Annotated in this window: 57 protein-coding genes and 3 tRNA genes (2 of these 60 running past the window's edge); 16 read left to right on the top strand and 44 right to left on the bottom strand. The window is 67.9% G+C overall.

What is annotated here, in order from left to right:
• From purB to ACJMKX_RS01635, 8 genes are all read left to right on the top strand, one after another.
• Positions 1 to 43, top strand: partial view of an adenylosuccinate lyase gene (gene purB / locus ACJMKX_RS01670; protein ID WP_405220350.1) — the 3' end only. Its footprint begins 1325 nt before the window's first position; 43 of the gene's 1368 nt are visible here — the last part of the coding sequence; the start codon falls outside the window, past its left edge; it ends in the stop codon at positions 41 to 43.
• A gap of 11 nt (positions 44 to 54) precedes the next feature.
• Positions 55 to 1212, top strand: coding sequence for a cupin domain-containing protein (locus tag ACJMKX_RS01665; protein ID WP_405220348.1), 1158 nt, complete (start codon positions 55 to 57; stop codon positions 1210 to 1212).
• 169 nt (positions 1213 to 1381) lie between these two features.
• Positions 1382 to 1882, top strand: a complete 501-nt coding sequence (locus tag ACJMKX_RS01660) for a DUF7931 domain-containing protein (protein WP_405220347.1) — start codon at positions 1382 to 1384, stop codon at positions 1880 to 1882.
• Between the two features lies 1 nt (position 1883).
• Positions 1884 to 2393 carry an NUDIX hydrolase gene (locus ACJMKX_RS01655; RefSeq protein WP_405220345.1) on the top strand — a complete coding sequence of 170 codons (510 nt, stop codon included), beginning with the start codon at positions 1884 to 1886 and terminating at the stop codon, positions 2391 to 2393.
• A 43-nt stretch (positions 2394 to 2436) separates the two neighbouring features.
• Positions 2437 to 3621 carry a tRNA 2-thiouridine(34) synthase MnmA gene (gene mnmA, locus ACJMKX_RS01650; protein ID WP_405220343.1) on the top strand — a complete coding sequence of 395 codons (1185 nt, stop codon included), beginning with the start codon at positions 2437 to 2439 and terminating at the stop codon, positions 3619 to 3621.
• A gap of 83 nt (positions 3622 to 3704) precedes the next feature.
• Entirely contained in the window at positions 3705 to 6389 is a 2685-nt protein-coding gene (gene acnA, locus ACJMKX_RS01645) for an aconitate hydratase AcnA (RefSeq protein ID WP_405220341.1), read from the top strand.
• 56 nt (positions 6390 to 6445) lie between these two features.
• The gene (locus tag ACJMKX_RS01640) at positions 6446 to 7180 is read left to right on the top strand and encodes an SIR2 family NAD-dependent protein deacylase (RefSeq protein WP_405220339.1); all 735 of its coding nucleotides are present in this window, start codon (positions 6446 to 6448) and stop codon (positions 7178 to 7180) included.
• Positions 7181 to 7199: 19 nt separating this feature from the next.
• Positions 7200 to 8201, top strand: a complete 1002-nt coding sequence (locus ACJMKX_RS01635) for a DUF2333 family protein (RefSeq protein WP_405220337.1) — start codon at positions 7200 to 7202, stop codon at positions 8199 to 8201.
• On the opposite strand, the gene ACJMKX_RS01630 is transcribed toward ACJMKX_RS01635, so the two are convergent.
• From ACJMKX_RS01630 to ACJMKX_RS01615, 4 genes are all read right to left on the bottom strand, one after another.
• The gene (locus ACJMKX_RS01630) at positions 8192 to 8998 is read right to left on the bottom strand and encodes an SGNH/GDSL hydrolase family protein (protein ID WP_405220335.1); all 807 of its coding nucleotides are present in this window, start codon (positions 8996 to 8998) and stop codon (positions 8192 to 8194) included. The two genes, ACJMKX_RS01635 and ACJMKX_RS01630, sit on opposite strands and share 10 nt — an antisense overlap.
• A complete protein-coding gene (locus ACJMKX_RS01625) occupies positions 8995 to 9741 on the bottom strand; it encodes a M48 family metallopeptidase (protein WP_405220334.1) in 747 nt (248 codons plus the stop codon). The genes ACJMKX_RS01630 and ACJMKX_RS01625 overlap by 4 nt, the downstream gene beginning before the upstream one ends.
• Positions 9738 to 10460, bottom strand: coding sequence for a DUF4097 family beta strand repeat-containing protein (locus ACJMKX_RS01620; protein WP_405220332.1), 723 nt, complete (start codon positions 10458 to 10460; stop codon positions 9738 to 9740). The genes ACJMKX_RS01625 and ACJMKX_RS01620 overlap by 4 nt, the downstream gene beginning before the upstream one ends.
• 92 nt (positions 10461 to 10552) lie before the next feature.
• Complete coding sequence (locus tag ACJMKX_RS01615) at positions 10553 to 11341, bottom strand: hypothetical protein (RefSeq protein ID WP_405220330.1); 789 nt, start codon at positions 11339 to 11341, stop codon at positions 10553 to 10555.
• Between the two features lie 152 nt (positions 11342 to 11493).
• Between ACJMKX_RS01615 and ACJMKX_RS01610 the strand changes: the two genes are divergently transcribed.
• Positions 11494 to 12303, top strand: coding sequence for a TatD family hydrolase (locus tag ACJMKX_RS01610; RefSeq protein WP_405220328.1), 810 nt, complete (start codon positions 11494 to 11496; stop codon positions 12301 to 12303).
• Between the two features lie 45 nt (positions 12304 to 12348).
• Here the strand turns inward: ACJMKX_RS01610 and ACJMKX_RS01605 are convergent, their stop codons facing one another.
• The 8 genes from ACJMKX_RS01605 to ACJMKX_RS01570 form a co-directional block, all read right to left on the bottom strand.
• Complete coding sequence (locus tag ACJMKX_RS01605) at positions 12349 to 12948, bottom strand: nuclease-related domain-containing protein (protein WP_405220326.1); 600 nt, start codon at positions 12946 to 12948, stop codon at positions 12349 to 12351.
• A complete protein-coding gene (gene thrC, locus ACJMKX_RS01600; protein ID WP_405220324.1) occupies positions 12945 to 14258 on the bottom strand; it encodes a threonine synthase in 1314 nt (437 codons plus the stop codon). Before thrC ends, ACJMKX_RS01605 begins: the two co-directional genes overlap by 4 nt.
• A complete protein-coding gene (locus ACJMKX_RS01595; RefSeq protein WP_405220322.1) occupies positions 14255 to 15214 on the bottom strand; it encodes a homoserine kinase in 960 nt (319 codons plus the stop codon). Before ACJMKX_RS01595 ends, thrC begins: the two co-directional genes overlap by 4 nt.
• Positions 15211 to 17688, bottom strand: coding sequence for a bifunctional aspartate kinase/homoserine dehydrogenase I (gene thrA / locus ACJMKX_RS01590; RefSeq protein ID WP_405220320.1), 2478 nt, complete (start codon positions 17686 to 17688; stop codon positions 15211 to 15213). The genes ACJMKX_RS01595 and thrA overlap by 4 nt, the downstream gene beginning before the upstream one ends.
• A 162-nt stretch (positions 17689 to 17850) precedes the next feature.
• On the bottom strand, positions 17851 to 18072 hold the full coding sequence (locus ACJMKX_RS01585) for a hypothetical protein (protein ID WP_405220318.1): 222 nt from the start codon (positions 18070 to 18072) through the stop codon (positions 17851 to 17853).
• Between the two features lie 209 nt (positions 18073 to 18281).
• Positions 18282 to 18683 carry a nuclear transport factor 2 family protein gene (locus tag ACJMKX_RS01580; RefSeq protein WP_405220316.1) on the bottom strand — a complete coding sequence of 134 codons (402 nt, stop codon included), beginning with the start codon at positions 18681 to 18683 and terminating at the stop codon, positions 18282 to 18284.
• Between the two features lie 28 nt (positions 18684 to 18711).
• Entirely contained in the window at positions 18712 to 19224 is a 513-nt protein-coding gene (locus ACJMKX_RS01575) for a C40 family peptidase (protein ID WP_405220314.1), read from the bottom strand.
• 1581 nt (positions 19225 to 20805) lie between these two features.
• Positions 20806 to 21888, bottom strand: coding sequence for an alpha/beta fold hydrolase (locus ACJMKX_RS01570; protein WP_405220312.1), 1083 nt, complete (start codon positions 21886 to 21888; stop codon positions 20806 to 20808).
• Between the two features lie 170 nt (positions 21889 to 22058).
• On the opposite strand from ACJMKX_RS01570, the gene ACJMKX_RS01565 reads away from it, so the two are divergent.
• Positions 22059 to 22583, top strand: coding sequence for a DUF305 domain-containing protein (locus tag ACJMKX_RS01565; RefSeq protein ID WP_405220310.1), 525 nt, complete (start codon positions 22059 to 22061; stop codon positions 22581 to 22583).
• 15 nt (positions 22584 to 22598) lie between these two features.
• On the opposite strand, the gene ACJMKX_RS01560 is transcribed toward ACJMKX_RS01565, so the two are convergent.
• The 16 genes from ACJMKX_RS01560 to ACJMKX_RS01485 form a co-directional block, all read right to left on the bottom strand.
• Positions 22599 to 22952, bottom strand: a complete 354-nt coding sequence (locus ACJMKX_RS01560; RefSeq protein ID WP_405220308.1) for a phosphoribosylaminoimidazole carboxylase — start codon at positions 22950 to 22952, stop codon at positions 22599 to 22601.
• A gap of 17 nt (positions 22953 to 22969) precedes the next feature.
• Positions 22970 to 23045 (bottom strand) — tRNA-Lys (locus tag ACJMKX_RS01555).
• An 86-nt stretch (positions 23046 to 23131) separates the two neighbouring features.
• The gene (gene queC, locus ACJMKX_RS01550) at positions 23132 to 23824 is read right to left on the bottom strand and encodes a 7-cyano-7-deazaguanine synthase QueC (protein ID WP_405220307.1); all 693 of its coding nucleotides are present in this window, start codon (positions 23822 to 23824) and stop codon (positions 23132 to 23134) included.
• Positions 23824 to 24504, bottom strand: coding sequence for a 7-carboxy-7-deazaguanine synthase QueE (gene queE, locus ACJMKX_RS01545; protein ID WP_405220305.1), 681 nt, complete (start codon positions 24502 to 24504; stop codon positions 23824 to 23826). The genes queC and queE overlap by 1 nt, the downstream gene beginning before the upstream one ends.
• A 10-nt stretch (positions 24505 to 24514) precedes the next feature.
• Entirely contained in the window at positions 24515 to 25264 is a 750-nt protein-coding gene (gene ybgF, locus ACJMKX_RS01540; RefSeq protein WP_405220303.1) for a tol-pal system protein YbgF, read from the bottom strand.
• Positions 25265 to 25301: 37 nt separating this feature from the next.
• Complete coding sequence (pal, locus tag ACJMKX_RS01535; protein ID WP_405220301.1) at positions 25302 to 25847, bottom strand: peptidoglycan-associated lipoprotein Pal; 546 nt, start codon at positions 25845 to 25847, stop codon at positions 25302 to 25304.
• Between the two features lie 99 nt (positions 25848 to 25946).
• Positions 25947 to 27245, bottom strand: coding sequence for a Tol-Pal system beta propeller repeat protein TolB (gene tolB, locus ACJMKX_RS01530; RefSeq protein ID WP_405220299.1), 1299 nt, complete (start codon positions 27243 to 27245; stop codon positions 25947 to 25949).
• A gap of 51 nt (positions 27246 to 27296) precedes the next feature.
• On the bottom strand, positions 27297 to 28199 hold the full coding sequence (gene tolA / locus ACJMKX_RS01525) for a cell envelope integrity protein TolA (RefSeq protein ID WP_405220297.1): 903 nt from the start codon (positions 28197 to 28199) through the stop codon (positions 27297 to 27299).
• Positions 28200 to 28218: 19 nt separating this feature from the next.
• Positions 28219 to 28656, bottom strand: coding sequence for a protein TolR (gene tolR / locus ACJMKX_RS01520; RefSeq protein WP_405220295.1), 438 nt, complete (start codon positions 28654 to 28656; stop codon positions 28219 to 28221).
• Positions 28657 to 28658: 2 nt separating this feature from the next.
• Entirely contained in the window at positions 28659 to 29354 is a 696-nt protein-coding gene (gene tolQ / locus ACJMKX_RS01515; RefSeq protein WP_405220293.1) for a protein TolQ, read from the bottom strand.
• Complete coding sequence (gene ybgC, locus ACJMKX_RS01510; RefSeq protein ID WP_405220291.1) at positions 29351 to 29782, bottom strand: tol-pal system-associated acyl-CoA thioesterase; 432 nt, start codon at positions 29780 to 29782, stop codon at positions 29351 to 29353. The genes tolQ and ybgC overlap by 4 nt, the downstream gene beginning before the upstream one ends.
• Positions 29783 to 29796: 14 nt before the next feature.
• Positions 29797 to 30849: a Holliday junction branch migration DNA helicase RuvB gene (gene ruvB / locus ACJMKX_RS01505; protein ID WP_405220289.1), complete on the bottom strand. Its 1053-nt coding sequence runs from the start codon at positions 30847 to 30849 to the stop codon at positions 29797 to 29799.
• A 4-nt stretch (positions 30850 to 30853) separates the two neighbouring features.
• Positions 30854 to 31450 carry a Holliday junction branch migration protein RuvA gene (gene ruvA / locus ACJMKX_RS01500; protein WP_405220287.1) on the bottom strand — a complete coding sequence of 199 codons (597 nt, stop codon included), beginning with the start codon at positions 31448 to 31450 and terminating at the stop codon, positions 30854 to 30856.
• A complete protein-coding gene (gene ruvC / locus ACJMKX_RS01495; protein WP_405220285.1) occupies positions 31447 to 31953 on the bottom strand; it encodes a crossover junction endodeoxyribonuclease RuvC in 507 nt (168 codons plus the stop codon). The genes ruvA and ruvC overlap by 4 nt, the downstream gene beginning before the upstream one ends.
• Positions 31954 to 31977: 24 nt before the next feature.
• Complete coding sequence (locus tag ACJMKX_RS01490; protein ID WP_405220283.1) at positions 31978 to 32721, bottom strand: YebC/PmpR family DNA-binding transcriptional regulator; 744 nt, start codon at positions 32719 to 32721, stop codon at positions 31978 to 31980.
• Positions 32722 to 32748: 27 nt separating this feature from the next.
• Positions 32749 to 33324, bottom strand: coding sequence for a YfaZ family outer membrane protein (locus tag ACJMKX_RS01485; RefSeq protein WP_405220281.1), 576 nt, complete (start codon positions 33322 to 33324; stop codon positions 32749 to 32751).
• A 105-nt stretch (positions 33325 to 33429) separates the two neighbouring features.
• On the opposite strand from ACJMKX_RS01485, the gene ACJMKX_RS01480 reads away from it, so the two are divergent.
• The gene (locus tag ACJMKX_RS01480) at positions 33430 to 35550 is read left to right on the top strand and encodes a RelA/SpoT family protein (protein WP_405220279.1); all 2121 of its coding nucleotides are present in this window, start codon (positions 33430 to 33432) and stop codon (positions 35548 to 35550) included.
• A 13-nt stretch (positions 35551 to 35563) separates the two neighbouring features.
• Here ACJMKX_RS01480 and lpdA read toward each other — a convergent pair whose 3' ends face one another.
• The 4 genes from lpdA to ACJMKX_RS01460 all read right to left on the bottom strand — a co-directional run bounded on the left by lpdA (position 35564) and on the right by ACJMKX_RS01460 (position 41883).
• The gene (gene lpdA, locus ACJMKX_RS01475) at positions 35564 to 36994 is read right to left on the bottom strand and encodes a dihydrolipoyl dehydrogenase (protein WP_405220277.1); all 1431 of its coding nucleotides are present in this window, start codon (positions 36992 to 36994) and stop codon (positions 35564 to 35566) included.
• Positions 36995 to 37043: 49 nt separating this feature from the next.
• Complete coding sequence (gene odhB, locus ACJMKX_RS01470; protein ID WP_405220275.1) at positions 37044 to 38339, bottom strand: 2-oxoglutarate dehydrogenase complex dihydrolipoyllysine-residue succinyltransferase; 1296 nt, start codon at positions 38337 to 38339, stop codon at positions 37044 to 37046.
• A gap of 43 nt (positions 38340 to 38382) precedes the next feature.
• Positions 38383 to 41238 carry a 2-oxoglutarate dehydrogenase E1 component gene (locus tag ACJMKX_RS01465; protein WP_405220273.1) on the bottom strand — a complete coding sequence of 952 codons (2856 nt, stop codon included), beginning with the start codon at positions 41236 to 41238 and terminating at the stop codon, positions 38383 to 38385.
• Positions 41239 to 41385: 147 nt separating this feature from the next.
• Positions 41386 to 41883: a DUF5658 family protein gene (locus tag ACJMKX_RS01460; protein ID WP_405220271.1), complete on the bottom strand. Its 498-nt coding sequence runs from the start codon at positions 41881 to 41883 to the stop codon at positions 41386 to 41388.
• 226 nt (positions 41884 to 42109) lie between these two features.
• Here ACJMKX_RS01460 and ACJMKX_RS01455 point away from each other — a divergent pair, with 226 nt between their 5' ends.
• Positions 42110 to 43006 carry an alpha/beta fold hydrolase gene (locus tag ACJMKX_RS01455; RefSeq protein ID WP_405220269.1) on the top strand — a complete coding sequence of 299 codons (897 nt, stop codon included), beginning with the start codon at positions 42110 to 42112 and terminating at the stop codon, positions 43004 to 43006.
• Between the two features lie 3 nt (positions 43007 to 43009).
• Here the strand turns inward: ACJMKX_RS01455 and ACJMKX_RS01450 are convergent, their stop codons facing one another.
• The 5 genes from ACJMKX_RS01450 to ACJMKX_RS01430 all read right to left on the bottom strand — a co-directional run bounded on the left by ACJMKX_RS01450 (position 43010) and on the right by ACJMKX_RS01430 (position 46130).
• Positions 43010 to 43489 (bottom strand): c-type cytochrome, encoded by a 480-nt coding sequence (locus ACJMKX_RS01450; RefSeq protein WP_405220267.1) that lies wholly within the window; start codon positions 43487 to 43489, stop codon positions 43010 to 43012.
• Positions 43486 to 44127 carry an isochorismatase family protein gene (locus tag ACJMKX_RS01445; protein ID WP_405220265.1) on the bottom strand — a complete coding sequence of 214 codons (642 nt, stop codon included), beginning with the start codon at positions 44125 to 44127 and terminating at the stop codon, positions 43486 to 43488. Before ACJMKX_RS01445 ends, ACJMKX_RS01450 begins: the two co-directional genes overlap by 4 nt.
• A gap of 111 nt (positions 44128 to 44238) precedes the next feature.
• On the bottom strand, positions 44239 to 44940 hold the full coding sequence (locus ACJMKX_RS01440; RefSeq protein WP_405220263.1) for a thiopurine S-methyltransferase: 702 nt from the start codon (positions 44938 to 44940) through the stop codon (positions 44239 to 44241).
• On the bottom strand, positions 44937 to 46016 hold the full coding sequence (locus ACJMKX_RS01435; protein ID WP_405220261.1) for a DUF2855 family protein: 1080 nt from the start codon (positions 46014 to 46016) through the stop codon (positions 44937 to 44939). Before ACJMKX_RS01435 ends, ACJMKX_RS01440 begins: the two co-directional genes overlap by 4 nt.
• A 40-nt stretch (positions 46017 to 46056) precedes the next feature.
• A tRNA-Arg gene (locus ACJMKX_RS01430) sits at positions 46057 to 46130 on the bottom strand.
• 123 nt (positions 46131 to 46253) lie between these two features.
• Here ACJMKX_RS01430 and ACJMKX_RS01425 point away from each other — a divergent pair.
• Complete coding sequence (locus tag ACJMKX_RS01425) at positions 46254 to 46715, top strand: GNAT family N-acetyltransferase (protein ID WP_405220260.1); 462 nt, start codon at positions 46254 to 46256, stop codon at positions 46713 to 46715.
• A gap of 13 nt (positions 46716 to 46728) precedes the next feature.
• The gene (locus tag ACJMKX_RS01420) at positions 46729 to 47187 is read left to right on the top strand and encodes a peroxiredoxin (RefSeq protein WP_405220259.1); all 459 of its coding nucleotides are present in this window, start codon (positions 46729 to 46731) and stop codon (positions 47185 to 47187) included.
• Between the two features lie 6 nt (positions 47188 to 47193).
• On the opposite strand, the gene ACJMKX_RS01415 is transcribed toward ACJMKX_RS01420, so the two are convergent.
• A complete protein-coding gene (locus tag ACJMKX_RS01415; protein ID WP_405220258.1) occupies positions 47194 to 47610 on the bottom strand; it encodes a secondary thiamine-phosphate synthase enzyme YjbQ in 417 nt (138 codons plus the stop codon).
• Positions 47611 to 47699: 89 nt separating this feature from the next.
• Here ACJMKX_RS01415 and trmH point away from each other — a divergent pair, with 89 nt between their 5' ends.
• Positions 47700 to 48362 (top strand): tRNA (guanosine(18)-2'-O)-methyltransferase TrmH, encoded by a 663-nt coding sequence (gene trmH, locus ACJMKX_RS01410; protein WP_405220256.1) that lies wholly within the window; start codon positions 47700 to 47702, stop codon positions 48360 to 48362.
• On the opposite strand, the gene ACJMKX_RS01405 is transcribed toward trmH, so the two are convergent.
• The 4 genes from ACJMKX_RS01405 to ACJMKX_RS01390 form a co-directional block, all read right to left on the bottom strand.
• Positions 48332 to 48874 (bottom strand): phosphoglycerate mutase family protein, encoded by a 543-nt coding sequence (locus ACJMKX_RS01405; protein ID WP_405220254.1) that lies wholly within the window; start codon positions 48872 to 48874, stop codon positions 48332 to 48334. The genes trmH and ACJMKX_RS01405 overlap by 31 nt on opposite strands.
• Before the next feature lie 94 nt (positions 48875 to 48968).
• Complete coding sequence (locus tag ACJMKX_RS01400) at positions 48969 to 49301, bottom strand: hypothetical protein (protein WP_405220252.1); 333 nt, start codon at positions 49299 to 49301, stop codon at positions 48969 to 48971.
• On the bottom strand, positions 49298 to 49864 hold the full coding sequence (locus tag ACJMKX_RS01395) for a hypothetical protein (protein ID WP_405220250.1): 567 nt from the start codon (positions 49862 to 49864) through the stop codon (positions 49298 to 49300). The genes ACJMKX_RS01400 and ACJMKX_RS01395 overlap by 4 nt, the downstream gene beginning before the upstream one ends.
• Before the next feature lie 44 nt (positions 49865 to 49908).
• Positions 49909 to 49999, bottom strand: a tRNA-Ser gene (locus ACJMKX_RS01390).
• A 148-nt stretch (positions 50000 to 50147) separates the two neighbouring features.
• Here ACJMKX_RS01390 and ACJMKX_RS01385 point away from each other — a divergent pair.
• On the top strand, positions 50148 to 52994 hold the full coding sequence (locus ACJMKX_RS01385) for a mechanosensitive ion channel domain-containing protein (RefSeq protein ID WP_405220248.1): 2847 nt from the start codon (positions 50148 to 50150) through the stop codon (positions 52992 to 52994).
• A 45-nt stretch (positions 52995 to 53039) separates the two neighbouring features.
• Here ACJMKX_RS01385 and serS read toward each other — a convergent pair whose 3' ends face one another.
• Entirely contained in the window at positions 53040 to 54314 is a 1275-nt protein-coding gene (serS, locus tag ACJMKX_RS01380) for a serine--tRNA ligase (RefSeq protein WP_405220246.1), read from the bottom strand.
• Positions 54315 to 54333: 19 nt separating this feature from the next.
• A protein-coding gene (locus tag ACJMKX_RS01375) for a replication-associated recombination protein A (RefSeq protein ID WP_405220244.1) crosses the window boundary here: on the bottom strand, positions 54334 to 54865 show its 3' end. 827 nt of this gene lie beyond the right edge of the window; the window shows 532 of its 1359 coding nt (coding positions 828–1359); its start codon lies beyond the right edge, outside the window — the gene reads right to left on this strand; its stop codon occupies positions 54334 to 54336.

Genomic DNA, 54865 nt, shown 5'->3' with positions numbered 1-54865 from the left:
GACCTACACCGGACTCGCGGAGAGCCTGGCCCGCTGCCGCTGACGGCGCCCGACATGACCGTTCAGCCGGCGCTGCAACTGCCCGGCGGCCTGACCCCGGCCGACTTCCTGTCGCGCTGCTGGCAGAAGCGTCCGCTGTTCCTGGCCGACGCCGTGCCCGGCTTCCGCCCGCCGCTCACCGTCGACGAACTCGCGGGCCTGGCGTGCGAGCCCGAGGTGGAATCCCGGCTCGTGTTCACCGAAAGACAGGGAGGTACCGTTCGCTACCGGGCCGAGACCGGTCCGTTCGAGGCGGACTATCTCGCCGCCCTGCCCCCATCCGACTGGACGCTGCTGGTCCACGACCTGGACCGTCATCTGCCGGAGCTGCGCTCCCTGTTGCTGGCCCCACGCTTCCTGCCGACCTGGCGCATGGGCGACCTCATGGCGAGCGTGGCCGCCCCCGGCGGCTCCGTGGGGCCGCACCGGGACAGCTACGACGTTTTCCTGCTGCAGGGCGAGGGACGGCGGCGCTGGCAACTGGGCAGCGGCCAGCCGGCGCGGGCGACCTCCGGGCTGCGGCTGCTGGCGGATTTCCGCGCGGAGGAGGAATTCGTCTGCGGGCCTGGCGATGCGCTCTACGTGCCGCCGGGCGCCGGCCATCACGGAGTCGCCGAGACGCTCTGCACCACCTGGTCCCTGGGGCTGCAGGCGCCGCTCGTCCGCGACCTGGCACTGTACCTGGACCTCGATGCCCGGAAGATCGAGCCGGACCGACGCTACGCCGATCCCGACCTGGCGCCCGCAGAGTGCCGGGGCGGCGTTATCCACCCGGCCGCGGTCCGCCGCTGCCGCGCCGCCCTGTCCGACGCGGCCGGTGTGGACGACGACGATATCGCCGAAGCCCTCGGCCGCCTGGTGACCCTGCCGAAGCCGGGCCATCGCCCGCAACCCGCGACGCCGGCCGAGACGGCCGCGATCGTGACCGCTGCGGCCGGCGGGCGGGCGCTCCGGGCCGCGCCGTCGGCGTGCTTCCGCGGCAGCGGGGGCCCTGTTCTCTGCGCCGCCGGCGAGTCCTTCCCGGTGCCGGAAGCAGCCTGGCCACTGGCCTGCCGGCTCGCCGGTGCCGAGGGCGCCGAAGGTCTCGCCATCTCCCCGCCGCCGGACGAGGCGGGCGAACGCCTGCTCTCCCTGCTGGCCCGCCACGGGCTGTTGGAGGCGCTGCCCGGCTGATTGCGCTCCAGCGCCGCCGGAGCGCGCCTGCCATCGCCTGCGAACCGTTCTCATCGCGCCTTCCAAACCCGAAAACGTGACGCAGTTGGCACGGTCGCCGGCATCCGCCCGCTTAACATCATCCGTCCGACGGGCGACCGCAATCCATCAGCCAGCGGACCTTCCAAGGATGAGCGAGAAGAAGGCGAAAGAGCACGAACGGCGCGTCATCTCCACCCGGGAGGAGATGCGCCGGGCGGCGGTCGATATCGCCAAGACCGCCAATCGCAGCCTCGCCATTTTCACCCACGACCTCGAACCCGGCATCTACGACGACCTGGACTTCCTGGAGGTCATCAAGCGGCTGATCCTGTCCCGCGCCTATGCCCGGGTGCGCGTACTGATCGCGGACCCCTCACGGGCCATCAAGAACGGCAACCGCTTCGTCGCCCTCGGCCGCCGGCTCAACAGCTTCATCGAGTTCCGCCACGTGCGCGAGGACTATCGCAGTCATCGCGAGGCCTATTGCATCGCCGACGGCGGCGGCATCGTCTACCGGCTGGATGCCACGCGCTGGGAGGGCATCGTCGACCACAATGTACCCGCGGTCACCGACATGTACCTCACCACCTTCGACGAAATCTGGCATGCGAGCGAGGTGGAGCACGAATTCCGCCGGCTCAATATCTGACATGAGCGGCGCGCCGGCCGGCATCGAGACCGACCTCACGGTGGCAGCCGTGGTCGAGCGCGACGGGCGCTTCCTCATGGTGGAGGAGCACGCCCACGGCGAGATCGTCTTCAACCAGCCCTCCGGACATCTGGAGCACGGCGAGAGCCTCGAGCACGCAGTGGTGCGCGAGATGCTGGAGGAAACCGGCCGCGGATTCATGCCGCGGGAACTCATCGGCATGTATCAGTGGCGCCATCCGGATAACGGCCGCCACTACCTGCGCATCGCATTCACCGGCGGTTGCACCGCTCGCGACCCGTGCCGCTCGCTCGACGAGGTCATCGTCCGCACTCACTGGATGAGCCGCGCCGAGATCGCCGCGCGAGTCGACCGCGTGCGCTCGCCCATGGTCCTGCGCTGCATCGACGACTACCTGGCCGGGGTGCGGCTGGCACCGGGTGATCTCGCGCCGCTGCGGCCGCTGCCCGAGAACCTGGAACGGGTCACGCGCATCGCCGCCTCCGTTTGAGCCGCCTCGCCCGCGCAGCGGGCGCCGCGGTAGAATCCACGCCATGACGGAAACGGCACAAAAGGGCCGACGGGTGGTCGTGGGGCTGTCCGGCGGCGTGGACTCCTCGGTGGCCGCGCTGTTGCTCCTGCAGCAGGGCTGCGAGGTGCACGCGCTGCACATGACCAACTGGGACGAGGACGAGGAAGGCTACTGCAGCGCGGCGGAGGAACTGCAGGACGCGCGGCGGGTGTGCCAGCATCTCGGCATCCCTCTGCACCACGTCAACTTCGCGCCGGAATACCGCGAGCGCGTATTCGAGGATTTCCTCGCCGACTACCGGGCGGGCTACACGCCGAACCCGGACGTCCTCTGCAACCGCGAGATCAAGTTCGGCGTGTTCCGTCAGTACGCCCGGCGGCTGGGTGCGGAGCTGATCGCCACCGGCCACTACGCCCGGGTGGAGCACGGCGATTCGCCCCGGCTGCTGAAGGGCGCCGATGCCGGCAAGGACCAGAGCTACTTCCTGCACCAGGTGGCGGCGGAGGCCCTCGCTGAAACGCTGTTCCCGCTGGGAGCGCTGACCAAGACCGAGGTGCGCCGCGTCGCCCGGGACCACGGCCTGCCCACCCACGACAAGCGCGACAGCACCGGCATCTGCTTCATCGGCGAGCGCCCGTTCCGGGAGTTCCTGTCCCGCTACGTCGCCGCGGAGCCCGGCCCCATCGTGGACGAGGCCGGCCGCGAGATCGGCCGCCACCACGGCCTCGCCTACTACACCCCGGGCCAGCGGCAGGGCCTCGGCATCGGCGGACTGCGCGAGGCCGGCAACGCGCCCTGGTACGTCGCCGTCCGGGACTTCGCCGCCAATACCCTCGTGGCCGTCCAGGGCTCGGATCACCCGCTGCTCTACAGCGAAGCCCTGAGCACCGCCTCGGTGCACTGGATCGGCGGCCCGCCGGCGGAGCTGGCCGACGGCGGTACCCTGACCTGCAACGCGAAGGTGCGCTACCGCCAGGCCGACCAGGCCTGCAGGGTGCGCCGGGGCAGCGGGGACCAGCTGGAGGTATGGTTCGACTCACCCCAGCGCGCGGTCGCGCCCGGGCAGTTCGTGGTGTTCTATCGGGGCGAGGTCTGCCTCGGCGGCGGGCGAATCCGCACGGCCCACGCAATGACCCGCGATCGGGTCCATGAAGCAGCCGGAGACGGGGCGCGCCTGGCCGCCCACCGACGGCGCGCTGCCTCCTGATCCGTTATAATTGCGGGCTCTGGATAAACCACTTTCCAACCGGCTGCCCGTCACACGGCCCTGTTGCACACACCGGAGGATTTATGAAGGACAGCTTCGGCGCTCGTTCGACGCTCGAGGTCGGCGGCAAGCAATACGAGATCTTCAGGCTGGACGCCGTCAGCGAAGGGCACGTGGCCAGACTCCCCTACTCGCTCAAGATCCTGCTCGAGAATCTGCTGCGACACGAAGACGGCCGTGACGTCACCCGCGAGGACATCCAGGCGCTGGCCAACTGGGACCCGGAGGCCGAGCCCAGCCAGGAGATCTCCTTCACCCCGAGCCGCGTGATCCTGCAGGACTTCACCGGCGTGCCGGCGGTCGTGGACCTGGCCGCCATGCGCGACGCGGTGGTCGGCCTCGGCGGCAAGGCCGCGGACATCAACCCGCTGTCGCCCGCCGAGCTGGTGATCGACCACTCCGTGCAGGTGGATCGCTACGGCACCGCGAACGCGCTGGACCTGAACAACAAGATCGAGTTCCAGCGCAACAAGGAGCGCTACTCCTTCCTGCGCTGGGGCCAGAGCGCCTTCGACAACTTCAAGGTGGTGCCGCCGAACACGGGCATCGTCCATCAGGTGAACCTGGAATACCTGGCCCGGGTGGTGTTCGAGAAGGAGACCGACGGCAAGCTCTCCGCTTACCCGGACACGCTGGTGGGCACCGACTCCCACACCACGATGGTCAACGGCCTGGGTGTGCTCGGCTGGGGCGTCGGCGGCATCGAGGCCGAGGCCGCCATGCTCGGGCAGCCCATCACCATGCTCATCCCGCAGGTGATCGGCTTCAAGCTGACCGGCCGCCTGTCGGAGGGCACCACCGCCACGGACCTCGTACTGACCGTGACGGAGATGCTGCGTGAGAAAGGCGTGGTCGGGAAGTTCGTCGAGTTCTTCGGTGACGGTCTGGCCCACCTGCCGCTCGCCGACCGCGCCACCATCGGCAACATGTCGCCGGAGTTCGGCTCCACCTGCGCCATCTTCCCGATCGATGGCGAGACCGTGCGCTACCTCGAGTTGTCCGGCCGCGAACCGGCGCACATCGAGATGATCGAGGCCTACGCGAAAGAACAGGGCCTGTGGCGCGAAGAAGGCGAACCGGACGGCTACTACACCGACGTACTCGAACTGGACCTCGGCGACGTGGTGCCCAGCCTGGCCGGCCCGAAGCGGCCCCAGGACCGCATCCCGCTGAAGAATGCCAAGACCCGCTACCGGGAAGTCCTCGGCCCGATGGTCGAGGAGCGCGGCGGCAAGGGCAGCGGCAAGGCAAAAGTGGAGATGGAAGGCCAGGAATTCGAGATGAGCGACGGCGCCGTGCTGATCGCCGCCATCACGAGCTGCACCAATACCTCCAACCCGGCGGTCATGGTGGGCGCCGGGCTGCTGGCCCGCAACGCCCGCGAACGCGGCCTGACGGTAAAACCCTGGGTCAAGACCAGTCTCGCCCCCGGCTCCAAGGTGGTCACCGACTACCTGGAGAAGTGCGAGCTGATGGACGACCTGGACGCGCTGGGCTTCTACCTGGTGGGCTATGGCTGCACCACCTGCATCGGTAACTCCGGTCCGCTGAAGGACGAGATCCACGAGGCCGTCGAGTCCTCCGGCCTGATCGGCTGCAGCGTGCTCTCCGGCAACCGCAACTTCGAGGGCCGCATCCACCCGCTGGTGAAGATGAACTTCCTCGCCTCGCCGCCGCTGGTGGTCGCCTACGCCATCGCCGGCACCATGGACGTGGACATCTATGCCGACCCCATCGGCGAGGATGCCGACGGCAAGCCGGTCTACCTGAAGGACATCTGGCCGTCCCAGAAAGAGATCCAGGAGATGATCCTGCAGAATATCGACTCCGATATGTTCCGCTCGAGCTACGCGGAGGTCTTCGCCGGCGACGAGAACTGGAACGGGCTGGATGTGCCGGAGGGCGAGATCTACACCTGGGACGAGGATTCCACCTACGTCAAGAACCCGCCCTACTTCGAGGGCATGAACGCCGAGCCCGCCGACATCGCCGACATCGGCGGCGCCCGGGTACTGGCCCTGCTCGGCGACTCGGTCACTACCGACCACATCTCCCCCGCGGGCAGCATCGCCAAGGACAGCCCGGCGGCCGAATACCTGCAGGCGCAGGGCGTGGAGCCCAAGGACTTCAACTCCTACGGCTCGCGGCGCGGCAACCACGAGGTGATGATGCGCGGCACCTTCGCCAACATCCGGCTGCGCAACAAGCTCGCGCCCGGCACCGAAGGCGGCTGGACCCGTCATCAGCCTTCCGGCGACCAGATGAGCATCTACGACGCCTCCCTGCGCTATCGGGAAGACGACGTACCGCTGGTGGTGATTGCCGGCAAGGAATACGGCACCGGCTCCTCCCGTGACTGGGCGGCCAAGGGCACCCTCCTGCTGGGCGTGAAGGCGGTCATCGCCGAGAGCTTCGAGCGCATCCACCGCTCCAACCTGATCGGCATGGGCGTGCTGCCGCTGCAGTTCAGGGAAGGCGAGAATGCGGAGAGCCTCGGCCTCGACGGCACCGAGACCTACGACATCGGCGGCCTGGCCAAGCGTTCCGGCAAGACGGTGAAGGTCACCGCCACGCCGGCCGACGGCGAGCCGATCGAGTTCGAGGCCATCGTGCGTATCGACACGCCGAAGGAGCAGGACTACTACGCCCACGGAGGGATTCTGCACTACGTCCTGCGCCAGCTCGCCGGCAGCCCGAAGGCGGCCTGATCGGCCTGATAGCAATCGGCGCGTCCGCCACAACGATCCCCGCAGCGCTCGTCCGGGTGCTGCGGGAGTCGCGCCACCTCGTGGTGCTGTGCGGCTCCGGCGTCTCCGCCGAGAGCGGCGTCCCGACCTTCCGCGACGCGATGACCGGGCTGTGGGAGCACTACGATCCCATGCAGCTCGCCACGCCGGAGGCCTTCGCCGCCGACCCCGCGCTGGTCTGGCAGTGGTACCAGTGGCGCCGCCGCCTCGTCCACGAGGTGGAGCCGAATCCGGCGCACTACGCGCTGGCGGAACTGGAGAAGCTGATGCCCCGGCTGACGCTCGTCACCCAGAACGTGGACGGCCTGCATCAGCGGGCGGGCAGCAGCAACGTGGTGGAGTTCCACGGCAACCTGCTGACAGACATCTGCTCCGCCCCGGGCTGCGGCTTTCGCGGCGACGGTGGAGAGCCCGGCGACGACGCGAGCGGACCGCCGCCCTGCCCCGCCTGCGGCGCCGCGCTGCGACCGGCCGTGGTCTGGTTCGGCGAAGCCATCCCCGGGGACGCACTGGACCGGGCATTCGCCGCGGTGGCCGACTGCGATCTGTTCTTCTCGGTGGGGACGTCGTCACTGGTCTACCCGGCAGCGGGCCTGGCCGAGCAGGCGCTGGAGGCAGGCGTGCCGGTGGTCGAGATCAACCCGAATGCCACGCCGCTCAGCCGCGCCGCGGATCATGTAATCTCGGGGCCGGCGGGAACCGTTCTCCCCGCCGCGGTCGAATCACTGCAGCAAGCCGAACACGAGCACTGAAGGAACAGGGGAAACGTCAATGGTCCTGGAGAAACTGAAGCCCGGCAACCTGCCGGCCGGCGCGCGCAACGCCGGACTGATTGTCCTCGGCGTGCTCCTGGTGTTCATGCTGGGGCTGTCCTGGTACTGGTCGCGCACGCCGGATCTCTTCTGGGTGAACGCCGAGATCGACGGCGAGCCGGCGCCGGTGGGCTACGCCACGGCGGACACGCTGATCCGGGTGGCAGAGACGCTGCTGGAGAAACCCGGCGGCTATCTGACCAACGACATCGCGCCGCCGAGCGTGTTCCTGGACAACATCCCAAACTGGGAATTCGGCGTGCTCACCCAGGTGCGGGACCTGGCACGCGTGATGCGCAACGACTACAGCCGCTCCCAGTCCCAGTCCACCGAGGACCCGGACCTGGCCGTGGCGGAGCCGAAGTTCTTCTTCGACAACAACTCCTGGATACTGCCCACCACCGAGAGCCAGTACCGGGAGGCCATCGCCGGCTTCACCAGCTACCGCGACCGGCTCACCGGCGCAGCGACGCCCCAGGCTCGCTTCTTCGCCCGCGCCGACAACCTGCGCGAGTGGCTGGCCCAGATCGAGAAACGTCTCGGCAGCCTGTCCCAGCGGCTCACCGCCAGCGTCGGCCAGAGCCGGGTCAACACCGACACCGCCGGCGAACCCGCGGCCGCCGTCAGCCCGGGTGGCGGCGACGAGGTCATCGTGAAGACGCCCTGGCTGGAACTCGACGACGTGTTCTTCGAGGCCCGGGGCAACGCCTGGGCGCTGATCCACTTCCTGCGCGCCGCGCAGATTGACTTCGGCGACGTGCTGGACGACAAGAACGCGACCGTGAGCCTGCGCCAGATCATCCGCGAACTGGAGGCGAGCCTGGCGCCGATGCGCAGCCCGATGGTGCTGAACGGCGGCGGCTTCGGCATCTTCGCCAACCACTCCCTGGTGATGGCCTCGTACCTCTCACGGGCCAACGCGGCCGTGATCGATCTCAGGGACCTCCTGGATCAGGGTTGAGGCGGCACTTCAACAATACTATTTAGTGGATTGTTTTTTATAACTTCCGCTATTTGATTCGCCCACGTCGCATAGGCCACATCGGACGGATGGTAGCCGTCGGTGGCCAGATAGCGGCGCTCTCTGGGGAACTCGCCCTCCATCACGATTACGCGTCCCGGCCGGGCCAGGGCACGCCGCGCATCGCACAGCGCCAGCCCGCGATGGCCCAGCAGCCAGCGCAACGGATACGGCAGCAGCCGGAACAGGTGGAAGGGCGGCACCGGAGCGACGAAGATGCGCTCGCAGCGCTCGCCGAGCAACGACAGCACAGACGCCAGATCCCGCCGCCAGCGTCCGACACTGCTGAGTCCGCTGGTATCGTTGGCGCCGAGCAGCACCACGGCGACGTCGGCGGCGAGCAGGTCGCGGTGCCGGCGTAGCTTCTGCGCAAGTCCGCCCGCGCGGATACCGTTCTCCCCCACCACCTGCCAGCTCACCGGCCGGTCCTGTTCCCGGTGCAGGACTTCCGCCAGCCGGGGCGCCAGGGCCGCCTCCGGTCGGGTGGCGCCGACACCCACGGCGGTGGACTCGCCGACCACCAGCAGGCGCAGCGGCGTCTCGTCCTCGGAGAGGATGCCGGTCACGTTGCCGGCAGCAGTGCCAGGCTGGACGCCGGCGGCCGTATCCTCTAGCACCGGGGGCAGCCGGACCGCATTGCGTCGGGTCCAGAGCCCCTGCCCGATTGCGATCGGCGCGAGCGGCGGCAGCCCCGCCCAGAAGTGGAGCAGGTGGTACCGCAGGCTGCCTCGTCTCAATACAGCCCCAGCCAGGCGGGCACCCGGGTCCAGGCCTCGCCGAGCTCCCGATCCAGGCGGCGGTAGTCCGGTTCCAGGCGGCCGACCAGCTGCCAGAAGCGCCGCGAGTGGTTCATGTGGCGGGCGTGACAGAGCTCGTGGATCAGCAGGTAGCGCACCAGCTCCGGGCGCAGGAACAGCAGGCAGTAGTTCAGGCTGATAGTGCCGCGGCCGGAATGGCTGCCCCAGCAGGTGCGCTGGGCGCGGATCTGCAGGCGGCGGTAGCCAAGCCCGGTGATGGCCGAGAGCTGCTCCAGCTGGCGGCCCAGGTGGTCGCGGGCGCGCCCCGCCAGCCATCGCCGCAGGGCGTCGACCACCAGCGCGTCGTCGGCCACCGGCCCACTCAGCACCAGCCGGTCGCCCAGGTCCCGGCAGCGTACGGTCCGCGCCTGCCGCGCCCGGTAGTGCACCGGCCAGCTCGCGGCCAGCGCGGGCAGGCGGATCTCTTCCGGGGGCGCCGGGTCCTCGACCGGGTAGCGTACGGCGAACTCCGCGCGAGCCCGATCGATCCAGGCCCGGTTCTCGCGCACGAACGCCTCCACGTCCCGGGGCCTGGCACGGCGAGGCGTCACCACCTCCACGCGCCCGCGCGGGAACACCTTGATGGACATGCGTCGCGCCCTGGAGCTCTCGCGCACGACGAAATCGTCGGCCGGGGCCGACGGCGCCGGCCGGGAGAACAGCGACAGCTGATCCGGCTTCACGGCAGCGCGGGCTCCGGTCCGGCGAAACGGACGACGTCCTCCTCGCCGAGCACGCCTTCCACGCCCCCGAACTCGGCCTCCTCGCTCACGTAGACTTCCGCGTCGGCCTCGAAATCCAGCACGCCCTCCACCCGGCTGCCCGGCCCGATGACGATGCGCGGTACCCCGTCAGCCATGTCGCCGCCGCTGTCGATCCGCAGTTTCCCCTCGATCACGCTGCTGCCGCCGAGGGTGACGTCGGCCGACACGGTGGTCAGGTCGCCCCCTACCCGGGCATCGCGCAGGCTGATGCTGCCGCTGACGGCACCGACGTCACCGCCGACTTCGGCGCCGGCACCGAGCCGGATATCGCCGTTCACGAGTTCGACCCCCCGCTTGACGCGGGCCGACTCATCGACTGTGACATCTCCGTTGATGGTATTGATGCTGCGGGCGCTGGCACCGGGACCGAGGGTGACCGCGCCGTTCACCGTATTGATGCCGGCGACCGCGGCATCCCGGTCGACGTTCACGCGGCCGTTCACGGTGGACAGCTCGCCGGTCACCTCGGCCTCGGGGCCGACGTCGATGCGGCCGTTGATCACTGCCGCGCCGGAGCTGCGCTCGCCGCCGGCGATAGCGACGTCCTTGTTGACGCCCACCTCGCAGCCGCCGACTGACAGGGCCAGCAGCAGGGCAAGACAAAGGACCGGTCCCGAACGGAAGTCGCGTATGTGCATGGTCTCTCCCCATCCCCGGGAAGCGGGAAAGGCAGAAACCCTGCGGCAAGTCCGCACGGGCGTCAAGGGTCGGGAAGATCGTTCCGAGCGGGTTATCTGGCCGATGCGCTCAGTTTCTCGAGCACGGCCCGGGCGCGGCGGTAATCGGGCGCCAGCATGAGCGCATGCTCCGCGGCATCGCGGGCGGCCAGTACCTCTCCCGCCGCCATGGACAGCTCGGCCCGCACGGCCGCCGTCTCGGCCTCGCCCCAGTCCGGCCGGCCCCGCGCGGGCGGCAGGGCCATGGCGTAGCGCTCGGCGGCCCGATCGAGCAATTGCGCCGGCGTACCCCAGCCCTCGGCCAGCGACGGCTGGCGCATCAGGCTCACCGCCGCGAGCAGCAGGATGCGCGGGTTGTCCGGCTCGAGCTCCCGCGCGGCGCGCAGATGGCGGCGTGCCCGCGTCGCCGAGAGCAGCGCCGTCAGGTTGCGGGAGGCATCCAGGGCCGCACAGGCACCCGCCAGTGCCAGGGCGTCGGCGAATTCCTCCTCGGCCTCTGCGGCCGCCGCCAGGGCCTGCTCCTCGCAGCTCTCCAGGTAGAGGCTGTCTGCCCGGCCTGCGTCCGGGGCCAGCTCGCCGGCCCGGTAGGCCGCGTAGGCCGCCTGGTAGCGCAGCAGAGGCTGCAGGTCGCCGCGCGCCCGCTCGTCCGCGAGCTCCGTGGCGAGCCGCTCGAGGCTGTCGAAATCTGCCTCGTACACGGCGAACTGGATGCGTGCCGCCAGGTCCGACAGCTCGTCCATGTCCACGGCCGACTGCGCCGGGGCGGCCAGCGACAGCCCGGCGACGGCCAGAACGATCGGCAGATGCCGCGCTAAGTGCCGTCTGAGGGTTGAGATTGCCATCCGGGAAGGCTAACCCAGGCCGGAGTCCTGCCCTGTGCGCCAGGTCACTTTCCCGCAACTCCGCGGGTGCGGGCCCGAGCCCACCGCTGCGCCGACTTGTCTGACGGCAGGGCTGCCATTAGGGTGTGCCTCCACCGGCAGAGAGGCGGACCATGCACCCGCTCGACTTGATCGACATCGGCGCGAATCTCGCCCATGACAGCTTCGACGACGACCGCGAGGCCGTGCTCGAGCGGGCGGCCGCGGCGGGCGTGCGCCGCATCGTCGTGACCGGCAGCAGCGTGGAGAGCAGCGAGCGCGCCGCCGACCTGGCCGCGGTCTGGCCGGGCCGGCTGTTCGCCACCGCCGGCATGCATCCCCATCACGCGGACGACTGGCACGAGAGCGTACGCGACGCCCTGCTGGCCGTGACGGCACGGCCGGGTGTGGTCTCCATGGGCGAATGCGGCCTCGACTATTTCCGCAACTACTCGTCCCACGAGAACCAGCGGCGTGCGTTCGCCGAACAGCTGGAGCTGGCGGCCCGTACCGGGCTGCCCGTGTTCCTGCACCAGCGGGACGCCCACGCGGACTTCCTGGAGGTGCTGACACCGCGCCTGCCGGATCTGACCCGCGCGGTGGCCCACTGTTTCACCGCCGGCGAGGCGGAGCTGGAGGCCTACCTGGAGCTCGGGCTCTACATCGGTATCACGGGCTGGATCTGCGACGAGCGCCGCGGGCTGCACCTGCGCGAGCTCGTGCCGCGCATCCCCGCCGACAAGCTGCTGCTGGAGACCGACGCCCCCTATCTGCTGCCGCGTACCATCCGCCCGCGGCCGAAGACCCGGCGCAACGAGCCGGGCTGGCTGCCCTGGGTGCTGGAGACGGTGGCCGGGGCGCGCGGCGTCTCGCCGGAGGAACTCGCCCGCCAGACCACGGCGAACGCGGAGCGCTTCTTCGATCTGCCCGGCGACGGCCACTGAGCCACGTCGGCATCGGGCCCTGCACACGGCCGGTCTCGGCAGGCGTCAGTCGGCGAGTCGGCCCACCCTGGCGCTGACGGCTTCCTGGCGGAGCCGATCCCAGTGCGGCATGAACGCCGCCACTTCACTGCGATCCCGATTGCTGTCCAGCCGCGGATAGTCGGCCAGCAGTCCGGCCAGCGTCGTTACGTGCCGCGGTCGTCCCTTGCTGAAGTCCGCCGCGTCCGGGAAGACGACCGCGCCCTCCACCGGCACGTCGCCCACCACCTGCGCCACGGCGGCGATGCGGTCGTAGAGCGTCGGCTGGGGATTGGCGAAGGTATAGCGGCGGTCGCCCGCCATCACCGTCCAGTCGTCCATGCGGTCGCTGGCGAAGACCACGCCGGCCACCTCCTTCGTCTCGACCACCAGGACGCCGCGGCCCGTGAGCAGCGCATAGCCGATCTGGATCTCCCCGTCGTCCGCCTTCGGTACGATGATGTCGGTCAGCATCTCATGGCTGATACTCGCGAGCTGCCCCGCCGTGGACTGCGCCCGGCGGCGGCGCACAGCCAGCACGACGAGCAGCGCCACCAGCAGGGCGGCGGCGGCCGCGAATACGGCCCACAGTGCCCAGGGCGGCAGGCTGTCGACCACCTCGGTCATGCATCGTCCTCGAGGGTTCGCCCCAGGGCGGGCAGCGCCGGGTCGATCTCCTCGTAGTGCGCAGGCAGCGCCAGCAGATCTGCCAGCGCGTCCGGCACCGGCACGGTCGTGCCGATCAGCGGTTCGACCACCTCGGGGAATTTGGCCGCGTGAGCCGTGGCCACCGCGATCCAGTGACGTCCTTGCCGCCGCTCGGCCGGCAGGGCCTCCCAGACGTGCATCGCCGTGGCGGTGTGCGGGCACTCGATGAGACCGTAGCGTTCGTAGTCCCGGCGAATCTGCTCCCGGATCACGTCGTCTTCCACCACCCTAGCCTCGATGCTGCCACGCAGCCGGTCGGCCTCGCCGAACAGGTTGCGCAGCCGCTCCATGTTGCTCGGATCGCCCACGTCCATGGCCGAGGCGAGGGTGCGCACGCTCGGCCGCGGCCGGTACTCGCCTTCCTCCAGGTAATCCGCGATGGTGCGGTTCGCGTTCGTGGCCAGGACGACGTCGCCGATGGGCAGGCCCATGGCGCGCGCCATCACGGCGGCCAGGCCGTTGCCCAGATTGCCCGTCGGCACGATGACCGAAGATGCCTCGCCGCGCTGCCGCCAGTGCGCGAGCGCCGCATGCGCGTGGTAGACGCTCTGGGGCAGGAGCCGGCCGATGTTAATGCTGTTGGCCGAGCTGAAGCGGTGACGCTCGGCCAGTTCCGCGTCGGCAAAGGCGCCCTTCACCAGCCGCTGGCAGTCGTCGAAGGTGCCGCGGACGGCCACGGAGACCACGTTATCGCCCCAGCAGGTCAGTTGCTGCTGCTGGCGGGGAGACACCATGCCGAGCGGGAACAGCACCACCACGCGAAACCCGGGGCGGCGATGGAAGGCGGCGGCCACTGCACCGCCCGTGTCGCCGGAAGTCGCCACCAGTATGGTGACCGGACGCTCGTCGGCGCCCCGCCCGTCCTCGATGCGCTGCAGGCAGGCGGCCAGGAAACGGGCGCCGACGTCCTTGAACGCCGCCGTGGGGCCGTGAAACAGCTCCAGCACCGACAACGGCGTCGGGGCGGCGTCCACGGAGCGCAGCGGCACGTCGAAGCCGAACGTCTCGCCGAGCACTTCCGGCAGGGCGTCGGCCAGCGCCGAGCCGGCGAAGAACGGCGCGAGCAGAATTTCGCCGACCTGGGCCGGCGTCTTCGCGCCGTCGAAATCCTCCGGCGAGAAGGCGGGCAGGGTCTCGGGGACATAGAGGCCCCCGTCCGGAGCCAGGCCCGCGATGAGCGCGGAGACGAGATCGGCGGAGCCGCCGGAGCGCGTGCTCCTGAATCTCATTCGGTGTATTCCACGAAGGCCCCGGGCGCATCCAGGGGGTTCACCCAGGACTGGGCCTCGATGCCCGTATCGGCGAATGCGGCCACCATCGCCTCGCGCACGGCCTCGCCCTCGCCCTCCCGCGCCCAGGCGAAGACGCTGGGCCCGCTGCCGGACAGGGAGCCGCCCAGGGCGCCGGCGGCGAACGCCGCGGCCTTCACCGACTCGAAGCCGGGCACCGCCACGGCACGCTGGGGCTCTATCAGGATGTCGCGCAGGCAATGGGCGATCAGGTCCACGTCGTCGTTGTAGCAGCCCGCGAGGAAACCCGCCAGGCAACCGTTCTGCTCGACGGCGCTGCGCAGCAGACACTCGGCGCCGAGCGAGCGGCGCGAGTCCGCCGTGTGCACGGTCAGTTCCGGGTGCACCAGCACGCACACCACGCCCGCGGGCACGGGCAGCTGGATCACCCGGGGCAGCAGACGCGCCGGGCACAGGACCAGGCCACCGAACAGGCTCGGCGCCACGTTGTCCGCGTGCAGCGCCTTGCTGGCGTAGCGCTCGCCCTCCAGCGCATAGCGCAGTAGTTCCGCGTGCCCCAGGGGCTCGTCCAGCAGACCGTTCACGGCCACGGCTGCCGCCACGGCGGATGCCGCCGAGCTGCCCATGCCGGAGCCGAGCGGGATGCCCTTTTCGATGTCGAGTTCCACGCCGCCGTCCGGGCCGAAGTCCCGCCACAGCGCGGCCGCCGCGATGCCGGCGGTGTTCTCGTCGGCCTCCCGGGACAGCGCCTGCGCGCCGGCAGCCAGCGGCGTCGCCGTGACCTCGGCGATGGTCACCCCGCTGCCGTCCGTCCGCCGGGCCGTCACCCGGTCGCCCACCTGCGCCGCCGCGAGGCCGAGGAGATCGAAACCCACGCCCACGTTGCCGACGGAAGCCGGCGCGAACGCCGTCACCTGTGAGACCGGCGCGCTCATTCCTCGCCGCCCACGTAGGCGGTCAGGCGCAGCAGGTCGGCGAAGATGCCTGCCGCCGTGACCGCAGGCCCCGCACCCGGCCCCTGGATCACCAGCGGGTTCGCCGAATAGCGCTCGCTCACGAACTGCACCACGTTATCCGTCAGGTTGATGTTGGCGAAGGGGTGGGTCCGATCCAGCTGCACGAGATCCACGCTGGCGTGGCCGTCCCGGTCCAGCCTGCCGACATAGCGGAGTACCTTGCCGTTCTCCCGCGCCTCTTCGAACAGCCGCTGCATCTCCTCGTCGAATCTCGGCAGCTCGCGCAGGAAGTCCTCCACGGAACCCGATTCGAGTTCCGCCGGCACCAGGCTGCGAATGTCGAGTTCCGAGACGTCGAGCGCGAGGCCCATCTCCCGGGCCAGAATAATCACCTTGCGTGCCACGTCCATACCGGACAGGTCGTCGCGGGGATCCGGCTCGGTATAGCCGCTGGCCCGCGCCTCAGCGACGATCTCGGAGAACGGCCGGCTGCCGTCGAAGGTGTTGAACAGATAGGCGAGCGTACCGGAGAAGATACCTTCCACATGATCGATGCGGTCGCCCGTCTCCCGCAGGTCCCGCAGCGCCTGGATCACGGGCAGCGCGGCCCCGACCGTGGTCTCGTAGAAATAGTGCGAGCTGCCTTCCCGGGCTGCGTCCTGCAGCTCCCGGTAGTAGTCGTAGCCGGCGCTGAACGCCTTCTTGTTGGGTGTGACCACATGGATGCCCCGTCGCAGCCACTCCGCATAGCGCGCCGCCACCTTGTCGCTGGCGGTGCAGTCGATCAGCACGGAGTGCGGCAGGTGATCGGCGTGAATGTGATCGGCCAGCCGGTCCAGGTCCGTGTCATCGCCGTGGTCGGCCAGCGCCGACTGCCAGTCGGTCAGGTCGATGCGCCGGTCGTCCAGCCGCATCTTCGACGAGGTGGCGATCGCCCGGATACGCAGATCCAGGTTGAACTGCTCGCGCAGCCGACCGGCCTGCGCGGCAATCTGCGCCAGCAGCGTCGAGCCCACCATGCCCGGTCCGATGATGCCGATGGAGATGGTCTTGGCGGAGAGGTAGAAGCCGGAGTGCACGGCCCGCAGCGCCCGCGTCGAATCCTCCTTCCGGACCACCGCCGAGATGTTGCGCTCCGAGGAGCCCTGGGCGATGGCGCTCACGTTGATGCCCGCCCGGCCCAGCGTGTTCAGGAAGCGGCCGGCGACGCCCGGGGTGCCGGACATGCCGTCACCCACCACTGCGAGGATGCTGCACGACGGTGTCACCTCCACCCGCTGGATCTGGCCGCTCTCGAGTTCCTCCTCGAACGCGTCCGACACCACCTGCCGGGCCGTGTCCGCCAGGAGCTCGGGCACCGCGAAACAGATGGAGTGCTCCGAACTCGCCTGGGAGATGAGGATCACCGAGACGTCCGCCTCGCGCAGGGCGCCGAAGATGCGGTCCGCGGTGCCGGGCACGCCGATCATGCCGGCGCCCTCCACGTTCACCAGCGCCACGCCGTCGATGGCCGTGATGCCCTTGATCTTGTCCTCGCCACCGGCTGTGGCCACCACCCGGGTGCCCGGATGATCCGGCGCGAAGGTGTTGCGGATCAGAATGGGAATGTTGTTCGCGACCGCCGGACCCATGGTCTGGGGATGGATGACCTTGGCGCCGAAATAGGCGAGTTCCATCGCCTCGTTGTAGGACAGGGTGTCGATGACCTTGGCCTCGGGCACCCGGTTGGGGTCCCCGCTCATGACGCCGTCCACGTCGGTCCAGATGCTGAGCTCGTCCGCGTCCAGCAGCACCGCAAAAATGGCCGCCGAGAAGTCGCTGCCGTTGCGGCCCAGGGTAGTCTGCAGGCCCTGCTCGTCTTCAGCGATGAAGCCGGTGATGACGAGCACGTCCGGTGTCTCGGCGGGCACCGCTTCGGCGGTACGCCGGCGCGAGACGTCCCAGATCACGCTCGGGCCGAGTTCGGTCTGATGGACGGTCAGGGCGCGGCGCGCATCCAGCCAGTCCACGGCCGCGCCGTCGAATTCCTGGTCCAGGAACGCGGCCAGCAGCCTGGCGGACCACAGCTCGCCGAATCCGGCCGCCACGTCCCGGCTGCGCTGGTCGGCGCTGCGCACCAGCGCGATGGCCCGCAGCAGATCGCCGAGGTCACTCGCATCCTTCTCCCAGGCTTCCAGCACCGGTGCCCGGTTCTCCGGCGAGAGCAGCGCCTCGGCGGCCTCTGCGTAGCGCTCGCGCAGCGGCCCGAGCACCTGATCGTGATCGGTGGTGCCCCGCTGGGCCCCCTCCACGAGGGCCAGCAGCGTATCGGTCATGCCCCGCATGGCCGAGACCACCACGCCCAGCGGGCGTGTGGGCTGCCGTTTCAGGATTTCGGCGACGCGACGGAAGCACCCGGCATCCGCCAGGCTGCTACCGCCGAACTTGTGGATCTTCCAGGGCAAGCGTTCCACGGGATTCAGTCCGTCCTAGGGTAGGAGGGGCTTCAGCCCCGAACACGAAATCGGGCCTGAAGGCCCTCCTACGGTCAAAAAGTGCGTAATGATAGCGGCATTCAGGGGCTTTCGTCGCGCCCTGAAGGTATCAGGCGCAACCGTCGCGCGGCGGGCGCCGCGTCAGTCCGACTTGCCCCGGGTGACCGGGTGCACGTCGACGCCGGGCTCGACGGTCTCGGTGAAGACGTCCGGCGCTTCCGGCTTGTGCGCGACGGTGCGCAGGACGACGAGCCGGGGCTGGCGATTGAAGCCGCCCTGGGGCTCTGCGCGGGCGATGTTGTGAGCGCCGCAGGCCGAGCAGTCGACCACGCAGAGGTCGCGGGACTCCTCCGATGCCGTCATGGCGGCGAGTTCACCGGTGGTGAAAGGGTGACCGCATCCGAGGCAGGCGGGCTGGTCGGGTTTCGTCTCTTTCTGGCTGATGGCTATCTTATTCGAGTGACTTGGAGCTTCGGTCCCACCCTAACACAAGGCCAATCACCCATGCCGACCCTCCCCGGGCTATCACTGGGCCGTCCCCGGGCCGTCCCCGGGCCGTCCCCGGGCCGTCGCTAGGCCGCGCCGAACACGGCGTCGATCAGCGCTGTGTCCATGTACTCCGTCACCGCCACGATCCGGCCGTCGCGGATCCGGAAGACCTGACAGTAGGTGTTGTTGTAGGGAGTCCCGTCGTGAGTCTCCGCAGTGCCGCGGGTCTGCGCGACCACCGTGTCGCCTTCGGCGACGACGTGCTCAACCTGCGAGGAGATCCCGGCCTTCAGTTGCCCGAACAGGGGCCCGACGAGGTTGTCGACGAGGGCCTGCTTGCCGGTATACGTCCCGGAGAACTTCGTGGACCCGATGTTCGTCCACGTCACGTCATCGGCCACCAGCGCGAAACAGGCGTCCATATCGCCCCGCGCTCCGGCTTCGTAGAAGTCCAGCACCACCTGCTTGTTCTCGGCTATTCCCACGCTCTCCCTCCCCGAAGCACGAGCCCGGCTAATGCAATCGCCCGCCGCGCAGAAACGCCTGCCGGTAGAATTTTGCCGACAGGGACTCGACCGTGACCGTCCGCCCGGACGACGGCGCGTGCGCGAAGCGTCCCTCGCCGACGTAAAGCCCCACGTGCTGCATCTTGCCGTCGATGGAGAAGAACAGCAGATCGCCGGCGCGAAGCTCGTCGCGCGGCACCGGCCGCGTTCGCGACCACAGCGCACCGGTCGTGCGTGGCACCGACCTGCCCGCCCGACCATACGCGTAATGGACGAGCCCGCTGCAGTCGAAGCCCGCCGGTGTCTGCCCGCCGTAGCGGTAAGGAGTTCCGATCTGCTGAAGCGCGATCGCCGCGGCACGGTCGCCCAGCGTGGTCTGCTGTGTGACCGGGCGGGTGGGCACTTCGACAGGATCGGGCGGCAGCTCCACCGGTTGCCAGGCGCAACCGCCGATGGCGAGTGCGGTAGCCAGAGCTGACGCCAGCGCGTAATTCGATCCGATCTGCCCGATTCGTCGCAAAATGAGCCGCCTCCGGTACGCGGGCGATTCAGAATACCCGGATGGCGATCCGATGGCGAGTGACGGCAGTCTCAGTTCAGCAGGCCGGGACCCGGACTTCCGTGAGAGACATTTCTGAGCCATTTGTCGCGATATTCCGGTCGCAGCGCGATGACGGTCGGGCGACACTGGTGAGCCTCCCAGGAATCGTGGCACACGGGCCGAAATGGCGATCCTGCGCGGATGCGGAGACAACCCGCCTGCATCCGGGACTCGGGCGGATCGAGGCAATTGACGAACGTCACTTCAAGCGGATTCCAGGAGGCGTTTCCGCGGAAACATGACGTTGGTTCCTGGATGGTCCGCTGTGAGCGGTAAAGCAGACATGCCGCCTGCCGGAGTAGCGGGTGAGCCTATTTCCGCACTCGCCCACGAGCGGCCGTTGCTATAACGAAGCGATGCCAGTCCTACCTGCGCAGATTCCACACTATTGCGGCTCAGAGGTCGAGCGAGTCTCCTCGAAGTCGAGATTCACCGGCATGCGGAGAATCTCCTTAGGCGACGGTACTCGGTTAACAACCCGCCGTGTCATAGGCCCGGCGGTAGCCGGAGTTGCCTCGTCTACTTCCTCGAATAACAGGCCATCGACCCACAGAGCCCCGTTACCGAACAGGCTCGCACCGTAGTGGAGGGTAAATGCCTCGGGCGGTATGTCGATAATGACCACCGCTTGCTGCCATGCTGAGTTATGGAAGCGCAGCTGGCCTAATGTGTTTTGAAATGCGACAACTCGTCCTGACGCGTCGTCAGCACGTATCCAGATCATCGCCGAAGCCGGCTCGCTGATGTCCTTTATCTCTAGACGGAGAGAGCCTGAATATCGAATGCGCTTATCTCGAAATGGCGTGGCACTTGATACCTGAATAACGCCGGCTTTTGTGGTTGGGTGAATCGGTTGTTCGGCTTGCAGTAAGACGCTCGCACTTCCATGCCAAACACGCTTGAAGTCGCTCGCGATTCGAACGACTCCTCCAGCGTTAGCCAAACTCCAAAACCGTGGAACATGGTCTACTTCATCTTGGGCCTCGGGCGAAGATGATAGCGGTGAGTCGCTTGCAGTATGTTTCCTGTGATTGGGGTAAATCGAGTCGTCCGTAAACTCGGTCGTTGAGGGCGAGGTAACAAACGACAGCAGACGGCTTGGTACATCATCGATTGACGCAGCGCGAGGACTTGATTGATCAGGGCCGTGCGGGCGTGAATCGTCTGACTCACTAGTCCCAGCGACTGCGGTAGGTACAGGCGGCGCCGCGGTACCTCCGCTATTCCGATTATTCACTGAGCCGTTTGCGGCTGTGTAGCGGTCGCCCTTGTAAATGTTGACCAACGCAAGCAATGACGCCACCGCTATCACGGCTATGCTGCCTCTAAGAAATCGGTTGGCTAGCATTTCCTATCCGACCTCTCGATAGTCTTACAATGGCAAGCTGCCTGGAGAGGACCCGCTGCCGTTACGACGGATGTCGCCTCTGGGTCGACCCCGGAAATCATAGCTCAGAGCAACGAAACGGTCGCTTTGCGGCAAAGAGCAGCCGCTTGACGCTAGTCAACTCGGTTCCCCGTGAATCGCGGCAACTCCTTGCGTGCAATGTCCTCGCAGAATCCTCTGATGCGCTCGATCGCCTGGGGCGATTGCGACAGATCCGCGTGATCCACGGCATTCACTTCAAGAAACTCGGCATCCGGTATGTTCTCTGCGAGGTATCTCCCGAGCCTGATCGGGATCGCGAGGTCGCCTGAAAAATGGATCACCAGCGTGGGCGCCCGGATGTCGGGCAGCAGGGCGCGCACGTCTATCTCGGCCATCATCGCTACCAATTGGCGCAAAGTGGCGCGCGAGCCCATCAAACGCTCCATCGACTTGTAGGTGTCGTCGTCTATCAGCTCTCGTGAAAGGCTCGGAAACAGAATGTCGCGCAGGGCCCCGGTACCCCAGAGTGTGGCGATTTGTTCGATATGATGCTGTGGAATACCAATAGGAAAGTCTTCACTCTGCGTAAATCGGGCCGTCGTCCCGAGCATGATGAGGCCGAGGACCCGATCCGGATGCGAATGAGCGAAATGAATGCACATCGGCCCGCCCTCCGAGACTCCGACGAGGATCGCCCGCTGTATGCCGGCCGTATCCATGACCGCTTCGATATCACCAGTGCGATCCTCAAGGGCAGGCGTAGCCAGGGACGGATCCGAGAGACCCTGACCCCGTTTGTCGAAAGTGAGAACACGCGCAAAGCCGGAAAGGCTGCGCAAGAGATCTCGCGAGGCCGGGAGATTCCCCAAGATATTCAGATTGCTGATGATGCCCGGTGTCACGACCAGATCGACCGGACCACTACCCCGCTGGTTGAATGCTATCCGGGTAGCACCGCTTCTTGCGAACCGAACCTCGTCAGGCGATGGCGCAGTCAATTCTTTCAGGGTGAGCCGATCCTGCCCATTGCCCGCCGCTACGTCTGATACCGCGCGCCCCGGCTGCGGCTGCACCGGGCTGCTTCGGAACAAACGCCGGATTCCTGCCCCGAGAGGAGACAAAACGAAGCCCGCAACGACAATGAGCGCGGCCGTCCCGCTCAACAGGGATTCGTTTTCGGATATCCAACGTCCGATGTCGGCGAGAATGTCCATAGAAATCTGCGCGGCAAGAGGCGGGAGACTGATCCGATATACCTCAGGCGATTGCGATTTACCAATTCGCTGATCGTGTCACCGGCGGATAATTTGCCCGAAGGAGTCCGGAATCCGCGGACTCGAGGACCGAGTCAGGCCGTCCCGGCGGCCAATAAGGAAGATTGGCGATGCAGCATACAAACACTGGCTATTTCCGATTCGTCGCGATGATCGCGACCTCGATGATCGTGATGCTCGCACTCATGTACGTGAACACTTACCAGTGGGCTCACGTCCGCTGGAGCGAAACCCGCTTCTTGATGATGTTCGTGATGGGCGGCGGCATGGGCATCGTTATGCTGAGCTTCATGCTGGGCATGTACCGGAATCGGACCATGAACGTCCTGATCTACTTGGCGAGTGTGCTCGTCATCGCGGTTGCGATCGGGCTCGTTCGCAGCCAGGCGACGGTACAGGATGCCTCTTACATGAAGGCCATGATTCCCCATCATTCCATCGCGATTCTCACGAGCGAAAGGGCGGGGATACGTGACATGCGGGTGCGGAGACTCGCCACCGAGATCATCGCGACGCAGCGCAGCGAGATCGAGGAGATGGAGTGGCTGCTCGACGACATCCGTAAGAACGGAATTGCCGCCACCAGGGAGGAAGCGAACGCTCGCCGGGTTCCGACGTTTGAGGGGTCTCGTTAGGGTCGGCGACTCCTGTCACTTGCCCAGGATTTGTCTTCTTGCGTCCGTCAGCCCCGAGGATAGCAGCACCCAGCCGCCGACGAAGGTCCCGCCAATCGGCCAGGGAAGGCCGACCACGACCCCGGCCAGAAATCCCTTCAGCGCTGCACGCCGAAACGTATCCCTGCCCCCGCGTCTTTGCGCCAGAAACGTGCCGGCGCCGCCGAGCAGGAAGCCGGCGACCATCACGGCGGGCGTGGCCAGCCATGCCGAGAAGACGTTCGAAGAGAAAAGGACCCAGTCCAGCGCCAGAATCCAGACACCCGTCGCGGGCAGGAAAAAGCGCTGCCGCTGCGGATGAAAAAGCCAGCCCTTTATGCCGTAACTCATCGTCTCTATTGAGAAATTGGTGGGCCGTGTAGGATTCGAACCTACGACCAATTGGTTAAAAGCCAACTGCTCTACCAACTGAGCTAACGGCCCGCCAGATGGCCGGGGACCCGGCCGGGAGGCGGCATCATACCGGAAGCCGCCCCGATCAGAAAGCCGTGCCGGGAAATGGCTGCGGATCAGGCCTTTTCGGCGCCGTAGCGCGTGGGATCGGCGACGCCGGCCTCCTCGAAACCCTTGCGCCGCAGGCGGCAGGCGTCGCAGACGCCGCAGGCGCGGCCGTCGTCGTCCGCCTGGTAGCAGGACACCGTGAGCGAGTAGTCCACGCCCAGTTCCATGCCGCGGCGGATGATCTCCGCCTTGCTGAGTTCAATGAGCGGCGTGTGGATGCGCACCGCCTTGCCCTCCACCGCCGCTCTGGTGGCCACGTTGGCAAGTTCCTGGAAAGCCATGATGAAGGCCGGCCGGCAGTCGGGGTAGCCCGAGTAATCGACGGCATTTACTCCGATCCAGATGCCGTCGGCGTCGATGACCTCGGCCAGCCCCAGCGCGAGCGACAGGAATACGGTGTTCCTGGCCGGCACGTAAGTGACGGGGATGCCTTCCTGGGGTGTCTCGGGCACGGCCAGTCCGGGGTCGGTGAGCGCGGAGCCGCCGATGCCGCCGAAATCGACGCTCATACTGCGGTGCGAAGCGGCACCGAGGGTCTCGGCCAGACGGGCCGCGGCGTCCAGCTCGGCCGTGTGGCGCTGGCCGTAGCGCACGCTGAGTGCGTGGCATTCGTAGCCGGCGTTTCTCGCCATGGCCAGGGTGGTTGCCGAGTCGAGTCCGCCGGAGAGGAGGACTACCGCCTTACGCGCACCGTCCGCCATCAGCGCCCCGGCACGTCGCCCCACAGCACCTTGTGGAGCTGGAGTTGCAGGCGCACCGGTGCTCGGGCTTCCAGAATCCAGTCCGCCAGCTCGCCCGGCTCCACCTGCCCCCATGACGGGGAGAAGAGGACCGGGCAGCGCTCGGTCAGGCCGTGCATCTCGACGCGCTTCAGCGCCCAGTCGAAGTCCGGGCGGTCGCAGATCACGAATTTTACCTGGTCCCGCGGCCCGAGCAGGGCCACGTTCTCCCAGAGGTTGCGCTTCGCTTCGCCCGAGCCCGGGGTCTTGATGTCCACCACGCGGGAGACGCGCCCGTCCACCTCGGCGATGTCGAGCGCCCCGCTGGTCTCGAGGGATACCGCGTAGCCAGCGTCGCAGAGCGCGGTCAGCAGTCCGAGGCAGTTGGGCTGGGCCAGCGGCTCGCCGCCGGTCACGCAGACGTGGCTGGCAGGCCACTCGCCCACCCGTGCGAGGATCTCGTCGTAGCCGTGCCATTCGCCGCCGGTGAAGGCATACGCCGTGTCGCAGTAGCGGCAGCGCAGCGGGCAGCCGGTCAGCCGCACGAACACGGTCGGCACACCGGCGGTGAGGCCTTCGCCCTGCAGCGAGTAGAAGATCTCGGTGAGGCGCAGGCGTCCCGCTGCAGGCAGCTCGTCTCGGATGGTGAGTGTCGCCGCCATGCCGCCGGCGTCAGCGATTCTCGGTGTCCATTCGCTCCAGGCGCTGGATGGCGAGGCGTGCCGCGGTGGTGTCCGGGTACTCGGAACGCACCCGCGTGAGGGCGTTACGGGCCGCCTCCCAGCGCTGGAGTTCGTAGTTGCAGTAGCCGATCTTCAGCAACGCGTCCGGCACCTTGCCCGAACGGGGATACTGCGCGACCACCTTCTCGAAGGCCGGCAGCGCCTCCCCGAACTTCTGCGTGACGTAGTAGGACTCCGCCAGCCAGTACTGGGCGTTGTCGGCCAGCTCGCTGTCGGGATAGGTCTTCAGGAACTCCTGGAAGGCGGTCGCCGCCTCCTCGTAGCGCCCGTCCTTCAGCAGCTCGAACGCGGCTTGGTAGTTGTCCCGGTCCGAGCCCGACGGCATGGGCAGCTGTCCCGGCGCCAGACGGCCCTCGCCGCCCGACGACTGCTCCAGGCGCTGGAGCCGCTGGTCGAGATCCACGTACAGGTCGCGCTGACGGCTCGCCGTGGACTCGGCGCCGTGGGCGAGTTCCTCGATCATGCCGCGCAGCTCCGCCTGCTCGGCCTGCAGGGCATCCACCCGCGTGACCAGCTGCACCAGGCTGTCGTTCTGCACCACCCGCTCGACGGCGGAAAGGCGCCGATCGAGCTCGTTCAGCTTCAGCAGTACCGGATCCTCTTCGGGCGGTACCGTGGCGCAGGCCGATACCAGCACGGTGAGCGCGACGGCGGCGCTGGCTCTGTGTCGTCGTTTCATTGGCATTCTTTCATCCGTGTGGGCCCGATCTTCCCTGTCAGTTCTGATAGACGATCTCGACGCGGCGGTTCTTCGCGTAGGCCGACTCGGTGCTCCCCGGCTCCGCGGGCCGCTCCTCGCCGTAGCTCACCGTGGTGATCTGCCCGGCGGAAGCCCCCTGGATCAGCAGGATGCGGCGCACGGCCTGTGCGCGGCGCTCGCCGAGGCCGATGTTGTACTCGCGGGATCCCCGCTCGTCGGCGTGCCCCTCCAGGCGAACTTCGATACGCGGGTTCGCGGCCAGGTTGCGCGCGTGGGCGGCCAGCAGGTCGGTGAACTGCGGCTGCACTTCGCTGCGGTCGAACTCGAAGTAGACCACCAGGTCGTCCAGGTAGGCGCGGGTCTCGTCGTCCAGCCGGTCGTCGGCGATGGCGCTGCCGGCGCGCCCGCCGGCGCTGCCGGCACCGGAACTGCTGGCGCTGGAGGCGGTTCCCGGCGGCACGTCGTCGACCGTGTCGGTGGCGGGCAGCGTGTTGGAGCGGCCACCGCACGCGCCGACGGCGAGCGCGAGTACGGCCACGGCCAGGATTCGGTTCATCTTCATCTCGGTTCCTCGGTTGGGAAGCGGCGCCGGTCACTCTCGTCGGGACGGGGCCACTGGGACATAAAAATCAATAGATTACAGGCATTAAGCCGATTTTACCTAATAATTTCGCCGGAACGGCGACCAGACCGGTTCGCGCACGTCGCCGCCGGTTGAAGCGAGCCGCTGCTTCACCGTGCCGTCCACGGAGACCGTGGCCAGCACGCCCCGATCGCCCTGCCGCGTCGCATAGATCAGCGTGGCTCCGTTGGGCGCGAAATCCGGCGACTCGTCCAGCCTGCCATCGGACAACACCTGAAACAGATCGTTCTCCAGGTCGTACACGGCGATGCGGTAGTTGCCCCGGTCGTCGTGCACGACGGCGAGCTTGCTGCCGTCCGGCGAAATCCTCGGACGCGCATTATAGCGGCCCTCGAACGTCACGCGACTGGCATTGCCGCCGTCGATGCCGACCCGGTAGATCTGCGGTCCGCCGCTGCGGTCCGACGTGAAATAGATGGACTTGCCGTCCGGCGCCCATGCCGCCTCGGTGTCGATGGCAGGGTTGGTGGTCAGCCGCCGCTTCTCGCCGCTGGCCACCGTCAGCAGCCAGATATCCGGGTTGCCGTCGGCGCCCGACAGCGTCAGCGCGATGCGCCGACCGTCCGGCGACCAGGCCGGCGCGCCGTTGATGCCCTGCTCCCGGGACAGCCGCTGGCGGTTGCCGGTCCGGAGCGTCTGCACCCACACGGCCGAACGGTTGCCCTCGAAGGACACGTAGGCGATGCGCCGCCCGTCCGGCGACCACGTCGGCGACATGAGCGGCTGCGCCGACTCGACGATGGTGTACTGGTTGGCGCCGTCCGCATCCGAGACGATCAGGCGATAGGTGCGGTTGGTGGCATCCTCGCCCTCGGCGGTGATGTAGGCGATGCGCGTGGCGAACACGCCGGGGATGCCCGTGATCTCCTCGAAGATCATGTCGGCCGCCCGGTGCGCCGCGAGACGCAGGCCCCGCTTCGAGGCCGGCATGCGGTAACCCACCAGCTGCTCGCCGCGCAGGATGTCGAACAGCTGGAACTCGATGGTGTAGTCGTCCTCGGCCTCGCGGACCAGGCGCCCCACCACGATCAGGTCGCTGCCCACCATGCGCCAGTCGTCGAAGTCGATCTCCACGCCGCGGGTGGGCCGCGCCAGCATGTCGCGCCGCTCCAGCGGCTCGAAACGCCCGCTGCGGGCCAGATCCGCGCCGATCACCGCCGCGACGTCCAGCGGCGCCTCGCCGGGACCGTCCCAGCCGAAGGGCACCACGGCCACGGGCACGGCCTGGCCGGCGCCCTGGGTGATCTCGATGGTCAGCTCGGCCCGGACCGGTCCGGCACAGGCCATCAGCGCGATGAGAATCAGCGCTCGTTTCATTATGTGTGCTCCAAGCGAAGGGCGCCCGCCTCCCGGCGGGCGCCGTCGCCACTATTGTTCAGGTCTGAATATGAATCGCAAGTTGCGCTCGAACAGGCTGCGGTCCGGCGGCGGCGGCAGCGGCGAGGACTTCATCACCGCCGCCTCGATGGAACGGCGCACGGTCGCATCCGCGTTGCACTCGCCGAAGCGCACATTGACGATGTCGCGGCTGGGCAGCTGGGTCAACAGCACCTCGCACTCGATGCCCGAGCGGGCCGTCGCCGGCTTGACCCAGTTGCGCTCCACCGTCTGGCGGATCACGGCCATGTACTGGTCCAGCAGCCCCGACTCCACGGCACTGCGCCGTTCCTCCTCCGCCTGCATCAGGCGCTGCAGCTCCGCCTCGCGCTCCGCCTGGCGGCGCGCCTCCTCGGCCTCGCGGCGCTTGCGCTCCTCTTCCTGGCGCCGGCGCTCGGCTTCTTCCTTCTGGCGCTGGATCTCGGCGAGTCTGGCCTCCTCGGCCTCACGCTCGCGCCGGATCCGCTCCAGACGCTCCCGCTCCTCGCGGGCGGCCTGCTCTTCCGCGGCCTTGCGGGCCGCCTCCTCGGCCAGCCGCTGCTCCTGCACCTGACGCTGGCGCTCGGCCTCCGCCGCCTGCTGCTCCGCCCGCTCCCGTTCCCTGCGGGCCTCCTCCAGCCGCTGCTGCTCCTGCTCGCGCTCGCGCCGCGCCGCCTCGGCCTGCTCGCGCAGCCGCTGCTCTTCGGCCGCGCGTTCCCTGCGATCCCGTTCCTCCGCCTCCTCGAGCTCACGCATCTGCTCGCGGATGGCCGCCTCGTCCACCACCGTGGCCTGCAGCGCCACCTGCTGGGGCGGGCTGTGCGGCCGGTGGAAATCGACGCCCACGAGCAACGCTGCCAGCACGGCTGCGTGCAGCAGTAACGATACCGCCAGCGGAATCAGGTTCTCGCGCAAAATCCGGCCTTGCCTCTCCTCAGTCGACGATCGGGTCGTCCAGCGGGTCCGTGATGAAGCCCACCTTCTCGGCGCCGCCCTGCTGCAGCAGCACCATGGCGTTCACCACCCGTCCGTAGGCCACGGCCTGGTCGGCCTTGACCAGCACCGGCGTCTCGGGCCGCCGCCGCAGCACGGCGGCGGTGCGGGCGATCACGGTGCGCGCATCCACGGGCGCGTCCTCGTTATCGCCCGCGTTGAGATACAGGTTGCCCTCCCGATCGACCGAGAGCACCAGCGGGAGTTCATCCTGGGTGAGCTCCGGGTCCAGCGGCTCGGCCGCGGCATTCGGCAGCTCCACCTCGATGCCCTGGGTGAGCAGCGGCGCCGTCACCATGAAGATGATCAGCAGCACCAGCATCACGTCGATGTAGGGCACCACGTTGATCTCGCCCATCAGGCGCCGGTTCTTCGCCATGGCTACTGCCCTCCGGTGGCCGCACGGTGCGCATGGCGCTCCAGGATGGTCAGGAACTCCTCCACGAAGGTCTCATAGCGGCTCTCCAGCCGGCCCACCTGGTCGGCGTAGCGGTTGTAGAAGATCACCGCCGGGATGGCGGCGAACAGGCCCATGGCCGTGGCCACCAGCGCCTCGGCGATGCCGGGCGCCACCGCGGTCAGCGTGGCCGTCTGGGTGCCGGCGCCCAGCGCGCTGAAGGAGTTCATGATGCCCCACACCGTGCCGAACAGGCCGACGTAGGGGCTGGTCGAGCCGATGGTGGCGAGGTTCGCCAGCCCCTGCTCGAGACGCTCCACCTCCCGGGTCTGGGTGACGCGCATGCCGCGCCGTGCGCCCTCCACCAGCTTGTCCGCCGCGACGCCTTCCTGGCCGCGCAGCCGCCGGAACTCGCGGAAGCCGGCCTCGAAGATGCCGGACATGCCCTGCGGGCTGCCGCTCTGGCGGGTGAGGTCCTGGTACATCGAGGACAGGTCGCCCCCGGACCAGAAAGTGGCCTCGAACTCGTCGGCGATGCCCACCGCGCTCGAGATGGTGCGGCGCTTCTTGACGATGATGAACCAGGAGAAGACCGACGCCGCGACCAGCAGCGCCATGACCGCCTGGACGACGATGCTCGCCTCGAGGATGAGTTGCAGAAAGGAGAAATCGGTAGTCATCCGGTGGAAACCTCCAGCAGTGTCCGGGGCAGGCGGGCCGGGCGATAGGAATCGGCGGTGATGCAGGCGGCGCGGGTGGTGCCGGTGCACAGCAGCTCGCCGTCGGGGCTGCCGCGGCGGATCTCCTGCGCCATCTGGAAACTCGCCCGGGCTATCTCTTCGAGCTCGACGCTCACCCAGAGTTCATCGTTGAAGCGGGCCGGCACCACAAATCGCGCGCCCGTCTCGACCACCACGAAAAGGCGGTTCTCCTCGGCGCGCAGCCGATCCTGCTCGATGCCGCGGGCGCGCAGCCACTCGGTGCGCGCTCGCTCCATGTATTTGAAGTAATTCGCGAAATATACCAGCCCCTGGGCGTCGGTATCCTCGTAATAGACCCGTACGGGCCAGTGGAACACGCCGTCGGCGCCTGCCTTTTGGGTATCCATCAACGATTTCCCGGCTAGTCGAACAGGGACAGATCGGGCGGCACCTCGGATTCGGGCGCCGGCAGACCGAAATGCAGATAAGCGTTGCGAGTAGCCACCCGGCCCCGCGCGGTGCGCATCATGAAGCCCTGCTGGATGAGATAGGGCTCGATCACGTCCTCGATGGTGCCCCGCTCCTCGCCGATGGCCGCCGCCAGGCTCTCCACGCCCACGGGCCCGCCGTCGAACTTCTCGATCACGGTCAGGAGCAGTTTGCGGTCCATGGCGTCGAAGCCGTGCGGGTCCACCTCGAGCATGTTCATGGCCGCCTGGGCCACGGCCTCGGTGACCACGCCGTCGGACCGCACCTCGGCGTAGTCCCGCACGCGGCGCAGCAGACGGTTGGCGATGCGGGGCGTGCCGCGGGAGCGCGCGGCGATCTGGCGCGCGCCGGGCGGCTCGATGGCGAGATTCAGTATCTCGGCAGAGCGCGTCGCAATGGCCTCCAGGTCGCCGGTGGTATAGAACTCCAGCCGCTGGACGATGCCGAAGCGGTCCCGCAGCGGCGAGGTGAGCAGCCCCGCCCGGGTCGTAGCGCCCACCAGCGTGAACGGCGGCAGATCGAGCTTGATGGAACGGGCCGCCGGGCCCTCGCCGATCATGATGTCCAGCTGGAAGTCCTCCAGCGCCGGGTAAAGTACCTCCTCGACGACCGGGCTCAGGCGGTGGATCTCGTCGACGAACAGGACGTCGCGCTCCTCCAGGTTGGTGAGGATGGCGGCCAGGTCGCCGGGGCGCTCCAGGACCGGGCCCGCGGTCTGGCGCAGGTTCACGCCCATCTCGTTGGCAATGATGTGGGCCAGCGTGGTCTTGCCGAGACCGGGCGGGCCGAAGATCAGCACGTGATCGAGCGCCTCGCCGCGCTTGCGGGCGGCCTCGATGAAGATCTCCATCTGCTCCTTGACGGCGGACTGCCCCACGTAGTCCACGAGGCGCTTCGGCCGGATAGCGCGGTCGAACACGGCGTCCTCGCCGCTCGCCGCGGCGGCAATGAACCGGTCCTGTTCGGTATCGCTATTCCCGTTCATCTCCTCACCGTGCCGCCTGACGCAGCGCCTGGCGGATGATCTCCTCCGCGCTCAGGTTCTCCGTGTCCACCTGGCGCAGCAGCTTCGCCACCTCTGCGGCACGGTAGCCCAGGGCCATCAGTGCCGTCGAGGCCTCGCCGCGCGCGTCTTCCGGTGGCGCAGTCCCCGGCGGCGCGCCCGCCACGCCGGACGGGCCGACCGCGGCCACCCGGTCGCGCATCTCGATGATCAGCCGTTCGGCCGTCTTCTTGCCGATGCCCGGCACCTTCACCAGGCTGGCCGTGTCCTCGTACTCCACGCAGCGGCGGAAGCCCTCCACGCTGATGCCGGAGAGGAGCGCCAGTGCCATCCGTGCGCCCACACCGCTCACCTTCAGCAGGTTGCGGAACAGCGCCCGCTCCTCCTCGGTGGCGAATCCGTACAGCTGCTGGGCATCGTCGCGCACCAGCAGATGGGTGAGCAGCCGCACCTCGGCGCCGGTCTCCGGCAGCTGGAAGAACGTGGACATCGGCGTCTCCACCTCGTAGCCGACCCCGCCCACGTCGAGTACGATCCACGGCGGCTGCTTCGACTCCAGCCGCCCGCGCAGGGAGCCGATCACCGGCCCGCCCCCGCCACCCGGGTGTTCAGCCGCCGGCTGTTCGAGTGGCAGATCGCGATCGCCAGCGCGTCCGCGGCGTCGGGCTGCAGCTCGCCCTTGAGGCCCAGCAGCATGCCCACCATGCGCGCCACCTGCTCCTTGTCCGCGCCGCCCAGCCCGGTCACGGCCTGCTTCACGGCCCGCGGCGCGTACTCGTACAGGCTCACGGTGTAAGCGAAGGTGGCGCAGATCGCGGCCGAGCGGGCATGGCCCAGCTTCAGCGCGCTGTCCGCATTGCGATGGACGAATACGCGCTCGATGGCCACTTCCTGCGGCCGCCAGGTCTCGAGCACCTCGCCGATACCGGCATAGATCTGTGCCAGCCGGGAGGGGAAGTCGTCTCCATTGGTGCGGATGGCTCCGTGCTGCACCCAGGCGATGCGATCACCGGTGGTCTCCACCACGCCGTAGCCGGTGAGACGGGAACCCGGGTCGATGCCCAGGATGCGCACGGGCGCGTTCATCCCGCCCGCCGCGTTGCCGTCGGATCAGGCCGCCTCATACGCCTCGTCCGGGATTTCGGCATTGGTGTAGACGTTCTGCACGTCGTCCAGGTCCTCCAGCGCCTCCAGCAACTTCACCATGGTGACGGCCTCCTTGCCCTCCAGGTCTGCACTGGTCGAGGCACGCATGGTCGTCTCGGCCTCCTCCGGCGGGAAGCCGGCGGCCGCCATCGCGTCGCGCACCGACTCGAACTCCGCCGGGTCGGTCAACACCTCGATGGAGTGGTCCTCGGCCACCACCACATCCTCCGCGGCCGCATGGATGGCCGCCTCCGTGATGGCGTCTTCGTCGCTGCCCGGCGGATACAGCAGCTGGCCGCAGTGGTTGAACAGATAGGCCACCGAGCCGTCCGCGCCGAGATTGCCGCCGTACTTGGAGAACGCGTGTCGCACGTCGGCCACGGTGCGGTTCCGATTGTCCGTGAGGCAGTCCACCATCACGGCTGCGCCGCCCGGGCCGTAGCCTTCGTAGCGGATCTCCTCGTAGTCGTCGCCCTCGAGATCGCCGGAGCCGCGCTTGATGGCGCGCTCGATGTTGTCCTTCGGCATGCTCTGCGCCTTGGCCTTGTCCACTGCCAGCCGCAGCCGGGGATTGGCGTCGATGTCGCCGCCGCCCATGCGGGCGGCCACGGTGATCTCCCGGATCAGCCGCGTGAAGAGCTTGCCGCGCTTCTTGTCCTGGGCCCCTTTGCGGTGCTGGATGTTGGCCCACTTGCTGTGACCGGCCATGTCAGTCTCGCTCCTCTCTCGTGCCGATCAGAAACGGAGCTGAATGCCGACGTGGAGGCCGTTGTCGATGAGCGGGTCGCCGCGGTCATCGAAGTCGGCCTTGCTGTAGCGGGCGCCCAGGTAGATGTCGGCCTCGCGCAGCACGTTGTAGCTGAGGCGCGCCTCGAACTCCTGGTAGCCGTCGGCGCCGCTGAAGGCCAGCACGTCGGGCGCAAAGTAGAGGTGGCCGCTCACGGAGAAGCGATTGTAGGTGGGCAGGGTGTAGGCGAGGAAGCCGCCCAGGCCCACCACGAACCCGCTCTCGTCCACCAGGTCGGAGTTGGTGTAGAAGATCTTGCCGCCCAGTCCGCCCCGCAAGGGGTTGCGGCCGCCGGAGGCCAGGTCGACCAGATGCAGGCCCAGATGACCCACGTCGCCACGGTCCTGGTGGTGCAGCCAGCCGGCGTCGAACTGCAGCTTGCGCTCCGGCACCTGCCAGGCATAGGTCAGGCGGGCAGCGTCGTCGTTGACGTTGATGTCCAGGTCGGCGGCGCCGGCAGACGGCGCGGCCATGAGCAGTAATGGCGCCAGCACGAGCGGCACCCGTTTCAGCATGGAAAGCATATGGATCCTCGAAGATTGCAGGCGTAGTACCCAAACGCGACGCCCGGTCAGCGTTTATGATAACGATATTCGGCACTTCAGACATCCACGATAAGACGATCGGCCATGGACGCGAGCACGGATACGCACGGCGCGAAAAGTGAGGGGACCGGCAGCCTGGCGGACGAGCTGGGCCGGCTGTGCAAGGACGCCGGCCAGCCGGCCGCCGGCGCCCGCTGCCGCGAACTCGCCGGTCTGGTGGCCGGCCTCGGCATGGAGCCGGAGATCATCGATGCGGCCGCCATCTACCCGGCGGTGCAGGCCGGGGTGCTCGATCTGGAGGAGGTAAAAGCGCGCTTTCCGGGCCCCTCCGCCGCCCTGTGCGCGGACCTCGCGCAGCTCACCGAGATGAGCCCGGAACTGCACGGGCAGGATCCGGCCGACTTCGCTCCGGATCAGGCGGAGGGGCTGCGCCGCATGCTGCTGGCCGCCGTCCGCGACGTCCGCGTGGTGCTGGTGCGCCTCGCCGACGTCCTGCTGTCCCTGCGCAAGGCAAAGGACGCGCCGGCAGAGTCCCAGCGGCGCATGGCGGCCCAGTGCCGTGACATCTACGCGCCGCTCGCCAACCGCCTGGGCATCTGGCAGCTCAAGTGGGAACTGGAGGATCTCTCCTTCCGCTTCCTCGAGCCGGACGCCTATCGGCGTATCGCCCGCCAGCTCAAGCAGCGGCGCGAGGAGCGCGAGGCCACCATCCGCGAGATGCGGGAGCGTCTGCGCGCCGAACTCGATGCGGCGGGCATCGACGCGGAGATATCGGGCCGCCCCAAGCACATCTACAGCATCTGGCGGAAGATGCAGCGCAAGGACACCGAACTGGACAAGATCTTCGACGTCCTCGCCGTGCGCATCTTCGTCAACGACGTGCGGGACTGCTACGCGGCCCTCGGCATCGTGCACAACCTCTGGAGCTATCTGCCCCAGGAATTCGACGACTACATCGCCAACCCGAAAAAGAACCTCTACCAGTCACTGCACACCGCGGTGATGGGCCCTCACGGCCAGCCGCTGGAGGTGCAGATACGCACCCACGAGATGCACCGCCATGCGGAACTGGGCGTGGCCGCCCACTGGCGTTACAAGGAGGGCGGCTCGGGCGAAGGCGCCTTCGAGCAGAAAGTGCGCTGGCTGCGCCAGCTGCTCGAGCCGTCCGAGGCCGAGGCCGGCGACGATTTCGTGGAACGGGTGCGCGAGGAGATCATGGAGGACCGGGTGTATGCGTTCTCGCCGCGGGGCGACGTGGTGGACCTGCCGACCGGTGCCACGCCGCTGGATTTCGCCTATTCGGTTCACACCCAGGTGGGCCACCGTTGCCGCGGCGCCCGGGTGAACGGTCGCATCGTCCCGCTGGGCTATCAGATCCGCAACGGCGACCAGGTGGACATCATCACCGCTTCGAAGCCCTCCCCCAGCCGCGACTGGCTGGTGCCCCGGCTCGGCTTTCTCGCCTCGGCTCGCAACCGCGCGAAGGTACGGGCCTGGTTCCGCCGCCAGGACCGGGAGCAGAACAGGAAACAGGGTCGCGAGATCCTGGAGCGGGAGCTCTCGCGCCTGAATCTGAAGTCACTGCCGGTCGCCGACATCGCGGCGCAGCTGAAGCAGGAGAATGCGGACGCGCTCTACGTGGCCCTCGGCACGGGCGATCTCACGGCCTCGGGGGTGGCGAATGCCGCCCAACAGCTCACCGCACAGGAACCGGAGCCGCTGCCGGTGCGGCGGCGCCGGCGGCGACCCACGGGCGGCGGCGATATCCGGGTGCGCGGCGTGGGCGATCTCATGAGCAACCTGGCGCGCTGCTGCGGCCCCGTCCCGCCGGAGCCGATTCTGGGCTACATCACGGTGGGCCGCGGGGTGAGTATCCACCGCCGCGACTGCCGCAACCTGCTGCGGCTGATGGAGGAGCAGGCAAGCCGCATCATCGAGGTGGAATGGGGCGAGGACGACGAGGCGCGCTACCCGGTGGAGCTGCGCATCGAGGCCTGGAACCGGGACGGCCTGCTGCGGGATATCTCCAGCGTGCTGAGCGACGAGCACATCGGCATCATCGGCTCGCGCTCGGATACCGACCGGCGCAGCCGCAAGGCCAGCATCGAACTCAGCGTGGAGGTGCCGGATCTCGAGACGCTGAGCCGGACGCTCAGCCGCCTGGAGCGCCTGCCGAACGTGATCAGCGTGCGCCGCGACGCGTGACCGGCGCGAACGGTCAGCGGTTGATGGCGTGGATTGCCCTGCCGTCGACGGCCAGCGCGGCCTCGTGCACCGATTCCGACAGCGTCGGGTGCGCATGCACGGTGCGCTGGATATCCTCGGTGCTCGCCGAAAACTCCATCGCCAGCACGAGCTCGCCGATCAGCTCGCCGGCCATGGGGCCGACGATGTGCACGCCCAGCAGCTCGTCGTCGTCGGAGGCGGAGACCATCTTCACCAGCCCGGCGGTCTGCTCCATGGCCTTGGCCCGGCCGTTCGCGGCGAACTGGAAGGAGCCGGTCTTGTACGGGCGCCCGCTCTCCTTGACCTCGGCCTCGGTCCGGCCCACCCAGGCCACCTCGGGTGCCGTGTAGATGACCGACGGAATGGCGTTGTAGTTCACCTCGGCGACCTTGCCGGCGATGAGATCCGCGGCCATGACGCCCTCCTCGGTGGCCTTGTGGGCCAGCATCGGGCCGCGCACGCAGTCGCCGACCGCGTAGACGCCGGAGACTCCCGTGCGGCACTCCTCGTCCACCTTGATGAAGCCCCTCTCGTCCAGCTCCACGCCGGCGTCATCGGCCAGCAGGTCCTCCGTGTACGGCCGGCGGCCGACGGAGACGATGACCTTGTCGAACTCCAGGCGCTGCTCTTCGCCCTTTTCCTCGAAAACGAGGGTGACGCCGTTCTTGCCGGACTCCGTGCCGGTCACCTTCGTGCCCAGGCGGATGTCGAGGCCCTGCTTCTTGAACTGGCGCTGCGCGGCTTTCGCGATGTCGTGGTCCGCCATCCAGAGGAAGTCCTCCATGGCCTCCAGCATCACCACCTCGGCGCCCAGCCGGCCCCACACGCTGCCGAGCTCGAGGCCGATGACGCCGGCGCCGATGACGCCGAGGCGCTTCGGCACGCTCTCGAACTCGAGCGCGCCCCAGGAGTCGACGATGGTCTCGCCGTCGAAGGGCACGGCGCCCAGTTCCACCGGCGCGGAGCCGCTGGCGAGGACGACGTGGTCGGCTTCCAGGGTCTGCGCGTCGCCGCCGTCCTTCGGCGTGAACTCCACCTTGCGGCCGGCCAGCAGCCTGCCGTGGCCCACCAGGCCGGTGACCTTGTTGGACTTGAACAGCGCGCCGATGCCGCCGGTGAGCTGCTGCACGATGCCGGCCTTGCGCTTCTGCATCGCGGCCAGGTCCAGCTTCAGCTTGCCGGTGCCAATACCATGGGCGGCGAATTCGTGTTCCGCCCGGTGCCAGAGCTCGGAAGACTCCAGCAGCGCCTTGGACGGAATGCAGCCCGCATTCAGGCAGGTGCCGCCGAAGGCGTGGCTGCCGTCGTAGTTCTCCCAGGCGTCGATGCAGGCCACGTTCATGCCGTTCTGCGCGGCGCGGATAGCCGCCGGATAGCCGCCGGGTCCGCCGCCGATCACGATTACGTCGTACTTGTTGCTCATTCCCTGTCCTGGTTGTCTCTTGTGTGGGTCCGCCGCGGCAGACGCCGGTTCAGACCTGCAGCAGCAGGCGCGCCGGATCCTCCAGCGACTGCTTGATGCTGACGAGGAACTGGACGGCCTCGCGGCCGTCGATGATGCGGTGGTCGTAGGTCAGCGCCAGATACATCATCGGCCGGATCTCCACCTTGCCGTCCACGGCCATCGGCCGCTCCTGGATGGCATGCATGCCGAGGATGGCGCTCTGGGGCGGGTTGAGGATGGGCGTCGACATCATCGAGCCGAAGATGCCGCCGTTGGTGATGGTGAACGTGCCGCCGGTCAGGTCGTCGATGCCGATATTGCCTTCCCGGGCCCGCTTGCCATAGTCGTTGATGGCCTTCTCGATGTCCGCCAGGCTCATCCGGCCGGCATCCCTCAGCACCGGCACCAGCAGGCCACGGTCGGTGGACACGGCGATGCCGATGTCCTGGTAGTCGTGGTAGATGATGTCCTTGTCTTCCACGGAAGCGTTGACCACCGGGAACTTCCTGAGCGCCTCGACCGCGGCACGCACGAAGAACGACATGAAGCCGAGCTTTACCTCGTGCTGATCGGCGAAGCTGTCCTTGTAGCGGGAGCGCAGCTCCATGATGGCCGTCATGTCGGCCTCGTTGAACGTAGTGAGCATGGCGGCCGCCTGCTGGGCCTCCACCATGCGCTCGGCGATCCGCGCCCGCAGACGGGTCATCGGCACCCGCTCCTCGGTGCGCCCGCCCGACGCCGGGTAGGCCTCGCCTTCGGCAGGCGTGTCCTCCGGCGCGGTGTCGTGATCCAGCGACTCCAGATGCCGCTGCACGTCGGCCTTGGTGATGCGCCCGCCGCGACCGCTGGCCTCGATGTCGTCCGGGTCGAGATCGTGCTCCTCGATCATGCGCCGCACGGAGGGGCTGAGCTTGCGGGCGCCGCGGCCCTCCGCCTCGGGCTCCTCTTCTTCCGGTTCCTCGTCGGCCTTCTCCTTGCCGCTCTCTTCGTCTTTCTTCTTCGTTGCCTCGGCAGCGGCCTTGTCTTTGCCGCCCTCGTCTTCCTTACCGGCGCCCTTGTCGCCTTTGTCGGCTTCGCCGCCGCCTTCGCCTTCCTCGAGCAGCGCCAGCACCTCGCCGCTGGTGACCGTCGTGCCGTCGCCGATCTTGATCTCCTTCAGCGTACCGTCGGCCGGCGCCGGCACTTCCAGCACGACCTTGTCGGTCTCCAGGTCCACCAGGTTCTCGTCCCGGGAGACGCGATCGCCCTCCTGCTTGTGCCAGGAGACGAGCGTGGCGTCCGAGACCGATTCGGGTAACTGGGGAACTTTGACTTCGATGCTCATTGTTCGTGGATTCCGATGGGTTTGCGTGTTGAGGTTGGCGGGCTCAGTCCTCGCCGTCGTTCCCGAGGCCGAGGGCGGCCGCGACCAGCGCCTCCTGCTGCTTGACGTGCAGCTTGAAGATGCCCGAGGCCGGCGCCGCCGCATGGGAACGGCCCGCGTAGAACAGCGTGTGACGGGAGCGCAGCGGTTCCTGCAGACGATGGCGGATCTGGTACCAGGCGCCCTGATTCTGCGGCTCCTCCTGACACCAGACGACTTCTTCGGCCCGGGAATAGTGCTGCAGGATCTCGGCGTACTGGTCGATGGGGAAGGGATAAAGCTGCTCGATGCGCACGATGGCGACGTCGTCGATCTCGTGCTCCCGGCGCGCCTGCAACAGGTCGAAATACACCTTGCCGCTGCAGAAGATCACCCGGTGCACCTTGTCCCGCTCGATGGCATCCACCTCGGGTATCAGCGCCTGGAAGCGGCCCTCGCTCAGGTCGGTGAGCGGCGAGACGGAGAGCTTGTGGCGCAGCAGGCTCTTGGGCGTCATCACGATCAGCGGCTTGCGGAACGAGCGCAGCATCTGGCGGCGCAGCATGTGGAACATCTGCGCCGGAGTGGAGGGCACGCACACCTGCATGTTGTGCTCGGCGCAGAGCTGCAGGAAACGCTCCAGCCGCGCCGAGGAGTGCTCCGGGCCCTGGCCTTCGTAGCCGTGGGGCAGGAATAGTGTCAGACCGCAGAGCCGGCCCCACTTCGCCTCGCCCGAACTGATGAACTGGTCGATGACCACCTGGGCGCCGTTGCAGAAGTCGCCGAACTGTGCCTCCCAGATGACCAGGGCGTTCGGGTCGGTGGTGGAGAAGCCGTACTCGAAGCCCAGCACCGCCTCCTCGGAGAGCAGCGAATCGATCACGGTGAAGGCGCCTGGCCGGTCCGCGATGTGCTTCAGCGGCACGTACTCGCGCGCATCCGGCTGGTTGTGCAACACCGCATGGCGATGGAAGAAGGTGCCCCTGCCGCTGTCCTGGCCGGTAACCCGCACGTCGTAGCCGTCCTCGATCAGCGAGGCATAGGCCATGGTCTCGGCGAAGCCCCAGTCCATCTCCAGCTCGCCCTGCCCCATCTTGCGGCGGTCGTCGATGATCCGTTTGACCCGACTGTGCAGCTGGAAGTCGTCCGGCAGCGTGACGATGTGCTCGGCCAGCGTGTCCACGCGCTCGATGCCGAGGGCAGTGACGACCTGCTGGTCCCAGTCGGCATCCCGGTATCCGGTCCAGTCCACGGTGAACTCGTTGCCGATCATGCCGAGCGCCGCCTGCGGCACCGGCTGGCCCTCGTCCAGACGGCTGCGGTAGGCATCGGTCATCTGCTTCAGCGCATCGTCGTCGACGATCTCCGCCTCCTTCAGCTGGCGGGCGTAGATCTCGCGGGTGGTCGGATGCTCGCGGATGCGGCCGTACATCACGGGCTGCGTGGCCGCCGGCTCGTCGGCCTCGTTGTGGCCGTGGCGGCGGTAACACACCAGATCGATGACCACGTCCTTCTTGAAATGCTGGCGATAGGCCAGCGCCAGCCGGCTGACGAACACCACGGCCTCCGGGTCGTCCGCGTTCACGTGGAAGACCGGCGCCTCGATCATCTTGGCGACGTCGCTGCAGTAGGGCGTGGAGCGGGCGTCCGACGGGTCGCTGGTGGTGAAACCGATCTGGTTGTTCACCACGATGTGCACCGTGCCGCCGGTGCGGAAACCCCGCGCCTGGGACATCTGGAAGGTCTCGGTGACGACGCCCTGGCCGGCGAAAGCCGCGTCGCCGTGGATCAGCACGGGCAGGATCTCGTTGCGGTCCAGGTCGCCCCGGCGCTGCTGGCGCGCGCGCACCGAGCCCTCCACCACCGGGTTGACGATCTCGAGATGCGACGGATTGAAGGCGAGCGCGATGTGGACATTGCCGCCGGCGGTGCGGATGTCCGAGGAGAAGCCCATGTGGTACTTCACGTCGCCGGAGCCGGAGAGGCTCTCCAGGTCCACCTTGCCCTCGAACTCCGAGAACAGCTCCTCCGGGCTCTTGCCCAGGAGGTTGACCAGCACGTTGATGCGGCCGCGGTGGGCCATGCCGATGACCACTTCCTTGATGCCGCCCTCGCCGCCGCGCTGGATCAGGTCGTCGAGCAGCGGGATCAGGCTCTCGCCGCCCTCCAGCGAGAAGCGTTTCTGGCCCACGTAACGGGTGTGCAGATAGCGCTCGATGCCCTCGGCGCGGGTCAGCTGCTCCATCAGCCAACGGCGCTGCTCAACGTCCAGGTGATCCTCGGCCATGCCGCGTTCGAAGCGCTCGCGCAGCCACAGCCGCTCCCGCGCGCGGGAGATGTGCGCGAACTCGGAGCCGATCTTGCCGCAGTAGATCTTGCGCAGCAGCGCCAGGATGTCGCGCAGCTTCATGCGCTCGTGCCCGGTGCCCGCGAGGCCGCCGGTGTAGAACTCGTCGTCCAGGTCGGCGTCGCTCAGTCCCAGGAAGTCGAACTTGAGGACCGCCGGCACATGGCGGTCCTGCAGCCCCAGCGGATCGAGGTCCGCAATCTGGTGCCCGCGCAGGCTGTAGACCTGGATGAGGCGAGAGACGGCAGCCTGCTTTTCGCTGGCCGTTATCGCGCGGGTGCGGCCCCGCGAGACGGCCGTGCCGGCGCGCCCGTTGCCGCCGGCGGCCAGCGAGCGCTCACGGAAGGCGTCGCGGATCGGGCCGTGGGGCACCTCGCCGTCCGAATCGGGGGTGATCTCGCCGAAATAACGCCGCCAGCGCTCGGGGACGCTGTCCGGGTCATCAAGGTATTGCTCGTAGAGGGCCTCTACGGCACTGGCATTACTGCCAAAGAGCGGCGAGGACGCGTACTGCTCTTTCAGCGACTGTGACATAGCAAAAGGAACCCCGCAGGGGCCGCGTGGCAGCCCGCAGCGAACAGCATACAGCGGTCAACGATAACGAACGGTAACTATTGCGCTAGTTTAGCGGATGGGCTTCCCGCAGGGAAAGCACCGGGTCACAGGTACGGGCGAATCCGCCTAGACGATGCCAAGCGCCAGCAGGCCGAGATACTCGTAGCAGATCAGGCACGCATAGCCGCAGAAAAACCCGGTGATCAGCAGCCCCACCCGGATCCGGCGGAACAGCAGCACCCGACTGGCGTAGACGAGCAGCATCAGACCGAGGCCGGTCAGGGTCAATTTGATGCCGACGAACCACTGGATATCCGCGTGGATAAGGACACGCATGAACGGGTTCGCCTCCACCGCACCGTGCTCGAGCAGCAGCAACGTCAGGAACGCATCCGTCGCGCTCATCACCATTACCCCGATGCCGAGGAACAGGAGCCAGGGATGGTGCCAGTCGCTGAACGGGTGCCGGCGGTCGCCGTCCCGCCTCGCCCGGCGCCGCCGCGATCGGAAGAAGCCGTGGAGTACCGTGCGCCAGCCGAATCGTCGCCTGTCCGGGCCCCGACGCTCCAGCGGCGCGGCGCCGGCGGTGACGGGGATGGTGACAGGGGGACTGATTCGGCGCATGGGTCCGGCTCTCCTCTCGGCTCTGCAGTCGCACCGTAACGATGCAATAACCAGACCGTTTTCCGATTATCGGCCTCCGACAGTGGCTTAGCCGCGAGGGGGTCGCCGTAGCGTGACGGGTTTGTAAGAATGTCCGACGCCGGGCCATGGGGCCACAGGGAAGCCCTAAGACGAGACACTTTTTCGAGAATGCGCCTGAATAAATTGATGCAAGTGGTTGTAGCAAATGAAGAAAATAGTCTCCATCCTGCTGCTTATCGGATGGCTGACACTGGCGGCGGGTTGTAGCGGCATGCCGGACGGGACGATAACTGCGGCGGATCGGGCCGAAGGCGCGGGCGGCGTCTCCATCGCCTGGGAGGAGCGCGGCCGGCGCGCCGGCGCCCCCACACTGGTGCTGATCCACGGCTGGAACTGCGACCGCCGCTACTGGGAGCCGGCAATGGCGGTGCTGGAGGACGACTACCACCTGGTCGCCGTGGACCTGGGCGGGCACGGCGAGTCGGGTGCCGACCGGCGGGCCTGGACCATCGGCGCCTTCGGTGAGGACGTGGCCGCGGTCGTGCGGCGCCTGGACCTGAGGCGTGTGGTGCTGGTCGGGCATTCCATGGGCGGTCCCGTGGCCGTGGAAGCGGCCGGGCGCCTGTCCCGCCGGGTCGTGGGCGTCGTCGGCGTGGACACCTTCCAGGCGGTCGAGGAGACACCGCCGGCCGACCTCGATACTCAGCTGGAGCCGTTCCGGCGCAACCTCGGCAAGGCGCTGCGCAGACTCGACCCGGTCTTCTTCGCGCCTTCCACGGAGCCCGAACTCGAGGACTGGATACGGCGGGACATGGCAGCGGCCACGGTCAGCGTCTCGGTGCCGGCGCTGGAGAGCCTTGCGCGCTACGACGAGTCGGCCGCCCTGACCGCGCTGGAGGTACCGGTCGGCACGATCAACGCCGATATCCGGCCCACCGATACCGAGGCGCTGCGCCGCGCGCAGCCCGGGTTCAAGCTGGTGATCGTCGAGGGCACCGGGCACTTCCTGATGATGGAGAAGCCCGAACGCTTCGCCCGGGAGCTCCGCCGCTTCATCGACAGCTGGACGGCGGTGATGGCAACGGGCTCCGTCGGCCCCTGAGCCTCACTCGTCGCTGGCCCGCAGCATCCACGCGATCAGGTCGCGGCGGTCCTCCGGCCGGCGCATGCCACCGTAGCTCATCCGGTTACCCGGCAGGAACAGCCAGGGGTTGGTGATCCAGGCATCCATCGCGCGCGGTGTCCAGACGAAATCCGCCTCGCCCAGGGCCTCCGAATACGGGAAGTCCTCGATGGCCGCCGCCGGGCTGCCGAAGATCCCGTGCAGATTGGGCCCGGCCAGGTTGCTCCCGCCCTCCTCGATCGTGTGGCAGGCCCGGCACTGCAGGTACAGGCTGCGACCGCGCTCGAGGTCCGCCCCGGCATAGGCCGGCTGCTCGAGATACTCGGCCACGGACAGCACGGTCTGCTCACCCAGTCCGGCGGCGGTCACCGCCGGCTGGCGATCCGCGCTGTCCGTGCCGGCGCCGCAGCCGGCCAGCAGCAGCATCGCCAGCGCTAGGGTCGGGCTCGTCGCCCGCCTCATGCGCGTCGGCCCTCGAGCGCACGGCCGCCGCGGAACCACTCCATCATGGCGGCCGCGTCAGTGAGTTCGCAGTAGCGCTTGCCGACGTCGGCCAGGTTGGACTGATGCGGGCCCTCGTCCACATCGCCGCTGCAATCGGTCGGCACGAACACCCGGTAGCCGTGCGAGAAGGCATCCACCACGGAGGCCCGCACGCAGCCGCTGGTGGTGCAGCCCGTGACGATCACCGAGTCCACCCGCTCCTTGTGCAGGAAGGTGGTCAGCGGCGTCAGGAAGAAGATCGAGGGTGCGCTCTTGGCGAAGTTGAAATCGTAGTCGGGGTCGTCCACGCGCGGGTCCATGGCCGTGCAGGGATGGCCGAAGTAGAACTGGTCGTGCACGGCCTGCACCTTCCAGTGGGGCAAGTCCCGGGGACTGTCGTAGGCGGTGAAACACTTCGCGACGGGCACGCCGCATTCCCGGGCCACGCGCAGCAGCTCTGCGGTGCGGTCCACGGCGCGGTCGATCATCGGCAGCCCGCCGAGGGGGTAGGCGTCATCGGTGAAGGCGAGCTGGAAGTCCACCACCACCACCGCGGGGCGTTCTCCGTACTCGATGACGCCGCTGCTGTAACCCACTTCACGGTACTTGTCGCTCATCTCGCCTCCCTTGTCGTCTTCGCCCTGCCGTTTTCGCCCTGCCCTCGTCGCCCCGGCGTCGTCGCCTTGTCGCCGGGAGACGCCGGATTCTAACCCGGCGCCGGCGGCCGTTCAGCCGCTGCGCACCAACCGGTACACGCTCTCTTCCATGCGCGTCACACCACGCTCCGCGAAGCGCTGGTTGTCGGCCAGCATGTCCATGCCCGAGGCCAGGACCTCCACCGCGAAACGGCCGGCCGCCAGTTTCCGGACCTCCGCCTGCGGCACGGAAAACGGGGGCCCCTCCATCTCCTCCTGCGGGTAGTCCAGACTGATCAGCAACACCGGCGCGCCCGCCGGCAGCAGCATGGCTTGCCGCTCGATGTAGCGGTGTCGTAGTGCAGATGGCAGGGCGACCAGTGCCGCACGGTCGTAACAGGCATCCAGGCGGCCGGTGACGGCCGCATCCAGATCGAAGTAGTCGCCGCAGAGCACGGTGATGAGCCCATGGGACCAGATCTCGAGGGGTCCCATGTGGCGGCGCGACGCCTTGATCCCCGCCCCTTCGAAAAACGCCTCGACGGCCAGCGGGCTCAGCTCGTTCGCCACCACCCGGTAGCCGTGCTCGGCCAGCCACAGAAGATCCAGGGATTTGCCGGCCAGCGGCACGAACACGCGCGAGCCCGCCGGCAGCCCGAAGCCGGGCCAGTACTCCGCCAGATGCGGATTGACGCTATCGTTGTGGAAACCCGTCTTGCCGTCCTGCCAGCGCTCGTGCCAGGCGGCCTTGTCGTGCTCGAGCTGCTGCTCGAGGTCCGTCCCCGCCCCGGTCATGCCATAACGACGATCTGGCCCACACCCGGCGGCATGTCGCCCGCGAGGGTCTGCTGATACACCCGCTCCAGCGTTTCGTCGCCGCTCGCCTCGCGGATCTCCAGCCAGTCGCGGGAGGCCTCGAGGAATGCCTGCCAGGCGATGGACACACGCTGTTCGATGCCGCCGGGGCCCCAGTCCTTCATCCGCTTCTCCACCCAGGAGGGTGCGAAGAACAGGGTTGGTTTCGGGCCCGGCAGCTCGCCGCCGCCCGCCGCCTGATCCCAATGGGAAGCGCCGACGGAGCAGCTGTAGGCGAGCGACTCTCCGTAATGTTCGTGGATGGCGCGACGCAGGCCGGTATTGCCGGCGAAATCGACCAGCAGGGTGCGATGCTCGCCCGGCAGCTCGTGGATCGCGTCGTAGGGATGCGCGGTGTCGTAGCAGCCGAGGCCGTTGACGAAATCGAGGTTGGACGGCGAGGTCAGGCCGCGGATCTCGATGCCCGGCTTGCGGTTGCGCTGCAGGAGGAACGCCAGGCCGAATGCCGTCTTGCTGGAGGCGCTGGTGAGCACCGCCTCTCTCGCCCCGAAGAAGTCCGCCTCGGCAAGAAAGTCGTCCAGCAGGAACGACGTCATGAACAGCGGCCGGTACAGCATCTGCTGCGCCTCCAGGGCTTCCCGGTAGGCCGGGTCGGCGCTGGTACGGGTATAGCGGTTGTATACCTCCGGCAGCTCGCGGCGGTGCGCAGAGACGTCCGAGAACCCGGACTTTCCGACCCGTCCGGGCCTGACCTTCACGTGGCTGGCCATCGGGTAGTAGCCGTAGAAGCGCTCGCCGGGCTCGATGCCCTCGCAACGCGAGGCCACCACGTCGGCGAATCCCCAGACCGGTACGATGCCCCAGCCCTCCTCGTCCGCCGGGAAGAAATCCCAGTAATGCATCGTCTCCCCGAATACCGCGTAGGTGATGTTGTTCGCCGTGAAGGCGTAGCGGTCCACCGAGAGAAGTACCTCGCCGTCGCCCACGGAGGGGAAATCCCGCTGCACCATCCGGGTTTCGTCGAGGCGGTCTTTTCTGACTTCGAATACCTTCATGAACGGACTCCGTCGGGCGATGCGCGCGGCAGGAGAAACGCGCCCCGGACAGGATTCGAACCTGTGACCCTCAGATTAGGAATCTGATGCTCTATCCTGCTGAGCTACCGGGGCCCTGCCGAGGCCGCATTCTAGCAGAACCATCCGCCGGAACAGGGGCACCACCGCATGCCCACCCGAGCCTCGCCAGCCGGTATCATGAACGCAACGATCGACGCGAGACTCCACGGAGACCCCATGACCCTCCGCATCCGAGATGCCGAACCGGCGGACGCAGCCATCATCGCGGAATTCAATCGGCTGCTGGCGGCGGAGTCGGAAGACATCACACTGGACCCGGCCACCGTGTCCGCCGGCGTCGCGGCCCTGCTGGCCGATTCCTCCCTCGGCCGCTACTGGCTCGCCGAACAGGATGGCGAGGTCGTCGGCCAGATCATGACCACGCGGGAATGGAGCGACTGGCGCAACGGCATGCTGTGGTGGATCCAGAGCGTCTACGTCCGCCCCGCGGCGAGAGGCCGCGGCGTTTTCTCCGCCCTGTACCGCCACGTCGAGAGGCTGGCCCGCGAGACGCCCGGCATCGGCGGACTGCGGCTCTACGTCGACGACCGCAACGAACGGGCCCGGCACGTCTACGAGGCCATGGGCATGGAGGACGGCGGCTACCGGGTCATGGAAGACATTTTCGAAGACCACTGAGGAGCACCCAGCCATGCTGAAGCCTGGAACACGCGCACCGGAGTTCACACTGCCGGACGCGGACGGCAATCCCGTCTCGCTCTCCGACCTGCTTGCCGACGGACCGCTGATCCTCTATTTCTATCCGGCAGACTTCACGCCGGGCTGCACGAAAGAGGCCTGCGATATCCGCGACATCCACGGCGAGCTCGCGGCGGCGGGACTCCAGGTGACGGGCGTGAGCCCACAGGACGCCGACAGCCACCGGCGCTTCCGCGACAAGCACGAGCTGCCCTTCAAGCTGCTCTGCGATACCGACAAGGAAGTGATCCGGCGCTACGACGCGGACGGCCCGCTCGGCATCGGCGTGCGACGCGTGACCTACCTGATCGCGGCCGACGGCGAGATCGGCGACGCCGTGCAGGCCGACCTCATGATCGGCAAGCACCGCAGCTTCATCGAGAACGCCATCCGCCTCAACGCGGGCGGCTAGGCCGGCTCATTCTCCGTAGACGGTCACGGTGAGCTGCCGCCGGTGGCCGGCGTGGCGGTGCTCCCAGAGGTAGATTCCCTGCCAGGTGCCGAGCAGCAGGTTCCCGCCACCCACCGGCAGGGTCATCTCCGACTGGGTGAGGACCGTCCGCACGTGGGCCGGCATGTCGTCGGGCCCCTCCGAGCGATGCCGGAACATCGGGTCCCCGTCGGGCGCGATCCGCTGCATGAAGCGCTCCAGGTCCTCGCGCACGGCGGGGTCGGCGTTCTCGCACAGCATGATGGAGGCGCTGGTGTGGCGCAGGAACAGATGCGCCAGTCCGGTCTCGATGCCGCTCTCCGCCACCGCCGACTCCACCTCGCGGGTGATGTCCAGCGTCTCCCGCCCCGACGTCCGGAACTCGATCGTCTTCTGCCGGAACATGGTTGTGATCTCCGCTCGCACTCGGTTTAGAATCCCCTACCTTACGGTGGAAGCGGAGCGGCCGGAAGGACGCTCCCTGGGAGTCTCGCATGACACCGGCCCGATATCGCAAGCTCCGCAGAGTACTCGACCGGCGTCAGCCCGACCTCACACTGCTCACCGAGAACGTCCACAAGTCCCACAACATCTCCGCCATCCTGCGCACCGCGGACGCCGTCGGCATCTACGAGGCCCATGCCATCTCCGAGGGCGGCGAGGTACCGCGCCATCACATGGCATCGGCAGGCTCCCGCAAATGGGTGGAGATCCGGGCGCACCGTGACCTCGGTTCGGCGCTGCGGCATCTGCGCAGCGCCGGCCACCAGATCCTGGCCGCGCACTTCTCCGACACCGCCGTGGATTTTCGCGACGTCGACTACACGGGGCCGACCGCCGTCCTGCTCGGCTCCGAGCTGTGGGGCGTCAGCCGGGAGGCGGCGGACTCGGCTGATCGGCACATCGTTATCCCGATGCAGGGCATGGTGGCCTCGCTCAACGTCTCGGTGGCCACGGCCCTGATCCTGTACGAAGCTCAGCGGCAGCGTCAGGCGGCGGGCCTGTACGAGCAAAGTCGTCTGGATCCCGAGCTCCATCGCCAGAAGCTGTTCGAGTGGTGCTATCCGGAAGTGGCCGACCAGCTACGCCGTGAAGGACGCCCCTACCCGGAGCTCGACGAAGAGGGCTATCTGCCCGCCGGCTCCGGCTCCGCCTGAGGCGGCGGCTCACCGTACTTGAAGCGCAGGGTCTTGGTCTTGCCGAACCAGGGTATCGAGACCACGTAGAGGTTGTCGTACTCGTTCTCCGCGATCGGCGGCACGTTCTTGCTGCCGCCGAGTTCGGCGATGAGCTGGGGGATGGTGTCGCTGTGCGCCACCACCAGGATGATCTTGCCCTTGTGCTCGCGCAGAATCCTCTCGAGCACGCCGACGATATCGCCCGCATTGTAAAGGACGGGTGTGAGTTCCAGCCTGTCGGCCAGCGGGCGCGCCGTCTGCTGGGTGCGGCGGTACTGGGTGGCGTAGATATGATCCACGCCGGCCACCACGTCGGCATCGCCGAGCACCCGCGCGAGCAGCCGCGCGCGCTGCTCGCCCTGCGCGCTCAGACCGGGATCGCTGGCGGGCTCGACCGCCTTCTCGGCGTGGCGGACGAACAGGATGGTGGTGGTGGCCTGGGATTCGAAGAACCAGGCGAGTCCGACGGCGACGAGGACGAAGCCCGCCATGGAGATCAGGCGTTGACGGAGACGACCGCGTTTCGAATTGCTGGCTGCCACGCGCGCAAGCTTACGCGGTTTTGCCCTGGCAGGCTACGGAGTCTCAGCGCCGCTCGCGGCGCCTTTCTTCGAGGTCCACGACCCGATATTCGCCCTCGATGACGCCGCTCCGGGGCGTCGTGCCCTGCTGCCGTTTGCCGAGTTTGCGACGCAGCCACCACAGCCTCAGCCCGACGACGCCGGCCAGCACGAACAGCGAGACGAGAAAAACGGCGAGCACGACCAGTCCGAGCAGCATGGCGGCGCCGAGCGCGAGGAAACCGAGCACGACCATGACGCCGTTCAGGAGTGGATTCGTCGTCGGGAACGTGAATGCGCGGGAGGCGGCGCCGTAGCGGCTCTGGTTGCCGTGCCCGCTCCGATGGCGATCGTTCATTCCGCGCCGTCCCCCGTCTCCTCGATGCGGCTGTAGAAACCCTCGAACCAGGGCTGCCAGGTCTCGCCATCGTCGGTCGACTGCTCGAAGTACTGGCGCACGCGCCCGTCCGGCAGCGGCGACCACAGCCCGCGGAACGCGACCGTCTGCCCTCGGCTGACGTAGTGCAGCGTGCCGGAGAGAGCCATGGCACCCTCCTCGTCGAGGCCACCGCGAATCGTGATCTGGGTGCCGCCGCTGCCGTTCCAGACCTGTATCCACTCGCCGGCGGCCGGGTCGTAGTAATTCACGCTGATGCCGCTGCCACCGCGTACGCTGGTCCACTCCTCGAGCAGCGCGCAGCCATCGGCCCGCTTCGTGATCCGGTTGGTGCCGGCGAGCTCTCCCTTGGCCGTGCGCACCTCCCAGTGCCCTACCCAGAAATCGAACTGGGAGAATTCGGATCGCTCGGCGCAGGGTTGGGGGCGTTCCTCGTCCTGAGCCCGGGTAGAGCCAGACATGATGAGTCCGCCGACGAGGGTCAGCAGGAGAACGGTAACGAAGGACTTCGGAAATACGCTCATACCGGGATGCGACTGGTTCACCGGGGGATAGTTCAATGGGACTGTGGCGGAGAGGGTGGGATTCGAACCCACGAAGGGCTACTAACCCTTGCCGGTTTTCAAGACCGGTGCATTCAACCGCTCTGCCACCTCTCCTTCCTTCGGATTGTCCCGTCGGCATCGTCGCAGATCAACCGACGCAAAGAGGGTGGGATTGTGGCGCTCGTCAGACAGCGTTTCAACTGCGCGCAACCCTTTGGTTATACTGCCACCATCTTGCCGCGCCGGGGACACTGCTCGAATCATGAAGGCTGAACGCCGCGCCCGACTCCGATGGCCAGCCTTCCTCGGTCTCGTCTTCTGCTCACTCGCGACGGCGGCAACGGGCGCTCTGGCTCAGACCGGAGAGGCGTTCTCGCCGCCCGCCGCACTCGAGCGTCTTCAGTACCTCGGGGGACGGCTCGAAGCCGGTGAGCGCGACAAGGAACTGCTCCGTGAGGCGCAGCGGGAAGCCGAGGCACTCGGCGAGCGCGGCCGGGCCTGCGTGCGCAAGACTGCGCCCGAGGTCGAACGCCTCACCGAACAGAACAAGATCCTGGAGGATGTCGACCCCACCATCGACACGGCGCTCTGGGACCAGCGGGTACGCATCCGCAACGAGCTCACCAACGCCCAGGCGCGGCTGTCGACCTGTCGCGAGATCGTCAACCAGGCATCCAATCTGAGCGATCTGGTCGCCGATATCCAGGCCGAGATCTCGGCGGCGTTCCTGTGGGAGCGCCGCAGCACTATCGTCGGGCTGATCCGCGCCATACCGCAGACCGTGCCGGGCTGGCCGTCGCGTCTGCGCAAGACCACCGAGCTGGACCTGGAGCCCGGCGTGACGGAAGCCGGCCTGCTCTGGCTGCTTCTGGCAGCGGCGGTCGTCTCGGCCGCTGCGGGGCTCTTCATCCGGCACCGGTTCCTGCGCTGGTTCCAAGCGGTCACTGCGATCGACGACACGCCACGGCTGAAATACCTGTTCCCCAAACCACTGGCGAATTATGCACCGTTGCTGCTGGAGGGCGCCGCTCTCACCACACTGCTGTTCCTGACCATCCGCGGCGCGGATTTCGACCTGGCCGCCATGCGGCTCGCGGGGGCCCTGTTCCTGTTCGGCGTCGGCGCGGTGATCATCGACTGGGCGACCGGCCCGCTGTCGCCGTCGGCCAAGGTGCCGGGGCTGATACCCGATCACGTACAACCACTAAGGCTGCGCATGCGCCTGCTGCTGGTCGGCCTGGTGGTGAGCTACGTCGCACTCGGTCCGGGCTGGCTGGGACCGCGCGCCACCGTGGGCGACAATCTGCTCCACGTCCTGCTGCTGCTGGCCGTCGCGATCTCGTTGCTGTCGCTGCTCACCTATATCCGGCGCATCCCGGGCCTGCAGGGCCGCTTCCGTTTCCTCCGCTTCGCCGGCATCACGGCCGTGCTGGCCGCCGTGGGCGCGGCCGCACTCGGCTACCACAACCTCTCGAGCTTCATGATCCACGGCCTGGTGCGAACGGCGCTGGCACTGTTCGCGTTGTGGATTCTGCTCTGGCTCGTATTCCGTGCATTCGAGGGCCTCGTCGAGGGCGAAGCCCCGCTGGCTCAGCGCGTCCGCGATCTCCTCGGTGCGACCGAGCGGGAATCACGCACCAGCTTCGGCTTCATTCAGCTGGTGATCGATCTGTTTTTGTGGATCTCGTTCATCGTCTACGTCATCTACGTCTGGGACAGCTCGGGCAACACGCTCGACCGTCTGGAGTACCGCATCTTCGAGGGCTGGGAGATCGGCCAGCTGGAGCTGGTACCCTCGGAGATCGTCAAGGGCCTCCTGATCCTCACCGCGCTCATTGTCGTGACCGGCTGGATCAAGCGCTGGATCGACCGGCGCTGGCTGCGGCACATGGCGCTCGACCGGGGCGCGCGGGATGCGTTGGTGACCCTGTTCGGTTACGTCGGCGTCGTCATCGCGATACTCATTGGCCTGAACGTCGCGGGTATCGACCTGACCGGTCTCGCCTGGTTCGTCGGGGCACTCGGCCTCGGTATCGGTTTCGGTCTGCAGGCCATCGCCAGCAATTTCGTCTCCGGGCTGATCCTGCTGTTCGAGCGCCCGATCAAGGCAGGCGACTTCGTCACCGTCGGCGGCACAGAGGGCTTCGTGCGCCGGGTGCGCATCCGCGCCACCGACATCGAGACACTCGACAATCAGAATGTGCTGGTGCCGAACTCGGAGCTGGTCTCGGGCCGGGTTACCAACTGGGTGTTCCGCAATCCCCAGGGCCGACTGCGCATCGAGGTTGGCGTGGCCTACGGCTCCGACATCGAGAAGGTGCGCGACATCCTCGAGACCATCGCCCGGGAACACCCCGAGGTCATCACCGACGGGCGGGCTCCGGCGCCGCGGGCGCTGTTCATGGCCTTCGGCGAGAGCTCGCTGAACTTCGAATTGCGCGTGCGTATCAAGCGCATCGAACGCCGCTTCACGGTCATCAGCGATATCAACTTCGCCGTCGACAAGGCGTTCCGCGAGGCCGGGATCACCATCCCCTTCCCGCAGCGCGACCTGCATCTCATCTCGCTGCCCGAGCAGGCGAAGATGGACGCAGCAGCAGAAGCGCGGCGGGAGCACGAAGCGGAACCGGCGCCACCGAAACCACAGGCGCCGCCGCCGGTGCACCCGGAGGAGATGACCCGCAGCCACACCCACGAGATCCGCCTCACGAACCGGCTGGAGACGGTCTGGAGCACCGTCACCGACGAGAAATGGCTGGTGCGCTGGTACGCCCGGGATGCGGAGGTGGAGCCCCACATCGGCGGCAGTTACCGGGTGGAGTTCGAGGACGACTCCGTGCTCGAGGGCCGCATCGACATCTTCATGCCGCCGCGCCGCATGCGCGTGGTGATGGTCCCGCCCGAGGGCGACGAGCACCTGCCCACCGGCCCGCTCACCGAGGAATACATCATCCGCGAGGCCGACGAGGCCGTGGTACTGACGATCAAGGTGGCCGGTATCCCGGCGACAGAAGACTGGGAGGAGTACTACCGCAGTTCCGAGGAACGCTGGGAACAGGCCCTGGCCGAGCTGCAGAAGGTGCTGAAGAACCGGGCCACCGCCCGCTGAACGTCATTGGCGAGCGGACGCGCCGCTTACGGCGCCGCCGCCTCGTCAGGAAATGATCTCGCGGCCACCCATGTAGGGCCGCAGTGCCTCCGGCACGTCCACGCTGCCGTCTTCCTGCTGGTAGTTCTCCAGCACGGCGATCAATGCCCGGCCTGCCGCCACGCCCGAACCGTTCAGCGTGTGCAGCGGTTCCGGCTTGCCGGTTTGCGGATTGCGCCAGCGGGCCTGCATGCGGCGCGCCTGGAAATCCGTGCAGTTGGAGCAGGAGGAAATCTCGCGGTAGCGGCTCTGGCCCGGCAGCCACACCTCGATGTCGTAGGTTTTCGCCGCGGAGAAGCCGGTGTCACCCGCCGACAGGGCCACCACCCGGTAGGGCAGCTCCAGGCGCTGCAGGATCTCCTCGGCGTTGCCCACGAGCTCCTCCAGCGCGTCCCAGGACTGCTCCGGCGGCACGATGTGCACGAGCTCCACCTTCTCGAACTGGTGCTGGCGGATCATGCCGCGGGTGTCCTTGCCGTGGGAGCCGGCCTCAGAGCGGAAGCACGGCGTGTGCGCGACCATCTTCAGCGGCAGCTCATCGGCTTCCAGGATCCGTTCGCGCACCAGGTTGGTGACCGGCACCTCGGCCGTGGGGATCAGGTAGAAGTCGCGCTCGTCCTCTATGTGGAACAGGTCCTCGCCGAACTTCGGCAGCTGTCCCGTGCCGAGCAGCGCCTCGCCGCGCACGAGGTAGGGCACGTATACCTCGCGGTAGCCGTGCTCGCCGGTGTGCACGTCCAGCATGAACTGGATCAGCGCCCGGTGCAGCCGGGCGATGCCGCCGGACATCACCGCGAAGCGCGCGCCGGAGACCCGGCTGGCCGCCTCGAAGTCGAGCTGTCCGTCGGCCTCGCCGATGGCGACGTGGTCCCGCGGCTCGAACGAGAACTCACGCGGCTCGCCCCAGCGGCGGATCTCCACATTGTCGTCCTCGCTGTCGCCGTCGGGCACGGAGTCGTCGAGGAGATTCGGCAGGCCGAGCTGCAGTGCCTCCAGGTCCGTCTGTACGCGCGCGAGTTCGCGCTCCGCTCCATCGAGCCGGTCGCCGACATCCTGCACGGCGTCCAGCAGCGGCTGGATGTCCTCGCCCTTCGCCTTCGCCTGGCCGATGGACTTGGCGCTGCGGTTGCGCTCCTGACGCAGCTCGTCCGTTTCCACCTGCAGGCGTTTGCGTTCCTCGTCGGCCCGCAGGAACGCCTCGGCGTCGAACGGGAATCCGCGCCGGGCCAGGTTTGCCGCGATGGCCTTCGCCTCGTTTCTGAGTCTCTTCGGATCGATCATGGCTGCGGTTCGTTGCGGGCTATTCGTCGTTGGTTGTCTTGCGAGGCGGCGCTCGGTCCTGGCCGGCTTCCCGGTCCCGGCGGCGAAGCTCGTCCAGCTTCTCGCCGATGCGCTGCTCGAGGCCGCGGGGCACGGGATGATAATACTTTCGTCGCGGCATTTCCTCGGGGAAGTAGTCCACGCCCGGCGCGTAGCCGTCCGGCTCGTCGTGGGGATAGCGGTAGGCCTTGCCGTAGTCCAGTTCCTTCATCAGCCGTGTGGGCGCGTTGCGCAGATGCAGGGGCACCTCCAGCGAGCCGTAGCGCTCGACGTCGGCCTGCGCCGCCTTCATGGCGGTGTAGACCGCGTTGCTCTTGGCCGCGCAGGCGAGAAAGACCACGGCCTGGGCGAGGGCGAGCTCGCCCTCGGGGCTGCCGAGGCGCTCCTGGGCCTCCCAGGCATCCAGCGCCGTGCGCAGCGCGCGGGGGTCGGCGCAGCCGATGTCCTCGCTGGCCATTCGCACCACCCGCCGGGCGATGTAGAGCGGGTCACAGCCGCCGTCCAGCATACGC

This window comes from Lentisalinibacter sediminis, from assembly GCF_040706615.1.
Taxonomy (GTDB): Bacteria; Pseudomonadota; Gammaproteobacteria; order Steroidobacterales; family Woeseiaceae; genus Lentisalinibacter; species Lentisalinibacter sediminis.
This window is presented reverse-complemented; position numbering and strand designations above follow the sequence as displayed.

Bases quoted from the DNA above. Each gene is read 5' to 3' on its own strand.
- ACJMKX_RS01665 (WP_405220348.1), top strand. From the start codon at position 55: ATGACCGTTCAGCCGGCGCTGCAACTGCCCGGCGGCCTGACCCCGGCC.
- ACJMKX_RS01660 (WP_405220347.1), top strand. From the start codon at position 1,382: ATGAGCGAGAAGAAGGCGAAAGAGCACGAACGGCGCGTCATCTCCACC.
- ACJMKX_RS01655 (WP_405220345.1), top strand. From the start codon at position 1,884: ATGAGCGGCGCGCCGGCCGGCATCGAGACCGACCTCACGGTGGCAGCC.
- mnmA (WP_405220343.1), top strand. From the start codon at position 2,437: ATGACGGAAACGGCACAAAAGGGCCGACGGGTGGTCGTGGGGCTGTCC.
- acnA (WP_405220341.1), top strand. From the start codon at position 3,705: ATGAAGGACAGCTTCGGCGCTCGTTCGACGCTCGAGGTCGGCGGCAAG.
- ACJMKX_RS01635 (WP_405220337.1), top strand. From the start codon at position 7,200: ATGGTCCTGGAGAAACTGAAGCCCGGCAACCTGCCGGCCGGCGCGCGC.
- ACJMKX_RS01620 (WP_405220332.1), bottom strand. From the start codon at position 10,460: ATGCACATACGCGACTTCCGTTCGGGACCGGTCCTTTGTCTTGCCCTG.
- ACJMKX_RS01615 (WP_405220330.1), bottom strand. From the start codon at position 11,341: ATGGCAATCTCAACCCTCAGACGGCACTTAGCGCGGCATCTGCCGATC.
- ACJMKX_RS01610 (WP_405220328.1), top strand. From the start codon at position 11,494: ATGCACCCGCTCGACTTGATCGACATCGGCGCGAATCTCGCCCATGAC.
- ACJMKX_RS01605 (WP_405220326.1), bottom strand. From the start codon at position 12,948: ATGACCGAGGTGGTCGACAGCCTGCCGCCCTGGGCACTGTGGGCCGTA.
- thrC (WP_405220324.1), bottom strand. From the start codon at position 14,258: ATGAGATTCAGGAGCACGCGCTCCGGCGGCTCCGCCGATCTCGTCTCC.
- ACJMKX_RS01595 (WP_405220322.1), bottom strand. From the start codon at position 15,214: ATGAGCGCGCCGGTCTCACAGGTGACGGCGTTCGCGCCGGCTTCCGTC.
- ACJMKX_RS01585 (WP_405220318.1), bottom strand. From the start codon at position 18,072: ATGACGGCATCGGAGGAGTCCCGCGACCTCTGCGTGGTCGACTGCTCG.
- ACJMKX_RS01570 (WP_405220312.1), bottom strand. From the start codon at position 21,888: ATGGACATTCTCGCCGACATCGGACGTTGGATATCCGAAAACGAATCC.
- ACJMKX_RS01565 (WP_405220310.1), top strand. From the start codon at position 22,059: ATGCAGCATACAAACACTGGCTATTTCCGATTCGTCGCGATGATCGCG.
- ACJMKX_RS01560 (WP_405220308.1), bottom strand. From the start codon at position 22,952: ATGAGTTACGGCATAAAGGGCTGGCTTTTTCATCCGCAGCGGCAGCGC.
- queC (WP_405220307.1), bottom strand. From the start codon at position 23,824: ATGGCGGACGGTGCGCGTAAGGCGGTAGTCCTCCTCTCCGGCGGACTC.
- queE (WP_405220305.1), bottom strand. From the start codon at position 24,504: ATGGCGGCGACACTCACCATCCGAGACGAGCTGCCTGCAGCGGGACGC.
- ybgF (WP_405220303.1), bottom strand. From the start codon at position 25,264: ATGAAACGACGACACAGAGCCAGCGCCGCCGTCGCGCTCACCGTGCTG.
- pal (WP_405220301.1), bottom strand. From the start codon at position 25,847: ATGAAGATGAACCGAATCCTGGCCGTGGCCGTACTCGCGCTCGCCGTC.
- tolB (WP_405220299.1), bottom strand. From the start codon at position 27,245: ATGAAACGAGCGCTGATTCTCATCGCGCTGATGGCCTGTGCCGGACCG.
- tolR (WP_405220295.1), bottom strand. From the start codon at position 28,656: ATGGCGAAGAACCGGCGCCTGATGGGCGAGATCAACGTGGTGCCCTAC.
- tolQ (WP_405220293.1), bottom strand. From the start codon at position 29,354: ATGACTACCGATTTCTCCTTTCTGCAACTCATCCTCGAGGCGAGCATC.
- ybgC (WP_405220291.1), bottom strand. From the start codon at position 29,782: ATGGATACCCAAAAGGCAGGCGCCGACGGCGTGTTCCACTGGCCCGTA.
- ruvB (WP_405220289.1), bottom strand. From the start codon at position 30,849: ATGAACGGGAATAGCGATACCGAACAGGACCGGTTCATTGCCGCCGCG.
- ruvC (WP_405220285.1), bottom strand. From the start codon at position 31,953: ATGAACGCGCCCGTGCGCATCCTGGGCATCGACCCGGGTTCCCGTCTC.
- ACJMKX_RS01490 (WP_405220283.1), bottom strand. From the start codon at position 32,721: ATGGCCGGTCACAGCAAGTGGGCCAACATCCAGCACCGCAAAGGGGCC.
- ACJMKX_RS01485 (WP_405220281.1), bottom strand. From the start codon at position 33,324: ATGCTTTCCATGCTGAAACGGGTGCCGCTCGTGCTGGCGCCATTACTG.
- ACJMKX_RS01480 (WP_405220279.1), top strand. From the start codon at position 33,430: ATGGACGCGAGCACGGATACGCACGGCGCGAAAAGTGAGGGGACCGGC.
- lpdA (WP_405220277.1), bottom strand. From the start codon at position 36,994: ATGAGCAACAAGTACGACGTAATCGTGATCGGCGGCGGACCCGGCGGC.
- odhB (WP_405220275.1), bottom strand. From the start codon at position 38,339: ATGAGCATCGAAGTCAAAGTTCCCCAGTTACCCGAATCGGTCTCGGAC.
- ACJMKX_RS01465 (WP_405220273.1), bottom strand. From the start codon at position 41,238: ATGTCACAGTCGCTGAAAGAGCAGTACGCGTCCTCGCCGCTCTTTGGC.
- ACJMKX_RS01460 (WP_405220271.1), bottom strand. From the start codon at position 41,883: ATGCGCCGAATCAGTCCCCCTGTCACCATCCCCGTCACCGCCGGCGCC.
- ACJMKX_RS01455 (WP_405220269.1), top strand. From the start codon at position 42,110: ATGAAGAAAATAGTCTCCATCCTGCTGCTTATCGGATGGCTGACACTG.
- ACJMKX_RS01450 (WP_405220267.1), bottom strand. From the start codon at position 43,489: ATGAGGCGGGCGACGAGCCCGACCCTAGCGCTGGCGATGCTGCTGCTG.
- ACJMKX_RS01445 (WP_405220265.1), bottom strand. From the start codon at position 44,127: ATGAGCGACAAGTACCGTGAAGTGGGTTACAGCAGCGGCGTCATCGAG.
- ACJMKX_RS01440 (WP_405220263.1), bottom strand. From the start codon at position 44,940: ATGACCGGGGCGGGGACGGACCTCGAGCAGCAGCTCGAGCACGACAAG.
- ACJMKX_RS01435 (WP_405220261.1), bottom strand. From the start codon at position 46,016: ATGAAGGTATTCGAAGTCAGAAAAGACCGCCTCGACGAAACCCGGATG.
- ACJMKX_RS01425 (WP_405220260.1), top strand. From the start codon at position 46,254: ATGACCCTCCGCATCCGAGATGCCGAACCGGCGGACGCAGCCATCATC.
- ACJMKX_RS01420 (WP_405220259.1), top strand. From the start codon at position 46,729: ATGCTGAAGCCTGGAACACGCGCACCGGAGTTCACACTGCCGGACGCG.
- ACJMKX_RS01415 (WP_405220258.1), bottom strand. From the start codon at position 47,610: ATGTTCCGGCAGAAGACGATCGAGTTCCGGACGTCGGGGCGGGAGACG.
- trmH (WP_405220256.1), top strand. From the start codon at position 47,700: ATGACACCGGCCCGATATCGCAAGCTCCGCAGAGTACTCGACCGGCGT.
- ACJMKX_RS01405 (WP_405220254.1), bottom strand. From the start codon at position 48,874: ATGGCGGGCTTCGTCCTCGTCGCCGTCGGACTCGCCTGGTTCTTCGAA.
- ACJMKX_RS01400 (WP_405220252.1), bottom strand. From the start codon at position 49,301: ATGAACGATCGCCATCGGAGCGGGCACGGCAACCAGAGCCGCTACGGC.
- ACJMKX_RS01395 (WP_405220250.1), bottom strand. From the start codon at position 49,864: ATGAGCGTATTTCCGAAGTCCTTCGTTACCGTTCTCCTGCTGACCCTC.
- ACJMKX_RS01385 (WP_405220248.1), top strand. From the start codon at position 50,148: ATGAAGGCTGAACGCCGCGCCCGACTCCGATGGCCAGCCTTCCTCGGT.
- serS (WP_405220246.1), bottom strand. From the start codon at position 54,314: ATGATCGATCCGAAGAGACTCAGAAACGAGGCGAAGGCCATCGCGGCA.